Annotated in this window: 38 protein-coding genes (1 of these 38 only partly in view); 20 read left to right on the top strand and 18 right to left on the bottom strand. The window is 72.5% G+C overall.

The annotated features are described in order from the left end of the window. Window positions 1–123 precede the first annotated feature (123 nt). Entirely contained in the window at window positions 124–1,485 is a 1,362-nt protein-coding gene (locus QIS96_RS19485; protein ID WP_282543921.1) for a glutamine synthetase family protein, read from the bottom strand. 216 nt (window positions 1,486–1,701) lie between these two features. On the opposite strand from QIS96_RS19485, the gene QIS96_RS19480 reads away from it, so the two are divergent. From QIS96_RS19480 to QIS96_RS19470, 3 genes are all read left to right on the top strand, one after another. Further along, entirely contained in the window at window positions 1,702–2,406 is a 705-nt protein-coding gene (locus QIS96_RS19480; RefSeq protein WP_282543920.1) for a DUF3105 domain-containing protein, read from the top strand. Next, window positions 2,403–3,104: a DUF305 domain-containing protein gene (locus tag QIS96_RS19475; protein ID WP_282543919.1), complete on the top strand. Its 702-nt coding sequence runs from the start codon at window positions 2,403–2,405 to the stop codon at window positions 3,102–3,104. Before QIS96_RS19480 ends, QIS96_RS19475 begins: the two co-directional genes overlap by 4 nt. Before the next feature lie 1,184 nt (window positions 3,105–4,288). Next, a complete protein-coding gene (locus QIS96_RS19470) occupies window positions 4,289–7,678 on the top strand; it encodes a BTAD domain-containing putative transcriptional regulator (protein ID WP_282543918.1) in 3,390 nt (1,129 codons plus the stop codon). A 49-nt stretch (window positions 7,679–7,727) separates the two neighbouring features. Here the strand turns inward: QIS96_RS19470 and QIS96_RS19465 are convergent, their stop codons facing one another. The 3 genes from QIS96_RS19465 to panB form a co-directional block, all read right to left on the bottom strand. Then, a complete protein-coding gene (locus tag QIS96_RS19465; RefSeq protein WP_282543934.1) occupies window positions 7,728–8,528 on the bottom strand; it encodes an ABC transporter permease in 801 nt (266 codons plus the stop codon). A 47-nt stretch (window positions 8,529–8,575) separates the two neighbouring features. After that, the gene (locus QIS96_RS19460; RefSeq protein WP_282543917.1) at window positions 8,576–9,601 is read right to left on the bottom strand and encodes an ATP-binding cassette domain-containing protein; all 1,026 of its coding nucleotides are present in this window, start codon (window positions 9,599–9,601) and stop codon (window positions 8,576–8,578) included. Between the two features lie 395 nt (window positions 9,602–9,996). Beyond that, the gene (gene panB, locus QIS96_RS19455) at window positions 9,997–10,890 is read right to left on the bottom strand and encodes a 3-methyl-2-oxobutanoate hydroxymethyltransferase (RefSeq protein ID WP_282543916.1); all 894 of its coding nucleotides are present in this window, start codon (window positions 10,888–10,890) and stop codon (window positions 9,997–9,999) included. Between the two features lie 295 nt (window positions 10,891–11,185). Here panB and QIS96_RS19450 point away from each other — a divergent pair, with 295 nt between their 5' ends. Both QIS96_RS19450 and QIS96_RS19445 read left to right on the top strand, forming a co-directional pair. Continuing rightward, window positions 11,186–12,208 (top strand): endonuclease/exonuclease/phosphatase family protein, encoded by a 1,023-nt coding sequence (locus tag QIS96_RS19450; RefSeq protein ID WP_282543915.1) that lies wholly within the window; start codon window positions 11,186–11,188, stop codon window positions 12,206–12,208. A 171-nt stretch (window positions 12,209–12,379) separates the two neighbouring features. Then, window positions 12,380–13,588: an MFS transporter gene (locus tag QIS96_RS19445; RefSeq protein WP_282543914.1), complete on the top strand. Its 1,209-nt coding sequence runs from the start codon at window positions 12,380–12,382 to the stop codon at window positions 13,586–13,588. A gap of 333 nt (window positions 13,589–13,921) precedes the next feature. Here QIS96_RS19445 and QIS96_RS19440 read toward each other — a convergent pair whose 3' ends face one another. Continuing rightward, window positions 13,922–15,673, bottom strand: a complete 1,752-nt coding sequence (locus QIS96_RS19440; RefSeq protein ID WP_282543913.1) for an NAD+ synthase — start codon at window positions 15,671–15,673, stop codon at window positions 13,922–13,924. A 91-nt stretch (window positions 15,674–15,764) separates the two neighbouring features. Next, entirely contained in the window at window positions 15,765–16,652 is an 888-nt protein-coding gene (locus QIS96_RS19435; RefSeq protein WP_282543912.1) for a DUF4190 domain-containing protein, read from the bottom strand. Window positions 16,653–16,827: 175 nt separating this feature from the next. Between QIS96_RS19435 and QIS96_RS19430 the strand changes: the two genes are divergently transcribed. The 4 genes from QIS96_RS19430 (at window position 16,828) to QIS96_RS19415 (ending at window position 21,070) form a co-directional block, all read left to right on the top strand. After that, a complete protein-coding gene (locus tag QIS96_RS19430) occupies window positions 16,828–18,285 on the top strand; it encodes an APC family permease (protein WP_282543911.1) in 1,458 nt (485 codons plus the stop codon). 60 nt (window positions 18,286–18,345) lie between these two features. Then, window positions 18,346–19,053, top strand: a complete 708-nt coding sequence (locus tag QIS96_RS19425) for a DUF998 domain-containing protein (protein ID WP_282543910.1) — start codon at window positions 18,346–18,348, stop codon at window positions 19,051–19,053. Then, on the top strand, window positions 19,050–19,910 hold the full coding sequence (locus QIS96_RS19420; RefSeq protein WP_282543909.1) for an alpha/beta fold hydrolase: 861 nt from the start codon (window positions 19,050–19,052) through the stop codon (window positions 19,908–19,910). Before QIS96_RS19425 ends, QIS96_RS19420 begins: the two co-directional genes overlap by 4 nt. 365 nt (window positions 19,911–20,275) lie before the next feature. Beyond that, window positions 20,276–21,070: a site-2 protease family protein gene (locus QIS96_RS19415; RefSeq protein WP_282543908.1), complete on the top strand. Its 795-nt coding sequence runs from the start codon at window positions 20,276–20,278 to the stop codon at window positions 21,068–21,070. Here the strand turns inward: QIS96_RS19415 and QIS96_RS19410 are convergent. Both QIS96_RS19410 and npdG read right to left on the bottom strand, forming a co-directional pair. Next, complete coding sequence (locus QIS96_RS19410; RefSeq protein ID WP_282543907.1) at window positions 21,060–21,329, bottom strand: hypothetical protein; 270 nt, start codon at window positions 21,327–21,329, stop codon at window positions 21,060–21,062. The genes QIS96_RS19415 and QIS96_RS19410 overlap by 11 nt on opposite strands. A gap of 36 nt (window positions 21,330–21,365) precedes the next feature. Beyond that, a complete protein-coding gene (gene npdG, locus QIS96_RS19405) occupies window positions 21,366–22,115 on the bottom strand; it encodes an NADPH-dependent F420 reductase (RefSeq protein ID WP_282543906.1) in 750 nt (249 codons plus the stop codon). 146 nt (window positions 22,116–22,261) lie between these two features. Here npdG and QIS96_RS19400 point away from each other — a divergent pair, with 146 nt between their 5' ends. After that, the gene (locus QIS96_RS19400) at window positions 22,262–22,870 is read left to right on the top strand and encodes a hypothetical protein (RefSeq protein ID WP_282543905.1); all 609 of its coding nucleotides are present in this window, start codon (window positions 22,262–22,264) and stop codon (window positions 22,868–22,870) included. A gap of 51 nt (window positions 22,871–22,921) precedes the next feature. Here the strand turns inward: QIS96_RS19400 and QIS96_RS19395 are convergent, their stop codons facing one another. Beyond that, window positions 22,922–23,152: a hypothetical protein gene (locus QIS96_RS19395; protein WP_282543904.1), complete on the bottom strand. Its 231-nt coding sequence runs from the start codon at window positions 23,150–23,152 to the stop codon at window positions 22,922–22,924. A gap of 82 nt (window positions 23,153–23,234) precedes the next feature. On the opposite strand from QIS96_RS19395, the gene map reads away from it, so the two are divergent. Together map and QIS96_RS19385 are read left to right on the top strand one after the other, a co-directional pair. Continuing rightward, window positions 23,235–24,092, top strand: a complete 858-nt coding sequence (gene map, locus QIS96_RS19390; protein ID WP_282543903.1) for a type I methionyl aminopeptidase — start codon at window positions 23,235–23,237, stop codon at window positions 24,090–24,092. A 94-nt stretch (window positions 24,093–24,186) separates the two neighbouring features. Beyond that, complete coding sequence (locus QIS96_RS19385) at window positions 24,187–24,870, top strand: biliverdin-producing heme oxygenase (protein ID WP_282543902.1); 684 nt, start codon at window positions 24,187–24,189, stop codon at window positions 24,868–24,870. 156 nt (window positions 24,871–25,026) lie between these two features. Here the strand turns inward: QIS96_RS19385 and QIS96_RS19380 are convergent, their stop codons facing one another. Next, window positions 25,027–25,746, bottom strand: a complete 720-nt coding sequence (locus QIS96_RS19380) for a PhzF family phenazine biosynthesis protein (RefSeq protein WP_282543901.1) — start codon at window positions 25,744–25,746, stop codon at window positions 25,027–25,029. Between the two features lie 227 nt (window positions 25,747–25,973). On the opposite strand from QIS96_RS19380, the gene efeO reads away from it, so the two are divergent. From efeO to QIS96_RS19360, 4 genes are read left to right on the top strand one after another with little or no spacing between them, the layout of a single operon-like run. Continuing rightward, window positions 25,974–27,131, top strand: coding sequence for an iron uptake system protein EfeO (gene efeO / locus QIS96_RS19375; RefSeq protein ID WP_282543900.1), 1,158 nt, complete (start codon window positions 25,974–25,976; stop codon window positions 27,129–27,131). Between the two features lie 31 nt (window positions 27,132–27,162). Beyond that, window positions 27,163–28,416 (top strand): iron uptake transporter deferrochelatase/peroxidase subunit, encoded by a 1,254-nt coding sequence (gene efeB / locus QIS96_RS19370; protein WP_282543899.1) that lies wholly within the window; start codon window positions 27,163–27,165, stop codon window positions 28,414–28,416. A gap of 3 nt (window positions 28,417–28,419) precedes the next feature. Further along, window positions 28,420–29,391, top strand: coding sequence for an iron uptake transporter permease EfeU (gene efeU, locus QIS96_RS19365; RefSeq protein WP_282543898.1), 972 nt, complete (start codon window positions 28,420–28,422; stop codon window positions 29,389–29,391). Further along, window positions 29,318–30,253, top strand: a complete 936-nt coding sequence (locus tag QIS96_RS19360) for a hypothetical protein (protein WP_282543933.1) — start codon at window positions 29,318–29,320, stop codon at window positions 30,251–30,253. Before efeU ends, QIS96_RS19360 begins: the two co-directional genes overlap by 74 nt. Before the next feature lie 104 nt (window positions 30,254–30,357). Here the strand turns inward: QIS96_RS19360 and QIS96_RS19355 are convergent, their stop codons facing one another. Next, entirely contained in the window at window positions 30,358–31,086 is a 729-nt protein-coding gene (locus QIS96_RS19355; RefSeq protein ID WP_282543897.1) for a bifunctional DNA primase/polymerase, read from the bottom strand. A gap of 152 nt (window positions 31,087–31,238) precedes the next feature. Here QIS96_RS19355 and QIS96_RS19350 point away from each other — a divergent pair, with 152 nt between their 5' ends. Beyond that, window positions 31,239–32,117 carry a glycerophosphodiester phosphodiesterase gene (locus tag QIS96_RS19350; protein WP_282543896.1) on the top strand — a complete coding sequence of 293 codons (879 nt, stop codon included), beginning with the start codon at window positions 31,239–31,241 and terminating at the stop codon, window positions 32,115–32,117. Window positions 32,118–32,280: 163 nt separating this feature from the next. Here QIS96_RS19350 and QIS96_RS19345 read toward each other — a convergent pair whose 3' ends face one another. Next, a complete protein-coding gene (locus QIS96_RS19345; RefSeq protein WP_282543895.1) occupies window positions 32,281–32,916 on the bottom strand; it encodes a TetR/AcrR family transcriptional regulator in 636 nt (211 codons plus the stop codon). 178 nt (window positions 32,917–33,094) lie between these two features. Between QIS96_RS19345 and ddaH the strand changes: the two genes are divergently transcribed. Continuing rightward, a complete protein-coding gene (ddaH, locus tag QIS96_RS19340) occupies window positions 33,095–33,916 on the top strand; it encodes a dimethylargininase (RefSeq protein WP_282543894.1) in 822 nt (273 codons plus the stop codon). Here ddaH and QIS96_RS19335 read toward each other — a convergent pair. From QIS96_RS19335 to QIS96_RS19325, 3 genes are all read right to left on the bottom strand, one after another. Next, window positions 33,913–34,926 (bottom strand): small ribosomal subunit Rsm22 family protein, encoded by a 1,014-nt coding sequence (locus QIS96_RS19335; protein WP_282543893.1) that lies wholly within the window; start codon window positions 34,924–34,926, stop codon window positions 33,913–33,915. The two genes, ddaH and QIS96_RS19335, sit on opposite strands and share 4 nt — an antisense overlap. A gap of 303 nt (window positions 34,927–35,229) precedes the next feature. Further along, on the bottom strand, window positions 35,230–36,345 hold the full coding sequence (locus tag QIS96_RS19330; protein WP_282543932.1) for a serine hydrolase domain-containing protein: 1,116 nt from the start codon (window positions 36,343–36,345) through the stop codon (window positions 35,230–35,232). Further along, on the bottom strand, window positions 36,342–37,721 hold the full coding sequence (locus QIS96_RS19325) for a multidrug effflux MFS transporter (RefSeq protein WP_408907214.1): 1,380 nt from the start codon (window positions 37,719–37,721) through the stop codon (window positions 36,342–36,344). Before QIS96_RS19325 ends, QIS96_RS19330 begins: the two co-directional genes overlap by 4 nt. A gap of 118 nt (window positions 37,722–37,839) precedes the next feature. Here QIS96_RS19325 and QIS96_RS19320 point away from each other — a divergent pair, with 118 nt between their 5' ends. After that, window positions 37,840–38,823 carry a Gfo/Idh/MocA family protein gene (locus QIS96_RS19320; RefSeq protein WP_282543892.1) on the top strand — a complete coding sequence of 328 codons (984 nt, stop codon included), beginning with the start codon at window positions 37,840–37,842 and terminating at the stop codon, window positions 38,821–38,823. A gap of 22 nt (window positions 38,824–38,845) precedes the next feature. Here QIS96_RS19320 and QIS96_RS19315 read toward each other — a convergent pair whose 3' ends face one another. Continuing rightward, window positions 38,846–40,549 (bottom strand): alkaline phosphatase D family protein, encoded by a 1,704-nt coding sequence (locus QIS96_RS19315; RefSeq protein ID WP_282543891.1) that lies wholly within the window; start codon window positions 40,547–40,549, stop codon window positions 38,846–38,848. 133 nt (window positions 40,550–40,682) lie between these two features. Here QIS96_RS19315 and QIS96_RS19310 point away from each other — a divergent pair, with 133 nt between their 5' ends. Beyond that, complete coding sequence (locus QIS96_RS19310) at window positions 40,683–41,444, top strand: SDR family oxidoreductase (RefSeq protein ID WP_282543890.1); 762 nt, start codon at window positions 40,683–40,685, stop codon at window positions 41,442–41,444. 116 nt (window positions 41,445–41,560) lie between these two features. Here QIS96_RS19310 and QIS96_RS19305 read toward each other — a convergent pair whose 3' ends face one another. Together QIS96_RS19305 and QIS96_RS19300 are read right to left on the bottom strand one after the other, a co-directional pair. Next, window positions 41,561–42,820, bottom strand: coding sequence for a cytochrome P450 (locus QIS96_RS19305; protein ID WP_282543889.1), 1,260 nt, complete (start codon window positions 42,818–42,820; stop codon window positions 41,561–41,563). A 40-nt stretch (window positions 42,821–42,860) separates the two neighbouring features. Beyond that, a protein-coding gene (locus tag QIS96_RS19300; RefSeq protein ID WP_282543888.1) for a TetR/AcrR family transcriptional regulator crosses the window boundary here: on the bottom strand, window positions 42,861–43,215 show its 3' portion. Its footprint extends 305 nt past the window's final position; the window shows 355 of its 660 coding nt (coding positions 306–660); the start codon falls outside the window, past its right edge — the gene reads right to left on this strand; it ends in the stop codon at window positions 42,861–42,863.

The following is a 43,215-nucleotide window of genomic DNA, read 5'->3' as shown; positions in this document are numbered from 1 at the left end:
CCCCCCCCCCCCCCCGCCCCGCGGGGAGCCCCCCCCCCCCCCCCCCGCGGGCCGGGGGGGGGGGGGGGGGGGGGGGCGCGGGCCCCCCCCCCCCCCCCCCCCCCCCCCCCCGCCTCAACTCCCTTACAGAACCGGCAGGTTCTTCCGCAGCTCGAAGGCCGTGACCTCGCTGCGGTACTCCTCCCACTCCTGCTTCTTGTTGCGCAGGAAGAAGTCGTAGACGTGCTCGCCGAGGGTCTCGGCGACCAGTTCGCTGCGCTCCATCAGGGCGATGGCCTCGCCGAGGTTCTGCGGCAGGGGTTCGATGCCGAGGGCGCGGCGTTCGGCGTCGCGGAGGGCCCAGACGTCGTCGTCGGCGCCGGGCGGGAGCTCGTACCCCTCCTCGATGCCCTTGAGGCCGGCGGCGAGCAGGACCGCGTACGCGAGGTAGGGGTTGGCGCCGGAGTCGAGGGAGCGGACCTCGACGCGGGCCGAGCCGGTCTTGCCCGGCTTGTACATCGGCACGCGGATCAGGGCCGAGCGGTTGTTGTGGCCCCAGCAGATGTACGAGGGGGCCTCGCCGCCCGCGCCCGCGGTGCGCTCGGAGCCGCCCCAGATGCGCTTGTACGAGTTGACCCACTGGTTGGTGACCGCGGAGATCTCGGCGGCGTGGCGCAGAAGGCCCGCGATGAAGGAGCGGCCGACCTTGGAGAGCTGATACTCGGCGCCGGACTCGTAGAAGGCGTTCCTGTCGCCCTCGAACAGCGACAGGTGCGTGTGCATGCCGCTGCCGGGGTGCTCGGAGAACGGTTTTGGCATGAACGTGGCCTGCACGCCCTGCTCCAGGGCGACCTGCTTCATGACCAGGCGGAACGTCATGATGTTGTCGGCCGTGGACAGCGCGTCCGCGTACCGCAGGTCGATCTCCTGCTGGCCCGGCGCACCCTCGTGGTGGCTGAACTCGACCGAGATGCCCATGGATTCGAGCATCGTGATGGCCTGGCGGCGGAAGTCCATGCCCACGTTCTGCGGGGTGTGGTCGAAGTAGCCGGAGTTGTCGGCGGGCGTGGGGCGGGTGCCGTCGAGCGGCTTGTCCTTGAGCAGGAAGAACTCGATCTCGGGGTGGGTGTAGAAGGTGAAGCCCAGGTCCGAGGTCTTGGCGAGGATGCGCTTGAGGACGAAGCGCGGGTCCGCGTAGGACGGGGAGCCGTCCGGCATGAGGATGTCGCAGAACATCCGGGCGGTGCCGGGGGCCTCGGCGCGCCACGGGAGGATCTGGAACGTCGACGGATCGGGCTTGGCGATCATGTCCGACTCGTAGACCCGGGCGAAGCCCTCGATCGCCGAGCCGTCGAACCCGATGCCCTCGTCGAAGGCCTGCTCCAGCTCGGCCGGGGCCACCGCGACGGACTTGAGGAAGCCCAGGACGTCCGTGAACCACAGGCGTACGAAGCGGATGTCGCGCTCCTCAAGGGTGCGGAGCACGAATTCCTGCTGCTTGTCCATAGCTACATCCTTGCAGTTCAGACGGTCTGTGCACCACCGCCCCGGCACGGTTGGGGCTTCAGTATCGAGGCCAGGGGTTTCCGCCAGATTACGGGCCCTGTGTGGCCTGCGACATCCCGGTGGCCACTACGATCGGCGGGCCGCCGTACGCCGTCTTCCGCACGTTTCCCGATCCCCCCATCCTGTTTCCCCGAGCGAACACCGAAGGACATCGTCATGGGTTCCAGCACGACATCCGGGCAGGGCAGTTCGAACGACCGCAAGGCCCGGATAGCGGCGATGCGCCGCGCCGAGCAGGCGCGGGAGCGCCGCAACCGGACCGTCGCGATCGTGGCGGCCACGGCCGTCGTCGCGGGCCTGGTGGGCGTCGGCTCGTATCTGTTCATCCGGGAGCAGAACGAGAAGGAGCGGGAAGAGGCCAGGGTCACGGCCGAGCAGAAGGCGCAGGCGAAGGCCCGCGAGGAGGCCGCGAACGCCACGATCGAGGGCGAACGGTCCTGGGACGCGAAGGAGCTGGGCCGCAAGCACGTCGCGAAGCCCGTGAGCTATCCGATGACGCCGCCGGTCGGCGGTGACCACGACCAGGTCTGGATGAACTGCAACGGCGACGTCTACGCGAAGCCGATCCCGGACCGGCACGCCGTGCACTCCCTCGAACACGGCGCCGTGTGGGTGACGTACAACGCGAAGGCGAAGCCCGCCGACCTGAAGGCGCTGGAGGCGAAGGTCAGCGCGACGCCGTACTCGCTGATGAGTCCGGTGAACGGGCAGAAGGGCGCGCTGATGCTGAGCGCCTGGGGCAAGCAGCTCACCGTGGACAGCGCGAAGGACCCGCGCGTGGCGACGTTCTTCGCCAAGTACGTGCAGGGCAAGCAGACTCCGGAGCCGGGCGCGGCCTGCCAGGGCGGGATGGCGCAGTGAGGCGTGCGGGGTGGGCGGGGGTGTGCGCGGCCGTGGTGGTGGCCGCCGCGGCGGGCGGCGGGGCTGCGGCGCTCGCGGGCGGCGGCACGTCCCACGAGCCTGCGCCTCGGCCGCGTGCGTCCTCTCCCGCCCTCGACCGTCCGGCCGCGGACTCGGCGGACGCGGGCTTCGCCCGGGACATGGCGGTGCACCACCAGCAGGCGGTGGAGATGTCCTTCGTCGTACGGGACCGCACGGACGACGAGGAGATCCGCAGGCTCGCGTACGACATCGCCAACACGCAGGCCAACCAGCGGGGCATGATGCTGGGTTGGCTGGACCTGTGGGGGTTGCCGAAGGTGTCCTCTCAGCCGCCGATGGGGTGGATGGGGATGAGCGAGCACGGCTCCGGGCACGGTTCGGGGGGCGGTTCGGGGGGCGGTTCGGGGGGTTCCGGGGGTGCGCCGTTGATGCCCGGCATGGCTTCCAAGGCGGACCTCGCGCGCCTGGGGAAGGCCGAGGGCGAGCGGGCCGAGGTGCTGTTCCTTCGGCTGATGACCGCGCACCACAAGGGTGGGGTGCATATGGCTCAGGGGTGTGTGGAGCGGTGCCGGGTGGGGGTTGAGCGGGATCTGGCGGAGGGGATGGTTGCGGCTCAGGAGTCCGAGTTGGAGCTGATGGGGGATCTGCTCAAGGCGCGGGGGGCGGAGGGTAGTTGAGGTTGCGGGGGTTTTTTCTTCCCCTCCCCGCCCCTTCCCGAAAGTCCTCGCCGGACGGCTCCGGGGGCTGCGCCCCCAAGGCCCACTTCGGAGGCGGCCACCCTCCAGGCTCCCCTGCCCGGGGCTCCGCCGCCCCCCACCTTCCCCTGCGCGGGCTCCGCCGCCCGTTTCCCCGCCCGGGGCTGCCGCCCCAGGACCCCGCTCTCGGGGCTGCGCCCCGGGCCCCGGCTGTTCTTCGGCTGCTGCGCCGCCGTGGCTGGTCGCGCAGTTCCCCGCGCCCCCCCTGATCGGGGCTCCGCCCCAGGCCCCGGCCGTTCTTCGGCTGTCGCACCGTCGTGGCTGGTCGCGCAGTTCCCCGCGCCCCCGATCAGGGCACCGCCCCAGGCCCCGGCCGTTCTTCGGCTGCCGCACCGCCGTGGCTGGTCGCGCAGTTCCCCGCGCCCCCGATCAGGGCACCGCCCCAGGCCCCGGCTGTTCTTCGGCTGCCGCACCACCGTGGCCGATCGCGCAGTTCCCCGCGCCCCCGATCAAGGCACCACCCCGGATCCCGGCCGTTCTTCGGCTGCCGCACCACCGTGGCCGATCGCGCAGTTCCCCGCGCCCCCGATCAAGGCACCACCCCGCGCCCCGGCCGTTCATCGACTGCCACACCACCGTGGCCGATCGCGCAGTTCCCCGCGCCCCTTTCGGGGCACCCGTCGCAGCCACAGGTCGCACAGTCCAGCCCCCGCCCTGCAGGTCTCCCGCCGCTCCGGTATCTGGGGGCAAATTCAGCCCCTCCGGCGTTTGAGGAGCGGGGGTCCGGGGGCTGGCCCCCGGGATGGGGTCCGGGGCAGAGCCCCGTGGTGGGGTCCAGGGGCGGCAGTCCCGGGCAAGGGGCCGGGGGCGGCAGTCCCGGGCAGAGGGCCGGGGGCGGTAGCCCCGGGCAAGGGGCCGGGGGCGGCAGTCCCGGGCAGAGGGCCGGGGGCGGTAGCCCCGGGCAAGGGGCCGGGGGCGGCAGTCCCGGGCAGAGGGCCGGGGGCGGCAGTCCCGGGCAAGGGGCCGGGGGCGGTAGCCCCGGGCAAGGGGCCGGGGGCGGTAGCCCCGGGCAGGGGGCCGGGGACGGCAGCCCTCGGAGCTGGCCGCTGAGGACTTTCGGGAAGGGGCGGGGTGGGGAGAAGTCGGCAGGACGGGAGAATGGGCAGGTGCGCTATTCCATCCTCGGCACCACCCAGGCAGTCCGGGCCGACGGCGTCCCCGTCGGGGTCGGCGGGGCGCGGCTTCGTGCGTTGCTCGCCGCGCTCGCGTTGCGCGCCGGGCGGAGCGTGTCCGTCGGTCAGCTCGTCGCCGCCGTGTGGGACGGGGATGAGCCCGCCGATGCGAACGCCGCGCTGCAGGCGCTCGTCGGACGGCTGCGCCGGTCGCTCGGGCACGCGGCCGTCGAGTCCGTCGACGGTGGTGGTTACCGGCTCGCTGCCGCCCGGGACGACGTGGACGCGCATCGTTTCGAGCGGCTCGCGGGGGAGGGTGCCCGCGCCCTGGCCGACGGCGAACCCGCCAAGGCGGCCGCCCTGCTCGACGAGGCCCTCGGCCTGTGGCGCGGGCCTGCCCTCGCCGACCTGCCCGACCGCACCGCCGAGGCGGCCCGGCTCGACGCCCGGCACCTGGACGCCCGCCGGGCCCGCCTCGCCGCCGCGCTCGAACTCGGCCGCGCCGAGCAGTCGTTGCCCGAGCTGACCGCCCTGTGCGCGGAGCACCCCCTGGACGAGCCGCTGCAGGCGCTGCGGCTGCGTGCCTTGCGGGACGCCGGCCGGTCGGCGGAGGCCCTTGAGGCGTACGAGCAGGTGCGCGGCGAGCTGGCCGAGCGGCTCGGGACCGACCCGGGCCCCGAACTCCGTTCCCTGCACGGGGAGTTGTTGGAGGCGCCGCAACCCCCGCAACCCCGGCGACCGCAGCGCCCGGCCGCGCCCGGCAACCTCCGTACCCGCCTCACCAGCTTCGTCGGGCGTGAGGTGGACATCGCGGCGCTGCGGGACGACCTCGGGCGGGCCCGGCTCGTGACGCTGCTGGGGCCCGGCGGCGCGGGCAAGACGCGGCTCTCGCAGGAGGCGGCCGAGGCGCTGCCGATGCCGGACGGGGTGTGGCTGGCCGAGCTCGCCCCGGTCGCAGCGGCAGCCGCCGCCAGCGACGCCGCTGCCGTGCCGGAGGCCGTGCTCACCGCGCTCGGCGGCCGCCGCACCGTCCTGTACGGCGTGGGCGCGGAGGAGTTGCGGGCCGCCGCCGACCAGCGCGGCGGCGACCCGCTCGTCCGGCTCGCCGAGCACTGCGCGCCGCGCCGGATGCTGCTCCTGCTGGACAACTGCGAGCACGTCGTGGAGTCGGCGGCGCGCACCGTCGAGTATCTGCTCGCGCACTGCCCGGGGCTCACCGTCCTCGCCACCAGTCGCGAACCCCTCGGCGTACCAGGGGAGTTGGTGCGCCCCCTCGAGCCGCTGCCCGAGCCGGTCGCGCTGCGGCTGCTCGCCGACCGGGGCGCCGCCGCCCGGCCCGGCTTCCGCACCGAGGACGACCCGGAGGCCTGCGCGGAGATCTGCCGGCGCCTCGACGGACTGCCGCTCGCCGTCGAGCTCGCCGCCGCCCGGCTGCGCTCGCTCACCCCGCGCCAGATCGCCGACCGCCTCGACGACCGCTTCCGCCTCCTCACCTCCGGCAGCCGTACGGTGCTACCCCGGCAGCAGACCCTGCGGGCCGTCGTCGACTGGTCCTGGGAGCTGCTCGACGAGCGCGAGCGGGCCGTGCTGCAACGGCTCTCGGTGTTCGCGGGCGGCTGCGAACTCGACGCGGCCGAGGCGGTGTGCGGCGGCGCGCCCACCGCTCCCGAGCAGCCGGGCGGTGAGCAGGCCTGCACGCTCGACCTGCACGTGGACCGCCGGGACGTGGCCGACCTGACCGGCTCCCTCGTCGACAAGTCCCTTGTGGTGGCGGCCCCTTCGGACGCGGGCACGATGCGCTACCGGCTCCTGGAGACCGTCGCCGAGTACGCGGGCGCCCGCCTCGACGAGGCCCGCGACCGCCCCGCCGCCGAGCACGCCCACCTCGTCCACTACCGCGAACTCGCCCGCAGAGCCGACCCCGAGCTGCGCACCGCCCAGCAGAAGCAGGCCATCGCCCGCATCGAGCGCGAGTACGAGAACCTGCGCACCGCGCTGCGCCGGGCGACGGACGCGGGCGACGAGCAGGAGGCGCTCTGCCTCGTACTCTCGCTGTGCTGGTACTGGCAGATGCGCGATCTGCGCAGCGAGTCCCGGCACTGGTCGACGGCGGTGTCCGCGCTCGGGCCCGACCCGTTCGCCGAGCCGGTCGAGCCGGCGCCGCCGCTCACCGAGCGGTGTACGGCGAAGCCGCCGCCGATGGAGCCCGAGCAGCTGACGGAGGCGCGGCGCGGGGCGCGACTCATGCAGATCGCCGCGATGGACCAGCGCTCCGACGGCTGGAACCGGCCGGAGAACGAACAGCGCCTGCAGGGCATCGTCGCCGCCTACCGGCCCGGCCTGCCGCAGACCTGCTGGAGCCCCGGTGCGTTCTGGGTGTTCGCGGTGCTCCTCACCGGCCGCCCCGACGACCTGCGGGAACTCCTCGACCGGAACGTCGAGACCTGCAGGCGGCACGGCTTCCGCTGGGAGCTCGCCGCCACCCTCCAGCTGCGCGCCAACGTCCTCGCCAACCGCAGCGCCTGGGGCGGCGACGCGGAGCGCGACGCGACCGAGGCGCTCACCCTGTTCACCGAGCTCGGCGACTCCTGGGGCGCCGCCGAGGCGCTCTCCGCGCGCGGCGAGGCCTGGGAGCGGAGCGGCGAACTCGCCCGCGCGGAACGGGACTTCGCGGCCGCCGTCGAGCACGCGGAGGCGATCGGGGCGGCCGCTCAGGTGGCGGTCCTGCGGGTGCGGCTCGCCGGGATCATGCTGGAGAACGGGCTGTCGGAGCAGGCCGGGCAAGGCGAGGAGACGGGGCGGGCCGGGCAGGCGGAGCAGGGGGAGGCGATCCTGTGGGAGATCCTGCGCGAGGCCGGCGACACCTTCTCGGAGGCGGTGCCCGCCGCCCGTATCCATCTGGCCGGCCGGCTCGGCGCCAGCGGCCGCAGGGACGCCGCCCGCGAACAGCTCGACCTGCTGTGGGAGCAGTACTTCGCCGGCCCCGCCGTGATGTTCAGGGGCGTCCTGCACGGCATCTACGGCTGGCTCGACGTCCTCGACGGCCGCCACGAGGAGGCGTACGAGCACGGCACGGCCGCCTTCCGCTGGTCCCAGGACCCGGTCGCCGCGATGATCGCCCCGCACATGTCCTCGGTCCAACTCGCCCTGTGCGCCTGGGCGTTGGCGGGAAGCGGGGAGCGGGAACCGGCCCACCGCGCAGCCCGGCTGCTCGGCGCCGCCGACGCCCTGCTCCCGGCCGGCCACCGCCCCGCCTCACAGGAGCGCATCCAACGGGCCTCCGCCGAGCAGGCCGTACGGGACGTCCTCGGCGACGCGGCGTACGAGCGCGGACATGCGGCGGGCGGCGACCTCTCTCTGGAGGAGGCCGCCGCCCTGCTCTGATCCGGATGTCAGCGGAGGGGGCGGCGTGCAGCGCCCAACGGGCCTCGGATCAGGACTTGTTGGTGAACTTGCGGATGGCGATCGGCGCCATCACGACCGTGAGGCCGATGGACCAGGCGAGCGTCACCCACAGGCCGTGCGCGATCGGGCCGCCCACCATCAGGCCGCGGGCCGCGTCCGCGAGGCCCGACATCGGGTTGTACTTCGTGAAGGCCTCCAGCCAGCCCGGCATCGACGCGGTGGGCGCGAAGATCGACGAGCCGAACTGCAGCGGCATCATCACCAGGAAGCCCATGGCCTGCACCGCCTGGGCGCTCTTCATGGTCACGCCGAGGGTCAGGAAGATCCACATCACGCCGAAGCCGAAGAGCGCGGACAGGCCGACGGCGGCGAGGAGACCCGTCCAGCTCTCGATGTCGAAGCCGACGAGCACGGCCACGATCATCAGCACCGTGGTGGCGATCAGCATCCGCAGGAGCTCCACGGAGATCTTCGCGATCAGCACCGAGGCACGCCCGATGGGCAGGGACCGGAAGCGGTCCATGATGCCCTTCTGGAAGTCCTCGTTGAAGCCGGTGCCGACGGCCTGCGCGATGGTCATGCTCATCATCGCGAGCATGCCGGGGATCACGTACTGCACGTACGCGTCCTGGCCGCCGCCGAGGGACTGGCCGATGGATCCGCCGAAGACGTAGACGAAGAGGAGCGTGAAGACGACCGGCATCAGCAAGGCGTCGAACATCGACTCCGGGTTGTTCCTGATCCACAGCAGGTTGCGGCGGATCAGCGCACCGGTGTGCCGGACGTGGGAGCGCAGCCCGATGCGGTCGTCGGCCTCGCCGTGCTTCAGGGCGGGCGGGGCGTCGAGGGGCGCGGTGGTCGTGTTCGTCGCGGTCGTCACGCGGCGACCTCCTCTCGGGTCGGGTCGGTGTCGGCGTCCTGCGGGGCACTGGCCTTCTGGCCTGTGATGGACAGGAACACCTCGTCCAGGCTGGGCAGTTCGGTGGCGATGTCGGCGAGGCCGTAGCCCCGCTCCGCGAGTGCGCCGACGATCGCGGTGAGCTGCTCGTCGCTCTGCACGGGCACGAGGACGGTGCCGTTCTCCGCGTCCACGGTGGCCGTGGCGAGCCCGGTCAGGCCCGAGGCGTCGAGGTCGGCGGCCATCGTGCGCAGCTCGGCCGGGTCGGCGGGCCGGACGCGCAGGGTGCGGCCGCCGATCTTCGCCTTGAGCTCGGCGATCCTGCCGCCGGCGATGATCCGGCCGCGGTCGATCACGGTCAGCTCGGAGGCCAGCTGCTCGGCCTCCTCCATGTACTGGGTGGTGAGCAGCACGGTGACGCCCTCGCCGACCATGCGCTTCACCTCGTCCCAGACCTCGTTCCGGGTACGCGGGTCGAGGCCGGTGGTCGGCTCGTCCAGGTACAGGACCGCGGGCTGGCCGATCATCGAGGCCGCGAGGTCGAGTCGGCGCCGCATGCCGCCGGAGTACGTGAAGGCCGTCCGCTTGCCCGCCTCCGTCAGCGAGAACCGCTCCAGGAGTTCGGCGGCGCGGCGCTTGGCCTCCGGCCTGGAGAGGTCGAGGAGGCGGCCGATCATGTACAGGTTCTCGAAGCCGGACAGCTTCTCGTCGACCGAGGCGTACTGGCCGGTGAGGCCGATCTTGCGGCGCAGCTGGCGGGGCTGCCGCAGGACGTCGTAGCCGGCGACGTAGGCCGTGCCGGAGTCCGGGGTGATCAGGGTGGAGAGGCAGCGGACGAGGGTGGTCTTGCCCGCGCCGTTCGGGCCGAGGACGCCGAGGACGGTGCCTTCGCGGACGTCCAGGTCCACGCCGTCCAGGGCCTTGGTCGTGCCGTAGTGCTTGACCAGTCCCCTTACCTCTACGGCGTTGCGGCCGTTGCTGGGGTTCTTGTCGGATCGCGTCATGCGAACACCTTGCAAGGGGCTGCCGACAGATCGCCTACAGCCCGCCTACATACGCCTACAGCCGCCTACAGCCGGGGCGGGGGCCTTGTTCTTCCCCTCCCCGCCCCTTCCCGAAAGCCTGCGGCGCTGTGTTCTTCGGCTGCCCCGCCGTCGTGGCTGATCGCGCAGTTCCCCGCGCCCCTGTCGGGGCCCGTGAAGTCCAGCCCTAGCCCGCAAAATGCAGCCCACCCTGCCCAATCCAGCCCCTCCGGCGTTTGAGGAGCGGGGGTCCGGGGGCTGGCCCCCGAGCGGGGTCCGGGGCGGCAGCCCCGGGGTGCGGGGGTCTGGGGGTGCAGCCCCCGGAGCTGTCCGCTGAGGACTTTCGGGAAGGGGCGGGGAGGGGATGAGCAAAGGGGCTAGTGGAACGCGTGTTCCGGGGCCGGGAACGTTGCGCCGCGTACGTCCGAGGCGAACTCCCGCGCCGCATCGCCCATGACCGACCGCAGCTCCGCGTACTGCTTCACGAAGCGCGGGACCTTGCCCGAGGTGAGGCCCATCATGTCCGTCCACACGAGGACCTGCGCGTCGCAGCCCGCGCCCGCGCCGATGCCGATCGTCGGGATGTGCAGCGAGCGGCTCACCTCCACCGCCAGCTCCTCCGGCACCAGCTCCAGGACGACGCCGAACGCCCCCGCGTCCTGCGCGGCCTTCGCGTCGCGGAGCAGCCGGTGGGCGTCCTCGTCGCCGCGGCCCTGGACCCGGTAGCCCATGGTGTTCACGGACTGCGGGGTCAGGCCCAGATGCGACATGACCGGGATGCCGGCCGAGACGAGCAACTCGGTCTGCGGGAGGGAGCGTTCACCGCCCTCCAGCTTCACCGCGCCCACCCCGGCCTCCTTCACCAGGCGGGTCGCCGAGCGCAGCGCCTGCACCGGGCCCTCCTGGTACGAGCCGAACGGCAGGTCGCCGATGACCAGGGCGCGCTTGGTGCCGCGTACGACGGCGGCGCTGAGGACGGCGATCTCGTCGAGCGTGACGGGCACGGTGGTCTCGTACCCCAGGTGGCAGTTGCCCGCCGAGTCGCCGACGAGCAGGACGGGGATGCCCGCCTCGTCGAAGACGGACGCGGTCATCGCGTCGTACGCCGTGAGCATCGGCCACTTCTCGCCGCGCTCCTTGGCGGCGGCGAGGTCGCGGACGGTGACGCGGCGCGTGGTCACGCCGCCGTAGAGCGAAGCACCGGAAGTCTTGCTGCTGCTCTGGGCCGCCTGCTCCTGGGCAGGCGTGTGGGCAGCCGAAATCTGCGTCATGACGACGGCTCCTTCAAAGTCATCTCGTGGCGCCCTGACGGCGTCCCCGGATCACCGCCATGGTGGCACCAACCGCCCCGACCGCGCCAGAGCAGGGCCGCGCACAGCCGCCCCGCGCAGGTCAGAAACGTGCGCGTTTCGTCACAGGCACGGCTGGGCCCCGTCCGGGCGGAACTCCGCGCAGCGTACGGTCGTCCTCGACGACGTACGGCCGTTCTACGGCGGCGGAGCGAGGGCACCGAAATCCCCTAGGGTCTGGGGCGGACGTGTGCACGGCAGGTAGTGAGGCGACGGTATGGCGCAGGCGTACAGGGCGGAGACGGCGAACCGAGGCGCGCGGAGCGAGCGTTCCGGATCCCGGCTTCAGCGGCTGCGCCGCAGCTGGCGCGGGGACCGTGGGATCTGGCGCAGGGGCCTCTTCCTGAGCTTGCTCGCGATCGTCCTCGCCCTGGTCATGCTGTTGCACGCGCACATCCCCAACGCCGTCGGCAACCTCGGCAGCCTGCTCGAGACGTTCCTGCCGTGGCTCGGCCTCGGCATTCCGCTTCTGCTGCTGCTCGGGCTCGCCCGGAAGTCGGCCAGCGCACTGGTCGCCGTCCTGCTGCCCGCCGCGGTGTGGGTGAACCTCTTCGGCGGCCTGGTCTTCGACAAGTCCGGCTCGGGCGGCGAGCTCACCGTCGTCACGCACAACGTCAACGCCGAGAACGCCGACCCCGAGGGCACCGCCCGCCAGGTCGCCGAGTCGGGCGCGGACGTGGTGGCCCTGGAGGAGCTGACCCAGCAGGCGCTGCCCACGTACGAGCGCGCGCTCGCGGAGACGTACCGCTACCACTCCGTCGAGGGCACCGTCGGCCTGTGGAGCAAGCACCCGATGACCGACACCCGGCCCGTCGACATCAAGATGGGCTGGACCCGCGCGCTCCGCGCCACCGTGACCACCCCGAAGGGCGACGTCGCGGTGTACGTCGCGCATCTGCCCTCGGTGCGGGTCAAGGCGGACGCGGGCTTCACCGCGGGGCAGCGGGACAACAGCGCGGAAGCCCTTGGCATCGCCATCCGCGAGGAGCCGGTCGAGAAGGTCGTGCTGCTCGGCGACCTCAACGGCACCATGAACGACCGCGCGCTCTCCCCGGTCACCTCGCAGCTGCGCTCCACGCAGGGCGCGGCGGGCGACGGCTTCGGCTTCAGCTGGCCGGCCGGCTTCCCGATGGCGCGGATCGACCAGATCATGGTGCGCGACGTGGAGCCCGAGGCCTCCTGGACCCTGCCGAGCACGGGCAGCGACCACCTCCCGCTGGCGGCCCGCGTCGCCCTCTGAGGACTGTCATCCGGCGTTAACGGGGCCCTCATCCCGCGGAATACAACGGCTGAGAGACTTTGTTCCGTACGAGAACTTAGTACGCGAACTCCGTACGGGAACCCCGTACGAGAACGCCGTACGAGAACTCCGTACGCGAACCTGTCTCTCGCCCGTTGTGAAGGGTCTCTCATGCCTGTGGCGCTGCTCGCGCTCGCCGTCTCCGCCTTCGGCATCGGCACCACCGAGTTCGTGATGATGGGCCTGCTGCCCAACGTCGCGGACGACCTGGGCACGTCCGTACCCACCGCCGGGTACCTCGTCTCCGCCTACGCGATCGGCGTCGTCGTCGGTGCCCCGCTGCTCACCGCCTTCGGCTCCCGCGTCCCGCGCAAGAAGATGCTGGTGCTCCTCATGGCCGTCTTCACGGTCGGCAACCTGGCCTCCGCGCTGGCCCCCACCTTCGGGCTGCTCGCCGCGGGCCGGGTCCTCGCCGGGCTGCCGCACGGCGCGTTCTTCGGCGTCGGAGCGGTGGTCGCCGCGCGGCTCGTACGGGACGGGCGTGAGGCCCGCGCGGTGGCGACGATGTTCCTCGGCCTGACGGTCGCCAACATCGTCGGCGTCCCCGCCGCCACCCTGCTCGGCCAGCATCTCGGCTGGCGCGCGACCTTCCTCGTCGTCGCCGCGATCGGCCTGCTCGCCATGGCGGCCCTGGCCCGGCTCGTCCCGTACGTCCCTATGGACGCCGGGCAGAACCTGCGCCAGGAGCTGCGCGCGCTCGGCGACCGGCAGGTACTGCTCGGGCTGCTCACCGCGGTGTTCGGCTTCGCGGGCGTGTTCGCCGTCTACTCGTACCTGGCCTCGATGACCACCGAGGTCATGCGGCTCTCGGAGTCCTCGGTGACGCTCGTCCTCGCGCTCTTCGGTATCGGTATGACCCTCGGTGCGCTCGTCGCAGGGCCGCTCACCGACCGGGCCCTGCGGCCCACGCTGTACGGCTCGCTCGGCGCGCTCGCCGTGGTGCTGCTCGCCTTCGACTTCACGGTGCATGTGCGGTGGGCGGCGCTCGTGACCGTCGTCGTGCTCGGCGCGGTCGGGTTCATGACCACCACACCGCTGCAGATGCTGGTCATGCGGAAGGCCGCACACGCCCCGACGCTCGCCTCGGCCTCCAACCACTCGGCGTTCAACCTCGCGAATGCGGGCGGGGCTTGGGCGGGCGGGGCGGCGATCGCTGCGGGGTGGGGGTGGATGTCGCCGACGCTGGTGGGGGCTGGGCTGGCGGTGGTCGGTCTGCTGATCGCCGTGCTGGCGGGGGTGCTCGACCGGGGGCGGGACGCGGGGCCCTCGCGCGTCGTCGCGGGCAGCGGGGCGGGGCAGGTGCAGGAGCCCGTGGGCTGAGCCCTGCTCTTCCCCTCCCCGCCCCTTCCCGAAAGTCCTCAGCGGACAGCTCCTGGGGCTGCCGCCCCCGGTCCCCTGCCCGGGGCTGCCGCCCCTGGACCCCGCTTCGGGGCTCCGCCCCGGACCCCGACCTCGGGGGCCAGCCCCCGGGCCCCCGCTCCTCAAACGCCGGAGGGGCTGAATTCTGCGGCTGCGGCGGGATTCACATGCCCCGATAGGGGCGCGGGGAACTGCGCGATCAGCCACGACGGTGCCGCAGACGAACGACGGCGGCACAAGGGAGCCCCTCCGGCGTTTGAGGAGCCGGGGGGCCGGGGGCGGAGCCCCCTGGGGTCAGCGGAGTTCGCGCCAGCGATTGGTGATCGGAAGACGACGGTCCTTGCCGAACCCCTTCGCCGAGATCTTCGTACCCGGCGGGTACTGCCGCCGCTTGTACTCCGCCCCGTCGACAAGCCGCAGCACCTTCGCCACGACCTCCTCCTCGTACCCGGCGGAGACGATCTCCTGCGCCCCCTTGTCCCGGTCCACGTACAGCGCCAGGATCCCGTCGAGCACCGGGTAGTCCGGCAGCGAGTCCGTGTCGACCTGGTCCGGGCGGAGCTCCGCGCTCGGCGGCTTGGTGATGGAGTTCTCCGGGATCGGCGGGGTCTGCCCGCGCTCGACCGCGGCCCGGTTGCGCCACTCGGCGAGGCGGAAGATCGCCGTCTTGTAGACGTCCTTGATCGGCCCGTACGCGCCCACCGAGTCGCCGTACAGCGTCGAATACCCCACCGCCAGCTCGGACTTGTTGCCCGGCGCGAGCACGATGTGGCCCTCCTGGTTGGAGACCGCCATCAGCATCGTGCCGCGCAGCCGCGACTGCAGGTTCTCCTCGGCGAGCCCGGTCAGGCCGAGCGAGCCCATGTACGCGTCGAACATCGGCTCGATCGGCACCGTGCGGAAGTTGAGGCCGGTGCGCTCGGCCAGCTCGGCCGCGTCGCCCTTGGAGTGGTCCGAGGAGTACTTCGAGGGCATCGAGATGCCGTACACGTTCTGCGCGCCGAGCGCGTCGCAGGCGATGGCCGCGACGAGCGCCGAGTCGATGCCGCCGGAGAGGCCGATCAGGACCGAGCGGAAGCCGTTCTTCGCGGCGTACGCGCGCAGGCCCACCACGAGCGCCGAGTAGACCTCCTCGTCGTCGTCGAGCCGCTCCGCGTACCCGCCCGCGAGCTCCGCCTCGTACGCCGGGACGGGCTCCTCGGAGAGGATCACGTGGTCGATGCGCAGACCGTCGTCCACCACACCGGAGGGCGCGGCGCCCGCGGCCGGCAGGTCCAGGTCGAGGATCACGCTGCCCTCGGCGAACTGCGGGGCGCGCGCGACGACTTCGCCGCTCGCGTCGACCACGATCGAGTCGCCGTCGAAGACCAGCTCGTCCTGCCCGCCGATCATCGCCAGGTACGCCGTGGTGCACCCGGCCTCCTGGGCGCGCTTGCGCACCAGCTCCAGGCGGGTGTCGTCCTTGTTCTGCTCGTACGGCGAGGCGTTGATGGAGACCAGGAGGCCCGCGCCCGCCGAGCGGGTGGCCGGGACACGGCCGCCGTCCTGCCAGAGGTCCTCGCAGATCGCGAGCGCCACGTCGACGCCGTGGACGCGGACGACGGGCATCGTGTCGCCGGGCACGAAGTAGCGGAACTCGTCGAAGACGCCGTAGTTCGGCAGGTGGTGCTTGGCGAAGGTGAGGACCACCTCGCCGCGGTGCAGCACGGCCGCGGCGTTCTGCGGGGCGCCCGCGGGCTGGCCGTACTTCGGCTGCGCGGTCTCGGAGCGGTCCAGATAGCCGACGATCACCGGGAGTTCGCCGTACCCCTCGTCGGCCAGGCGCGCGGCGAGGGCGCGCAGCGCCTGCCGGGACGCCTCGACGAAGGACGGGCGCAGGGCCAGGTCCTCGACGGGGTAGCCGGTGAGGGCCATCTCCGGGAACGCCACCAGGTGGGCGCCCTGTTCGGCGGAGTGCCGGGTCCAGTGCACGATCGAGTCGGCGTTCTGGGCGAGGTCGCCGACGGTCGAGTCGATCTGATTCAAGGCGAGGCGTAGTTGAGGCACGCGGCCCAGTGTAATCGTCAGAGCGACGCGATGTCTTGGCGGGAGGGTGTGGGGAGCCCCACGCCCGGTCGGCGCGGGGCTCCCCGGCGTGCTACTTCGCGGCGCCGGTCCAGATGGCGTCGTCGTACTTGAGGACCTCGGGGCCGAGCTCCAGCCGGACCTCCTTCGCGGCGTCCGCGGGCACGGAGAACGCGAAGTTCCCGTGCGCCTGCTTGCCCGCGAGGAGCTTGCCGGTGAACGGCTTGGTGGCGTTGCTGCCGTCGAAGATCATCTCGACGTCGGCGCCCTTCGCGTCCCGCAGCGTCGGCAGGGCGGTGGTGACGTCGATCGTCTTCTTGCCGCCGTTGACGATGGTGACGTCGAACCGCACCGCCACGTTGCCGTCCTCGTGCCCGGCCGCGAACTCGTCGGGGCTGTACGGCTTCGGCTTGCCGACCGTGACCTTCACGCCGTCGTCGTACGTGTGGGTCGCACCGAACTTCAGGGGTTCGTCCGCATCGGCGGCCCCCGGCTCGTCGGCGTCCCCGCCCGCCGAGTCCTCGTCGGAACCGGAATCGGAACCGGAACCGGAACCGGGCTCGCGGTCGGCCGAGGCGATCTTGTCGGCCTCCTTCTCCAGCTCGTCGGACACGCTCTTCACGGCCATCACGACGACCACGAGCCACACGATCGACAGAACGATCGCGACGCCGCCGAGGATCGTGCCGGTCAGCGCCACGCCCTTGTTGGTGGCCATGCCCTTGCGCGCCTTGGAGAGGCCGATCAGGCCGAATATCAGGGCCAGGACGCCGAGGATGACACCGCCCCAGACGGTGAAGAACAGCACCGCGCCGATGATGCCGAGCACGAGGGCCGTGACGCCGAGGCCGTTCTGCGGCTGCTGGTGCGGGATGGGGAACGGCGGCGGCGCCATCGGCTGCCCGCCGGGCGGCGGACCGAAGGGCGAGGGCGGGCCGGGGTTGTTGTTGGGCGCGGTCATGTGGAGTCCTCGTGAGCGAGCGGTGAAGCGGGGTCCACGACCGGACCCCGCGCAGGAAGGACTCCCGGCCCGCACCCAAGGTTGTACGACCGCCCCGCCGTCTTGCGGATCTGACGGAGCTCCACGCGAGGTGGCCGACATGCGCCTTCCCCCGCCCCCGCTGATCATGGAGCGCATGACGACCACCGAAAAGGTGCGTGAAGAAGCCGGCGACGACGGCACGAAGCGGCAGTTCATCTCCTGGGTCACCCTCGCCCTGATGACCACGGCGTCCGTGGCGAGCCTGCGCCCCTCGCCGGCCATGGCGATCTACGGCCTCGCGGCGGTCTTCCTCTACCTGCTGCCGGCCGTCGTGTTCCTGCTCCCCACCGCCCTCGTGGGCGCGGAGCTCGCCTCCGGCTGGACCGGCGGCATCTACCGCTGGGTCAGCGAGGCCCTCGGCAAGCCGCTCGGATTCCTCGCCGTCTGGTGCCAGTTCGCCATGACCATCGCGTACTACCCGAGCCTCCTCGCGTACGTGGCCTCGACCTTCGCGTACGTCATCCACCCGAGCCTCGCCGAGAACGGCCTGTACGTCGCGATCGTCATCGTCACCATCTACTGGACCGGCGTCTGGGTCTCCTCGCGCGGCACGAAGACCGTCGCAGGCCTGTCCAGCTTCGGCCTGGTCGTCGGCACGCTCGTCCCCGGCGTCGTGCTCGTCGGCCTCGGCGTGGTCTTCCTCGCGCAGGGCAACCCGTCGGCCGCGCCGATGACCCCCGACCACTGGCTGCCGCCCTGGACGGGCCTGGCCAGCCTGGTCCTGATCGTCAACAACTTCCTGTCGTACGCCGGGATGGAGATGAACGGTGTGCACGTCTCCTCGCTGCGCGAGCCGCGCTCCGAGTACCCGCGCTCGATCTTCCTCGCCACCGGCCTCGTCCTGCTGATCTTCATCCTGCCCGCGCTCGCCATCAGCTGGGTCATGCCGGCCCACCAACTCAGCCTCACCGCCGGGCTGATGCAGGCCTTCCAGGCGTTCTTCGACCACTTCGGGGTCGGCTGGCTCACCAAGGTCGTCGGCATCATGCTGGTGCTCGCCGCGCTCGGCGGCATGCTCACCTGGCTCGCCGGACCGGCCAAGGGACTCGTCCAACTCTCCCGCCAGGAGGGCTACTTGCCGCCGGTCCTGCAGCGCCTCAACAAGTACGGGGCGCCCCGCAACATCATGGTCGCGCAGGGCGTGATCACCACCCTGATCGGCGTCCTGTACGCGTTCAGCGACGACGTGTCGTCCGCGTACTGGATGTTCTCCGTGATCACCGTGCAGATCTACCTCATCGCCTACCTGCTGATGTTCCTCGCCGTCGTCCGGCTCCGGAAGTCCCAGCCGGACCGGGAGCGCGGCTTCCGCGTGCCGGCGGTGCGCCTCGTCGCGGGCGTCGGCTTCGTGGCCTCGCTGACCGCTATGGTCATCGGCTTCGTGCCGCCCGAGCAGTTCGGCGACGCCCCGCTCTGGCGCTACCTGATCGTCGTCGGCGGCGGCCTCGCCCTCATCGGCGTCGTCGCCCCGCTCGCCTTCCTCGCCTTCCGCAAGCCGAGTTGGGTGCACCCCGAGTACGCGACGCAGCCGAGCCCGCCGCGCGAGGGGTGAGCGACCCGGCCCCGGGGGCGGCGAGCGGTGCACGGCCGGGCCCATAAGGTTCATCCCACCATGTCCAGCCATGAACGGATTCGCACCCTGAGGGCTGCCCGGGTGGTCGCCGCCGCTCTGCTCGGCCTCGGGGCCCTCGCGTACACCGCCTGGGCCCTCGAAGCCGTCCTCGCCACCGGACTCGATCCGATACGGACATACGTCAGCGAACTCGCCGCCGAGAGCGAACCCCTCGGCGGCCTCTTCCGCGCCACCGACCTCGTCGCCGGACTCCTCGTCTGTGCGGGCGCGGCCTGGTCCCTGGCCCGACTGGCTCCGCACACGCCGTGGTTCCGGGTGGGGTGGGCCGGGCTGCTGCTCTTCGGCGCGGCCACGGCGGTCGACTCGCGGCTCCCGCTGAGCTGCACCCCCACCGCCGACCCGGAGTGCGCGGCGCGCGAGACGGCGGGCCTGGTGCCCGCGACCCACACCGCGCACGCCATCAGCAGCTCCCTCGCCGTGACGGGTGCGCTGATCGGCATGGTCGTCCTCACCGCCGCCGCCCGCCGGCACCGCACCCTGCCGGCGCTCGCCCGCCTCGGCCCGTGGCTCGTCGGGCTCGAACTGGCCGTCACGCTCTGGACGTTGAGCTCGGTCGCGGCGTTCCAGGCGGGCCACGGCACCTGGCTCCTCGGGCTCGGACAGCGCGCCCAGGTCGCGCTCATCGCCGGCTGGCTGGCCCTGCTCGCGTACGCGCTCGCCCGGCGTGCCGAGGGGTGGGTGCGGTGAGCCCCGGCCGCCCCTGCCGTCCCTGCCGCGCCCCCCTCGACACCTTCGTCCGTATCGACGGCGTGCCGCACCACGTGGTCGTCGAGGGCGCGGGCCCCGTCTGCGTGCTCTCGGCCGGGCTCGGCATGGCCTGGTACGACTGGGACGCCGTGACCGCGCTGCTCGCCCCGTACCGCACCGTCGTCCGCTTCGACCGGCCGGGGCTCGGGCTCAGCGGGCCGGCCCGCGCCGCGCCCACGCTCGCCGCCGAGGCCGACCGCATCCTGCACGTCCTCGACGCCTGCGGGCTGCCCGGCCCCGCCACCCTCGTCGGCCACTCCCTCGCCGGATTGCACTGCGAGGCCGCCGCGCGCCGCCACCCGGATCGCGTCGCGCGCCTCGTGCTCGTCGACTCCAGCGTGGAGGAGCGGGCCAGGCCCCGCCCCTCGCCCGGCCTGCGCGTCGGCGCCGCGCGCCTGTGCGGGGCGCTGCTCGGTGCCGCCGGCCTGCCGTACGTCCTCGGGCCCGCGCTGCGCCGCGCCTCGGTGTTCCTGGCCCGCACGGGCGGCGGCGACCCCGCCCCGTACGAGCTGGTGCGGCGCACTTACGGTACGAGTCGCTCGCTGCGGGCGATGGTCGCCGAGCACGCCACCTACCTCGACGTCGCGGCTCAACTCGCCGTGCTGCGGCGGCAGTCGGGGCTGTCCGCGGGGTTGCCGGTCACGGTCCTCACCGCGGGCGCCGACCGCCGCTGGCTCCGCCGCCAGCGCCGCCTCGCCGCACTCCTCGCCGCCGACCACCGCATCTCCCCGGAGTCCGGCCACCTCCTGATGCTGGACCACCCACACGACGTCGCCGCAGCGGTACGCGGTGCCTGACCCCCTCCTTTCTCCCCACCCCGCCCCTTCCCGAAAGACCTGCGGTCAGCCCCGGGGGCCAGCCCCCGGAACCCCCGCTCTCAAACGTCGGAGAGGCTGAATCAGGCAAGCTGGGCCCCCGAAAGGGGCGCGGGGAACTGCGCGAGCGGCCACGACGGCGCAGCAGCCGAACGACAGCCGGGGCCCGGGGCGAAGCCCCCGGAACAGGGGCGCGGGGAACTGCGCGGGCGGCCACGGCGGCGCGGCAGGCGAAAGGCGGGCGTCGCAAGAATGAGCCTGTCCGGCGTTTGAGGACGAGCCCGGAGGGCGATCTCACCGTGACCGAGCCGACCTCGCCCAGAAGCCAGCCCCCGCAGGGAGCCCGTATGACGACCGCCATCAAACGCAGCGACCGCCGCATCAGCCCGGTGTTCCTCGCCATCGCCGCGGCGACGACCGCCGCAGGCTGGGCCACCTGGACCGGCTTCGCCGAGAACACGGGCCTCGCGGTGTTCCTGTTCGTCACCGGCGCCTGGGTCGTCTCCCTCTGCCTGCACGAGTACGCCCACGCCCGCACCGCCCTGCACAGCGGGGACATCTCGGTCGGCGCGAAGGGCTATCTGACGCTGAACCCGCTGAAGTACACGCACGCCCTGCTGAGCATCGTGCTGCCCGTGGTGTTCGTGATCATGGGCGGGATCGGGCTGCCCGGCGGCGCCGTGTTCATCGAGCGGGCCCGCATCCGGGGCCGCTGGCGGCACAGCCTGATCTCGGCGGTGGGTCCGCTGACCAACGTCGCGTTCGCGATCGTCTGCACGGCGCCGTTCTGGCTGGACGCGCTGTCCGGCGTACCCCTGTCGTTCCGGTACGCGCTCGCGTTCCTGGCGCTGCTGCAGGTCACGGCGGCGCTGCTGAACTTCCTGCCGGTGCCGGGTCTCGACGGGTACGGGGTGATCGAGCCGTGGCTGTCGCGGAAGATCCGCCGCCAGGTGGAGCCGTTCGCGCCGTTCGGGCTGCTCGCGATCTTCGCGGTGCTGTGGATCCCGGCGGTGAACATCGCGTTCTTCGACGCGATCCACGCCCTGCTGCGCGGCCTCGGCATCGGGGAGCCGGCGTCGTTCTGCGGGCAGAGCCTGTACCGCTTCTGGCAGGCGGACAGCCCGGTCTGCGTCAGCCGTTGACGGCGGCGGCCTCGGCCGCGGCGGCCTTCTCGGCCTTGCCCTTGCGCAGGTAGTACCAGGTCATGTTGGACGAGAGCCCGGCGATCAGCACCCAGACGATGCCGAGCAGGCTGCCCTGGACGAAGGCGACCACGGCCGCGACGACGGCGAGGACGCAGACGACGAGGGCGTACAGAGCGAGGCGGGGCATGGGGTTCGGCTCCTGTCCGGATACGTGCGGTTCGTACGCGCGATGCGTACGCCGTCCAGTGTCCCCCATGGGCGATGCCATGCCCCGCCAGGCCCCGTACCGCGGCTACACGTCGGTGACGCGCAGGCCCGCGTGCGCCTTGTACCGCCGGTTCACGGAGATCAGGTTGGCGACGAGGGACTCCACCTGGTGGGCGTTGCGGAGCCGCCCGGCGAAGACGCCGCGCATGCCGGGGATGCGGGCGGCGAGGGCCTGGACGAGGTCGGTGTCGGCGCGGGCCTCGCCGAGGACCATCACGTCGGTGTCGATCTCCTCGATGGACGCGTCCTGGAGCAGCACGGCCGACAGGTGGTGGAAGGCGGCGGTGACGCGGGAGTCCGGAAGCAGCGCGGCGGCCTGCTCGGCGGCGCTGCCCTCCTCGGGCTTGAGGGCGTACGCGCCCTTCTTGTCGAAGCCCAGCGGGTTCACACAGTCCACGACGAGCTTGCCGGCGAGCTCCTCGCGCAGCGATTCCAGGGTCTTGGCGTGCCCGTCCCACGGCACGGCGACGATCACGATGTCGGAGCGGCGGGCGCACTCGGCGTTGTCGGCGCCCTCGACGCCGAGGCCGAGCTCGTCGGCTGCGGTCTTGGCGCGCTCGGCGGCGCGGGAGCCGATGACGACCTTCTGGCCGGCGCGGGCCAGGCGGTAGGCGAGGCCCCGGCCCTGGTCGCCGGTGCCGCCGAGCACGCCGACGACGAGCCCTGACACGTCGGGAAGGTCCCAGGGATCCTTGGCGGGAGCCTTGCCCTGCGCCTTCTCCGGAGCCGGGGGCGCACCGTCCTGAGCAGCAACTGCAGCATCGTGGGAAGTCATACGCCGACGATACTTGCCGGTAGTGGACGCTGTCCGTACGAAGTTCACACCCGTGTGCGAAGCTCCGGCCCCAACCACGCAGCCGCGCCGCCGAGTTGGGGAAAGCGCCGGACGGCCGGGCGGTGCGGGCGGCAGGATGCGGGGCTATGGACGCCGTACGGGTCGCGCTGCTGCGCGAAGTGCTGGCCGGGACGGAGTGGCCGGGCGCCACCCGCCGCTTCGCGGGGGCGCTGCGCGGTTCGGTGGTGCCGCACGGCGGCGGCCTGCTGCTCGTGGGCACCGCCGGGTACGAGCCGTGGCACCTGGCCGCGCACCTCGTCGACGAGGCCGCCTGGTCGGGGACGCCGGAGCTGCGGCCGACGCTCGTACGGCACAAGGTGCGCCCCGACGACCCGGCGCATCTGTCGGTGGGGCTCGGCCGGATCGAGGCGGCGCGGCGGGGCGAGACGCTGCTCGTGGTCGCACCCGACGACCCCGGCGGGGGCCTCCTGGAGCGGGTGCACGACGCCCGCAGGGCGGGGGCGACGGTGCTCGCCCTGGAGTCCGGCGACCGCGAGCTGAACCGGCTTGCGCACGAGGCGCTGACCGTGCCCGAGGAGCCGGAGCTCGACCTGGACACGGTGCAGCACCTGGTGAGCGCGGCGGCCGGCGAGAACTCCCTGCCCGCGCCGGCGCCGCGCGGACGCCGCACCTTCCGGGACCGCCTCTCCCGGCTCGCGGATCAGCTGACGGAGCCGCCGCCGGCCCGCTGGTGAGGCTCCGGTGGGATCACTCGGGGTCGGCGGGATCACTCAGGGTTGTCGGGATCACTCGGGGTTGTCGGGCTCGCCCTTGCCGTCGTGCCAGCGGGGGTCGGTCTCCCACTCCAGGTTCCGCTCCTGGGCGGTCTGCATCGCGTGCGCCGCCTCTTCGGGAGAGGCGTACGGGCCGAAGCGGTCCTTGCCCGGACAGTCGGGCCCCTCCTCGACCTTCTTGTGTTCGAGGCAGTAGTACCACTCCCCCGGCTTGCCGACCGTGCGCTTCTTGAACAGGGCCATCACGGACCCCTCTCTTCTTGGGTCTGCCCGAGGTTCGTTCCGCCGCCATCGTGCCCCAATCGCGCTGGATACACTCACTGGCATGTCTGGCCAGTCGCTGCTCGTACCAGGGGAGCTCTCTCCCACCCGTTCCGTCCCCGGCAACATCCGCCGTCCCGAGTACGTGGGCAAGCCCGCCCCGACCCCGTACTCCGGCCCGGAGGTGCAGACCCCGGAGACCGTCGAGCTGATGCGGATCGCGGGCCGTATCGCCGCGCAGGCCATGGCCGAGGCGGCCAAGCACATCGAGCCGGGCGTCACCACGGACAAGCTGGACGCGGTGGCCCACGAGTTCATGTGCGACCACGGCGCGTACCCGTCCACGCTCGGCTACCGCGGCTTCCCGAAGTCGCTGTGCGCCTCGGTCAACGAGGTCATCTGCCACGGCATCCCGGACTCCACGGTGCTGCAGGACGGCGACATCGTGAACCTGGACGTCACGGCGTACATCGGCGGCGTGCACGGCGACAACAACGCCACGTACCTCTGCGGTGACGTGGACGAGGAGTCGAAGCTCCTGGTGGAGCGGACGCGCGAGGCGACCGCCCGAGCCATCAAGGCGGTCAGGCCGGGCCGCCAGATCAACATCATCGGCCGCGTCATCGAGTCGTACGCCAAGCGCTTCGGGTACGGGGTCGTGCGGGACTTCACGGGGCACGGCATCAACTCGTCGTTCCACTCCGGCCTGATCGTCCCGCACTACGACAGCCCGCACGCCACGACCGTGATCCAGCCCGGCATGACGTTCACGATCGAGCCGATGCTCACGCTCGGCACGCACGAGTACGACATGTGGGAGGACGGCTGGACCGTCGTCACCAAGGACCGCAAGCGGACCGCGCAGTTCGAGCACACGCTCGTGGTGACGGACACCGGGGCGGACATCCTCACGCTGCCTTAGTGGTTCCGGGAACCTCTTTCTTCGCACGCACGTTTTACCGACAGCTCGTCGGGAACTCCTTCACCGACAGCCCGTCGGCATCGGAGGTTCCCCCGTGTCCAGCCCGTCCACGTCGTCCACGCCGGTCACGCCGTTCTCGACGGTCATCCGCACTGCGTCCCACGAGGCGCACACGGAGGCCGAGACCTCGACGTTCATGAGCGACCTGCTCGGCGGCAAGCTCGGCGTGGAGGCGTACACGCGCTACACGGAGCAGCTGTGGTTCGTGTACCGCGCGCTTGAGGACGGCGCCGAGGCCCTGCGGGACGACCCGGTGGCGGGCCCGTTCATACAGCCCGAGCTGATGCGCACGGCCGAGCTGGAGCGGGACCTCGCACATCTGCACGGCGGGGCGGAGGACTGGCGCGCGGACCTGCAGCCGCTGCCCGCGACGCGGGCGTACGCGGGCCGGGTCGCCGAGTGCGCCCGCAGCTGGCCCGGCGGCTTCGTCGCGCATCACTACACGCGCTACCTCGGCGACCTCTCCGGCGGCCAGATCATCCGCGACAAGGCGGAGCGGACGTGGGGCTTCGCGCGCAAGGGCGACGGTGTGCGGTTCTACGTCTTCGAGGGGATCGGCAATCCGGCGGCGTTCAAGCGGGGGTATCGCGAGCTGTTGGACGGGGTGCCGGTGGACGAGCTGGAGAAGATGCGGATCGTGGACGAGTGCAAGCGGGCGTTCGCGTTGAACACTGCCGTGTTCCGGGCCCTTGGGGACGAGTTCCCGCTCAGCGCGTGAGCCCGTGTTTCGACTGCTGCGCCGTCGTGGCTGATCGCGCAGTTCCCCGCGCCCCTAAAAACCAGCCCCTCCGGCGTTTGAGGAGGCCCGTCCGGCAGGCCACGCGGCGCCAGCCGCACATCGGACACTGCCGGGAAGGGGCGGGTAGGGGAAAAATCAGGGCCCGACCAGCTGCACGCGGCCGCCCACCTCCACCGTCCCGTCCGGGTTGGGCGCCGTGAGGATCTGACTGCCCGCGCCCTGGCGAATGTTGAGCGCGCGGCCGAGCGCGGCCGTGAGGAGCAGCGCGGCCGCCCCCGTCGCCTCGTCCTCGTCGATGCCCCCGGTGCAAGCCCCGGCTCCACCGGAGCGGCTGACGCCGCGCTCATCGATACGCCCGGGAAACGCCCGCGCACGTACGCGACCGGCCGCCTCGTCCTCCCACGCCCAGGCGTACACCCACTCGCCGGGCGGCGGTACGTCGAGGGCGTCCACTTCCGAGGCCGAGCCGTACTGCCGGAGCACCCGCGCCGGGGCCCACTCCGGGCGGGCCGTGATCCAGCTGAACTCGCCGTCCTGACGTGCCGTCACCACCCCGGCGGGCGTGTGGAGTTCGGGCAGGTCGAGGAGCCAGGCCGTGCCGACGCAGGGGTGCCCGGCGAAGGGCAGGCGGAGGGTGGGGGTGTAGATGTCGACCACGCCGCGCTCGTCATCGTCGACGAACACGGTCTCGCTGTGGCCGAGGCGGCGCGCGAGGTCCTGCCGCGCCGCCTCGCCGGGCACGGCGGCGCCGTCGCGGACGACCCCGAGGGCGTTGCCGCAGAGCCCGTCGGGGCCACAGAAGACGCGGAGCACATCGAGGTCGAGGGGGCCGGGCCGGCCGGTCGCCGAAGTCATCCGGGCATTGAAGCATCAGCGGGCGGGCGCCCCGCATTCGGTGGTCCGACGGCCCCTTTGACCCGCCCTTGACCGCCCTCTGAACCCCTCATGACCAGGTCGTTATCGGGTCGCGCTCATCCAGCGCGGATGAGAGTCGAATCACTGGACGGGCAACTTGAAGTGAGGTAAGCCTCAGATAAGTTAGGTCCGCCTCACCTGGCCCTCGTCCCTCTCTGGAGTCCCGTATGCGCGCCGTTCGCGTCACCCTCGCCTCCGTCACGGCAGTGGCACTCGCCGCCGTGGCCACGGGCTGCACCGAGAAGAGCAAGGCCGGTGCCGGCGGCGACCACGTCGTGAAGGTCACCGCGGGCGACGACTCCTGCAAGGTGTCGAAGAAGGAGTTCCCGGCGGGGCACGTGGTGCTCGACGTGGAGAACACCGGCTCCAAGGTCACCGAGGTGTACGTGCTCTACCCGGACGACCGGATCGTCACCGAGCGCGAGAACATCGGCCCCGGCACAAGCCAGAAGGTCAACGCCGAGGTCAAGGCGGGCTCGTACCAGATCGCCTGCAAGCCCGGCATGGTCGGCGAGGGCATCCGGCAGAAGGTGAAGGCGACCGGCGGCGGCAAGGAGGTCGCGCGCGACCCGAAGCTGGACGCCGCCGTGGCCGCGTACCGCACGTACGCGCAGGAGCAGGCCGACGAGACGCTGCCGCTGGCGAAGAAGTTCGCCGACGCCGTGAAGGCCGGCGACCTGGAGGCGGCGAAGAAGGCGTACGCGCCGTCCCGGATCGGCTGGGAGCGCACCGAGCCGGTGGCCGAGTCCTTCGGCGACATCGACCCCAAGGTCGACCTGCGCGAGGACGGCCTGACGGGCGGTCAGGATCCGGAGAAGGACTGGACGGGCTGGCACCGTCTGGAGCGCTCGCTGTGGAAGGACGAGAAGATCACCGGCCGCGACAAGGAGCTCGCGGACCTGCTGGTCAAGGACCTGGAGAAGTGGCAGGACAAGGTCAACGAGGCCGAGATCACGCCCACTTCGATGGCCAACGGCGCCAAGGAGCTCCTCGACGAGGTCGCCACCGGCAAGGTCACCGGCGAGGAGGAGCGCTACTCGCACACCGACCTGGTCGACTTCAAGGCCAACGTCGAGGGCGCGGAGAAGTCGTACGCGCTGCTCAAGCAGGTCGCCGCGAAGAACGACCCGCAGCTGACCGCCCAGCTCGACCGGCGGTTCACGGCTCTGAACGAACTGCTCGACGAGTACCGCGAGGACGAGAAGTCCTACGACTTCGAGTCCTACGACAAGGTCGGCAAGGACGAGCGCAAGGAACTGTCGGACGCGGTGAACGCGCTGGCCGAGCCGCTGTCGCAGCTCGCGGCCGCGGTGGTCGCCAAGTAGGCCCGGGAACAGGCGAGTCGGGAGTCCGGTCATGACGGAGCGTACGAACACCTCCGCGCCCTCGCGGCGTTCGCTGCTCGCCCTCGGCGGCGCGGGCCTCGCCGTCGGCGCCGCCGCGGGCGCGGGCGCGATGGCCGTGGCGCAGGGCGGTCCGGGCGGCGAGCCGGCGGCGCAGGCGGGGGCCGCGGTGCCTTTCCGCGGGCGGCACCAGGCGGGCATCGCCACCGCGGTGCAGGACCGGCTGCACTTCGCCGCGTTCGACGTGAAGACCGACGACCGGGCCGAACTCGCCGCGCTCCTGGAGGAGTGGAGTGCGGCGGCGGCGCTGCTCACCGCGGGCCGCCCCGTCGGCGAGGGCGCGTACGGCGGTATCCCGGAGGCCCCGCCGGACGACACCGGCGAGGCGCTCGGCCTCAAGCCGTCCCGTCTGACCCTGACCTTCGGCGTCGGGCCCTCGCTCTTCGACGAGCGGTTCGGGCTGCGCGAGCGGCGGCCCGAGGCCCTGGTCGACCTGCCGAAGTTCCGCGGCGACAACCTGGACAAGGCGCGCAGCGGCGGCGACCTGTGCGTACAGGCCTGCGCGGACGACCCGCAGGTCGCGGTGCACGCGATCCGCAACCTGGCGCGGATCGGCATGGGCACGGTCGCGGTGCGCTGGTCGCAGCTCGGCTTCGGCAAGACCTCCTCGACGACGCCGGACGCGCAGACCCCGCGCAACATGATGGGCTTCAAGGACGGCACCCGGAACATCGCCGGCACCGACACCGCCGCCCTGGACGAGCACGTGTGGGTGAGCGAGGCGGACGGGCCGGACTGGATGGCGGGCGGCACCTATCTGGTGGCCCGCCGCATCCGCATGAACATCGAGACCTGGGACCGGACCTCGCTCAAGGAGCAGGAGGACATCTTCGGTCGCACCAAGGGCGAGGGCGCCCCGTACGGCAAGAAGCGCGAGCGGGACGAGCCGGATCTGCGGGCCATGCCGGAGGTGGCGCACGTCCGCCTCGCGCACCCGGACAGCAACGGCGGGGCGCGGATGCTGCGCCGCGGCTACTCGTTCACCGACGGCACCGACGGCCTCGGACGCCTTGACGCGGGCCTGTTCTTCCTGGCGTACCAGCGTGACGTGCGCGACGCGTTCGTGCCCGTGCAGCGGCGGCTCGCGGAGTCCGACGTGCTCAACGAGTACATCCAGCACGTCGGTTCGGCCGTCTTCGCGATCCCGCCCGGGGTGGCGGACCAGGGCTCCTGGTGGGGCCGCGACCTGTTCACCGGAAAGGTTTGAGGCGTGTTCGCCAACTTCTTGATCGGACTGCGGGAGGGCCTGGAGGCCTCACTCGTGGTCTGCATCCTCGTCGCGTACCTGGTGAAGACCGGCAACCGCGCCGCGCTCCGGCCGATCTGGCTGGGCGTGGGCGTCGCGGTCGGCGTCAGCCTGGCCTTCGGCGCGGCCCTGCAGTTCGGTACGCAGCAACTCACCTTCGGGGCACAGGAGTTGATCGGCGGCAGCCTGTCCCTCGTCGCGGTGGGCCTGGTGACCTGGATGGTGTTCTGGATGCGGCGCACCGCCCGGCACCTCAAGGCCGAGCTGCACGGCAAGCTGGACGCCGCCCTGACGATGGGCACGGGCGCCCTGGTCGCCACGGCGTTCCTCGCGGTGGGCCGGGAGGGCATCGAGACCTCGCTGTTCGTGTGGCGCTCCGTGGACGCGGCCGACGACGGCTGGCGGCCGCTCGCGGGCGCGCTGCTCGGGCTGCTCACGGCGGTCGCGATGGGCTGGCTGTTCTACCGGGGTGCCCTGCGCATCAACCTGGCGAAGTTCTTCACGTGGACCGGCGGCATGCTGATCGTGGTCGCCGCGGGCGTCCTCGCGTACGGCTTCCACGATCTGCAGGAGGCGCGCTTCCTGCCGGGCCTGGCGAGCAAGGCCTTCGACGTCAGCGCGGCGATCCCGCCGGACAGTTGGTACGGGACGCTCCTCAAGGGCGTCTTCAACTTCCAGCCGGACCCGACGGTCGTCCAGGTCACGGTGTGGGCTCTGTATCTGATCCCGACGCTCGTGGTGTTCCTGGCCCCGGTAGGGTTCCGACCGTCAGTGGCGGCAGTTGGAGCGGAGCGAAAAGCAAGCGATGAGCAGGCTGCGCAAGGTGGGTCGGCCGGCCGCGGCGGCAGCGGCGGTGACGGTGCTGGCCGTGACGGCGAGCGGGTGCGTGACGGTGCACGGGGAGCGGGAGATCGTCCCGGCGGCCACGAAGGCTGAGGCCGCCCGTGCCCTGAAGGACTTCACGAAGGCGTACAACGCGGCGGAGGCCGAGGCCGACCCGGCGAAGGACGCGAAATACCTCACCGGGCCGTTCGGCGCGATCAACCAGGCGGACCTCAAGGTGCGCGCGGAGCGCAAGAAGAACGGCTCCGAGGGGCCGGCGCCGACGCCGCTGAAGTTCGACGACACGAAGTTCACCATCCCGAAGCAGGCCGGCTGGCCGCGCTGGTTCGTCGCGGACTCCGGCAGCAACAAGGACAACAACGACCAGTTCCGCTGGGTCCTCGTCTTCACCCGCGGCGGCATGGACCTGCCGTGGGAGGCGTCGTACGTGGCGTTCCTGAAGCCCGGCCAGGTCCCGAAGTTCAAGAAGGACGCGGACGGGCTCGCCGAGCCGGTCGCCCTGAACGACTCGAAGCTCACCGTCCCGCCGAAGAACCTGAGCAAGGAGTACGCCTCCTATCTGAAGGACGGCGGCGAGACCTTCGAGGAGGGCACGCACACCTCGGGCTGGCGGGAGAAGCGCGAGCGGGAAGCCGAGCGCCTCGGCCTGGTCACGCAGTACATCGACGAGCCGCAGAACTCCGGCGACTTCGCCCCGGTCGGGCTGCGCACCGAGAACGGCGGGGCCCTTGTGTTCTTCTCCACCCGGCACTTCGAGAAGCGCACCGCGGCCGAGGGCCTGAACCTGCGCATCCCCGCGGACGTGCGCGCCCTGATGAGGGGCGACGCGAAGGGTGCGGTGACGCTGGAGTCCGTGGCCGGCCAGGCCGCCCTCGTACCGCCGAAGGGCGGCACCAACTCGCTGGTCCAGGTACTGAACCGAGTGCAGGGGCTCACGGGCGCCAAGGGCGAGTGACCCGGACTTCACCGGACTTCAAACGACGCGAAGGCGCCCGGAGGCCGAGCCTCCGGGCGCCTTCGTGTGCGGTCTCGCGGTCCTGGCGGTCGGGCCGGGTGTGCTCAGCCGCGCAGCGGCCAGGCCGCGCTCTCCGGTTCCGATCCCGCGTGCTGCGCGATGGCGTCGGTGAGGGCTTCGAGCAGAGTCAGCGGCTCGGGCAGCGGATGCTCGGGGCCGCGCACCCAGTGGACGTCGAGCTCCCCCGGCAGGCGCGCGGGCGGCACCAGAACGTACGAACCCCGGCAGTGCCAACGCAGGCCGGGGTGCTCGTCCATCGTCTCGGGGTGGCAGTCCAGCTCACACGGCCACCACTCGTCCTCGTCCTCGGGGGTGCCCCGGGTCGCGGTGAAGAACATCATCCGGTCCCCGCCGGACTCCGCGACGGGGCCGACCTCGACGCCTTCGGCGAGCAGCCGCTCCAGAGCGCTGCGGCCGGCTTCCACCGGTACGTCCAGGACGTCGTGGACCATGCCGGTGGCCGTGATGAAGTTGGCCTCCGGCTGGTGCGTGGCCCAGCGCTCGATCTGGGCGCGGTCGGTGGTCGACTGGGTCTGCCAGGCGAAGGAGATCGGGTGCCGGGCGGGGGTGGGGCAGCCGATGCGGTCGCAGGAGCAGCGGTACCCGGCCGGGTGTGCGGCCGGGGCGAGCGGCAGGCCCGCCGCGGCGGCGGCGAGGAGCAGCGCCTGGCGGTCGGCGCTCTCGTCCTCGCCCGCGTCCTTGGGGCGGCGGGAGCGCAACCACTGGGAAAACCTGCTCTGTCCGCCGGTGCGACGGCCGAACTCCGCGCCCATCTATCCCCTCACCTTGCTTCGTCCCGTCCGTCCATGGTGCCACCATCCTGCGCCCCGGGTGGCCGCACTCCTCATCCGGGGTACCGGGGGCGATGCGAGGCCTTGGGTGTCGATGACGGGCGAGTCCGGACATATCTGCCTACCTTGGCGACATGGTCACCATGGCTGCACCCGCTGTCATCACCGCCCTTGCCCTGGCAGGAAACCTGACCGGCGTGACGTCGACCGGCCCGGCCGCTCCCCTGGAGTGGAGCGGCGGCGGTCCGCTCACCGTCGACGCGCTCCCCCGCATCACGTACACCGCGCATCGCGGCGGCGCCCTCGAAGTCCCCGAGAACAGCATGTCCGGGCTTATGGCGGCGTTCGAGCGGGGCACGGCCCAGGTGCTCGACGTGGACACCAGGGTGCTGCGCGACGGCACGCTCGTCGCCATGCACGACGCGACCCTGGACCGTACGACCGACCGGAAGGGCCCGGTCCGCGCGCTCACGGCCAAGCAGTGGCGCGACGTACGCCTGGTGCCGCGGCCCTCGCTGGGGAAGGCCTGGCGGCCCGAGCGCCCGCCGACGGTGGCCGAGGTGCTTGACCGGTTCGGCGGGCGGACGGTGCTGCTCCTGGAGGTCAAGGACAAGGACGGCCTGGTCCCGCTCTCCCGGATGCTGCACAAGCGCGGCCTGACCCGCTCCGTCCTGGTCAACTCGAACTGGCCGGCGGTCGCCGAGCGCGCCCACGAGCTCGGCCTGCGCGCCCAACTCTGGCGCAGCGCCGAGCAGATGAGGCACGACAAGCCGCACGAGTGGCGTGCGTTCGTCGACGTCCTGGACGTGGACTACAAGGCCCGCGACCAGGACCTGGTACGGGCGGTCGACTCGGGCATCCCGCACGTGTGGGCGCACACCGTGAACTCGACGCGGCAGCGGGACCGGGTGCTGCGCCTCGGCTGCGACGGGGTGATCACCAACGCGCCGGGGCTCCTCACCCGCACGCCGATGAAGGGGCCCGCCCGCGCGCGCCCGCTCAGCGAGGAGTGAGCTCGGGCGTCGCACGGCCCAGGTCGGCTCAGCGCAGATCGACTCAGACCGGGTCGGCTCAGACCGGGTCGGCTCAGACCGGGTCGGCTCAGACCGGGTCGGCTCAGACCGGGTCGGCTCAGACCGGGTCGGCTCAGACCGGGTCGGCTCAGCGCGGGTCGGCTCAGCGCGGGGCGAGGCCGCCGAGCGCGTACTCGACGAGGGTGTCCGCGTACGCGTGCGAGAGCTCGCCGGTGCCCTGCAGCCAGCGTTGCGCGATCGGCGAGAGGAAGAGTTCGAGGGCGATCCGCGGGTCGAGGTCGGCGCGCAGCTCGCCGGTCTCCTGGGCGGCGCGCAGCCGGGCCACGTACAGCTGCAGTCCGGGTTCGAGGAGCTGCTCGACGACACGGGCGCTGAGGTCGCGGTCGATGATCCCCTCGGCGGCGAGCGCGCGGTACGGGATCTCGAAGCCGGGGTCGTTGAGCTCGTCGACGGTGGCGCGCAGCACGTTCTTCAGGTCGGCCGCGAGGTCCCCGGTGTCGGGCAGGGCGCGGGCCTCGGCCGGGTCGACGCCGGAGGCCTCCGCGGCGGCGGCCATGTTGCGCTCGCCGAGGTCGACGAAGGCTTCGAGCAGCACTTCCGCCTTCGACGACCACCAGCGGTAGATCGTCTGCTTGCCGACTCCGGCGCGGGCGGCGATGCCCTCGATGGTGGTCCTGGCGTATCCGACCTCGCCGATGAGGGCGAGGGCGGCGTCGTAGATGGCGCGGCGGGAGCGCTCGCTGCGCCGCGATGCGTCGGGTGCTGTCTTGGTCGCCATGGGGCGAATGTAGCAGCGGGATGAGTCGATACGTATCGTCTCGATTCGGTGTGAACGCGTGCGGCACAGCCGGAGAACAACCCGTTCGCCACCGCGCGGGAGGGCTGTCCGCAGCGGACCATGGGCAGCATCCGAGCGGCCGAACCCCGGCCGCAACGACCACCGTGAGGAGCCCTCATTGCCTCGTCACGCCACACCCCGGCGCTACCTGATGTGCTCACCCGCGCACTTCGAGGTCTCGTACTCCATCAATCCGTGGATGGACCCCCGCAAGCCCGTCGACGTGTCCCTGGCCGTCGCGCAGTGGGAGGACCTGAGGGAGCGCTACCGCTCGCTCGGCCACACCGTCGAGGAGCTCACCCCCCGCCCCGACCTGCCCGACATGGTCTTCGCCGCGAACGGCGCGACGGTGATCGACGGCCGGGTGCTCGGTGCGCGCTTCGCCCATGCCGAGCGCGCTCCCGAGGCCGCCGCGCACCTCGACTGGTTCCGTGAACACGGCTTCCCCGAGGGCGAGTTGTGCGAGCCGGTGCACATCAACGAGGGCGAGGGCGACTTCGCCGTCACCGCCTCGTACGTGCTCGCCGGGCGCGGCTTCCGGGCCAGCCCGCTGTCGCACGGCGAGGCCCAGGAGTTCTTCGGGCGGCCGGTGATCGGGCTCGACCTGGTCGACCCGCGCTACTACCACCTCGACACCGCGCTCGCGGTCCTCGACGACGCGGCGGACGAGGTGGCGTACTACCCCGGCGCGTTCTCGCCCGGCAGCCGGGCCGTGCTGCGCCGGCTCTTCCCCGACGCGCTGATCGCCGAGCGGCCGGACGCCGCGGCGTTCGGCCTGAACGCGGTCTCGGACGGCCTGCACGTGCTGCTGCCGCAGGCCGCGGTGGGCCTCTTCGAACCGCTCAGGCAGCGCGGCTTCGAGCCGATCGGGATGGACCTGGGCGAGCTGCTCAAGGGCGGCGGCAGCGTCAAGTGCTGTACGCAGGAGCTGCGTTGCTAGTCGGTTGAGCCTGCGCTCTGCTCCGCGGGCGGCCAGGCGTCGCCCCACTCCGCGTCCCGGGCCGCCTTGTAGCGGACGCCTTGGCGCTTGGTCACCGTGGAGCGGGCCAGCGCGCCCTCCGGCTCGCAGAGGTCGAGCAGCACCTGGCCCTTGCGGATCTGGGGCTTGCGGACGATCCGGCCCTGCGCGGGGACGGCCGGCAGGCGGGTGGCGGCGACATAGCTGAACTTCTCGTCCTCGTACGCGAGCGAGCCGCCCTTGACCTTGCGGTGCAGGGAGGAGCGGCTGACGCGGGACGAGAAGTGGCACCAGTCCTTGCCGGGCTCGATGGGGCAGGCCGCGCTGTGCGGGCAGGGGGCGGCGATGCGCATCCCCGCGGCGATCAGGCGGTCCCTGGCCTCGATGACGCGGGCGTAGCCGTCGGGGGTGCCGGGCTCGATGATCACGACGGTCTCGCCGGCGTCGGCGGCGGCCTCGACGACCGAGCCGCGGTCGGCCTCGGTCAGCTCGCCGAGCACGTACGAGATCGTGACGAGAGCGGTGCTCTCGACGGTGAGCGCTGCTCCGATACGAGAGCGCTGCCAGCGCGCGGCGCTCAACAGGGGGTTGGACTCGGCCAGTTCACGCCCCAGGGCGAGGGCGGGCTCGGCCCAGTCGAGGACGGTGACGGGCCGCTCCGTCGGCCAGGTCGCGCTGACCGCCCAGGTGGCCGCTCCCGTACCGCCGCCGATGTCGACATGGCTGCCCGGGGCCCAGCCCTCGGGGGCCGCGGCCGCGAAGGCGTCGAGGGCGGACCGCACGGCCTCGAACGTGGCGGGCATCCGGTACGCCGCGTAGGCCGCGACGTCCGAGCGGTCCCGCAGCACGGGGGCGTCGGTCGGGGTGCGGCCCCGGTAGTTGGCGATCAGGCGGTCCACGGCCTGCGTGGCCTGCTTGGGCGGCAGCCCGTCGAGCAGGCCCGCGAGTGCGGTGCGCAGTGCTTCGGCGGGGGTGGGGGTGGGGGCGTTCACCTGGGGAATCGTACCTGCGGCGCGCCCCTCGCCCTCCGGGCGGATTTTCTCCCCACCCCGCCCCTTCCCGAAAGCCTGCGGCGCTTCGGGGGCCAGCCCCCGGACCCCCGCTCCTCAAACGCCGGAGGGGCTGAATTGGGTCGGTGATACGGGCCCCGACAGGGGCGCGGGGCTGTGACACTTGCGGCTCCGCCGCGTGGGCGCGACCAGCCACGACGGCGCAGCAGACGAACGAGCAGCGGGGTCCGGGGCGCAGCCCCGAAGCTGCTGCAAGCTTTCGGGAAGGGGCGGGGTGGGGAGAGGTCAGCGTGGGGGCGGGCCCGTGACCGCTCTTGCCAGGCGGGTCGCCGCGGCCGACCGCGGGCCGTTGGCCGGCGCCCGCCGGACCGGATGAACCGTGTTCGCGAGCAGCACCAGGAACGTGTCCGTGGCCCGGTCGAGGACCAGGGACGTCCCCGTGAACCCCGTGTGCCCCGCAGCCCCGCGCCCCGCCAACTCCCCCATGAACCACGCCTGGTCGACCAGAAACCCCAGCCCCGGCGGGCGGAGCAGCAGCTCCACGAAGTCGGGCCCGAGGATGCGCGCCGTCCCGTACGCACCGCCCCCGAGCAGCGTGCGGCAGAACACCGCCAGGTCGCGCGCGGCGGAGAAGAGCCCCGCGTGCCCGGCGACACCCCCGAGCGCGTACGCGTTCTCGTCGTGCACCACCCCCCGCACCATCCCCCGGTCCAGCTTCGCGCGAGGCCGGCGCTGGTCCTCGGTGGCGGCGGCGGACGGGCAGGGCCCGAAGCCGGTGGCGCGCATGCCGAGGGGCCGGGTGACGCCCTCGCGGATCAGCCGGTCGAGGCGGCGCCGGGTGAGGCGCTCCAGGACCTGCTGGAGCAGCAGCATGTTCAGGTCGGAGTAGAGGTACGCCCCGCCGGGCTCGGCGATCGGTTCCTCGGCGCGCAGCGCGGCGAGCATCGCGGGCCCGTCCGGGCAGTCGTACAGCGGGAGTTCGGGGCGCAGGCCCGAGGTGTGGGTGAGCAGGTGGCGCACGGTGATGCCGTGGTCGGCGGCCGCGGTGAGCTCGGGGGCGTACGCCGCGATCCTGGCGTCGATGCCGAGGGTGCCGCGCTCGATCTGCTGGACGGCGGCGACGGCGGTGAAGAGCTTGGTGAGCGAGGCCAGGTCGAAGGGCGTGCCGAGGGTCATGGGGACGCGCCGGTGCTCGGGCAGTTCCGCGCCCTCGGCGGCGTACCGGACCGCCCAGCCGGCCGCCTCCTCGACGGCGACGACGGGTCCGCGTCCGGCGACCGCGACCGCGCCCGCGCACCACGTGCCGGGCAGCGCGCGCACGCCGTCGACGAGCAGCCGCAGCTGCCCGGGGTCGAGTCCGGCCCGCTCGGGCGGGCCGCTGCGCAGCCGTGGCGAGGTCAGTGTCCCGCCCCCTCCGTGCGGCCCGTGTCCTCCGTGCGGCCCGTGTCCTCCATACGGCCAGTCTCCTCCGTACGTGCGGCCCCCTCCGTACCACCAGGCTCGTTGCGGGTCGTCCACGGCCGGCACAGGGCGAGGAAGCAGGCGACGGCGAGCAGCGCGCAGGACAGCTGGACCACGGCCATCGGTACGGCGGTGTGCTCGCCCGCGATGCCGACGAGCGGCGAGGCGACCGCGCCGACGAGGAACGAGGAGGTGCCGAGCAGCGCGGAGGCGGAGCCCGCGGCGTGCGGGGTGCGCAGCAGGGCGAGGGCGTTGGTGTTGGGCAGGGTGATGCCCATCGCGGACATCAGCACGAAGAGGCCCGCGGCGACCGGGACCAGGCCGACCTCCCGGGCGTCGCCGAACACCCCGGTCGTGAGGAGGAGCAGCGCACCCGCCGCGAGAGTGATCACGGCGAGGCCGACGCCGAGGACCCGGTCGAGCCGGACCCGGCCGACGAGGATCTTGCCGTTGATCTGGCCGACGAGGATCAGGCCGACCGAGTTGACCCCGAAGAGCAGCGAGAAGGTCTGCGGGGATGCCCCGTAGATCTCCTGGACCACGAACGGGGAGGCCGAGATGTACGCGAAGAGGGCGGCGAAGGCGAAGCCGCCGGCGAACGTGTACCCGGCGAAGATCCGGTCGCCGAGCAGCCCCCGCATGGTCCGCAGCGCCTCGCCGCCCCCGCCGGACTGGCGGCGTTCCGGGGTGAGGGTCTCGGGCAGGCGGCGCCAGACGAGGGCGGTGAGCGCGATGCCGATGGCGGTGAGGACGACGAAGATGCCGCGCCAGTCGGTGAAGCGCAGCACCTGGCCGCCGACGAGCGGCGCGACGATCGGGGCGACCCCGGAGATCAGCATCAGGGTGGAGAAGAACCGGGCCATGTCCACGCCGTCGTACAGGTCGCGCACGACGGCGCGGGCTATGACGATGCCCGCGGCCCCGGCGAGGCCCTGCAACAGGCGGAAGGCGACGAGGAGTTCGACGCCGGGCGCGACGGCGCAGATGGCCGTGGCCACTATGTAGACGAGCATGCCGCCGAGGAGCGGGCGGCGCCGCCCCCAGCGGTCGCTCATCGGCCCGACCACGAGCTGCCCGAGCGCCATCCCGGCGAGGCAGGCGGTGAGCGTCAGCTGCACGGTGGCGGCCGGCGCGGACAGCGCGTCGGTGACCTCGGGGAGCGCCGGCAGGTACATGTCCATGGACAGCGGCGGCACCGCGGTGAGGCCGCCGAGCAGGAACGTGGTGAGGAGTCCGGTGCGCCGCGCCGCGGCCTTGCCGGGGTCGGGCGCGCCCTCCGCCGTCGGCTCCCTGCGCCCTGCCGAACGTCGGTCCACAGCCGTCACGTACCTCAACCCCTCCCCATAGTTGCCTCGGCTGCCTATGCTCTCAGCTCGGCCGACCGGTCTCGGCCGGTCCGGCCGGGACCGGACGCTCGGCCAGGGGAGGCACCGGATGGGGCGTGTGCGGTGGGGAGTGCTCGCGACCGGCTGGATCGCCGAGCGATTCACTGCGGAACTGGTCGGCATGGAGTCGGACGCGGAGGTGGTGGCGGTCGCCTCGCGTACGCGGGCGGGCGCGCAGGCGTTCGCGGACCGCTTCGGGATCGAGCGGGCGTACGGGGACTGGGCCTCGCTCGCGGCGGACGAGGACGTCGACGTGGTGTACGTGGCGACGCCGCACTCCGCGCACCGCGAGGCCGCCGGGCTCTGCCTGGAGGCGGGGCGCGCGGTGCTGTGCGAGAAGGCGTTCACGCTGAACGCGCGGGAGGCCGAGGAGCTGGTGTGCCTGGCGCGGGCGCGCGGGAGCTTCCTGATGGAGGCCATGTGGATGTACTGCCATCCGCTGATCCGGCGCCTGCGGGAGCTGGTCGCGGACGGGGCGATCGGCGAAGTCCGCACGATCCAGGCCGACTTCGGGCTCGCGGGCCCTTTCGAACCGTCCCACCGGCTGCGCGATCCGAAGCAGGGCGGGGGCGCGCTGCTCGACCTCGGGGTGTACCCGGTGTCGTTCGCGCAGCTGCTGCTCGGGGAGCCCTCGGCCATCACGGCGAGAGCAGTGCTCTCGGAGGAGAGCGTCGATCTCCGTACGGGAGCACTGCTCTCCTGGGAGAGCGGTGCTCACGCTCTGGTGCACTGCTCCATCGACGCGGCGACCCCGGTCACCGCGTCCGTGACGGGCTCCCGGGGCCGTATCGACATCCCCGACGGGTTCTTCCATCCGGACCGCTTCGTGCTGCACCGGCCGGGCCGCGAGCCCGAGGAGTTCACCGGCGAGGGCCCGCGGGACTCCCTCCGGCACGAGGCGGCCGAGGTGATCCGCTGCCTGCGCGCGGGCGAGCAGGAGTCCCCGCTGGTCCCCCTCGACGGCACCCTCGCCGTGATGCGGACGCTCGACGCCGTACGGGAGCAGGTCGGCGTCCGCTATCCCGGGGAGTGAACTCACCTTTCCCGTACGGGAGTCACGCCGGCTTCAGCCCCGGGTTCCCCGCCTCCGTCACGAACGACGCCGCCGTGGAGATCGGGGCGCCCGGCGTCGTCACCGCGGAGACCGTCTTGAAGTCGGCCCGCGCCGAGTCCGTGCCGAGGGCGACCGTCACATACCCGCGCCGCCCGTTGAAGAACTTCAGGTGCGGGTTGGCCTGCATGTACGTGTCCCAGGTGGCGGGCTTCTCCTCGCCGTCCTTGCCGCTGGCGATGGAGGTCGCGACGATCTCCGCGCCGAGCGTCTTGGAGTCCGGGTCGTCGAAGTCCTGCTTGATGTCGAAGGCGTAGCCGCGGTGCACGTCGCCGGTGAGCACCATCAGGTTGTCGATCCCGGCCGCGCGCGCCCCGTCGAGCACCCGGGCGCGGGATGCGCGGTAGCCGTCCCAGGCGTCCATGGACAGCTTGGGCGTGTCCGTGAGGTCGAACGCCCGCTGGGACACGACGACTTGCTGCGGCACCAGGTTCCAGAGCGCCTGCGACTGCCGCCACCCGTCGAGCAGCCAGCGCTCCTGCGTGGCCCCGGTGATGCTGCGCTTCGGGTCGTCCGTCTCGGGCCCCGCGGGGTGCGCCTTGTCGCCGTACGCCTGGTCGGAGCGGTACTGGCGGGTGTCGAGGATGTCGAACTGGGCAAGGCGGCCCCAGTGCAGCCGCCGGTAGAGCTGCATGTCGGGCCCGTCCGGCTGCTGCGGGCTGCGCAGCGGCTGGTTCTCCCAGTACGCGCGGTACGAGGCGGCCCGGCGGATCAGGAACTCCTCGGGCGGTACGGAGTTCTCCGGGATGTCGTCCGCGTAGTTGTTCTCGGTCTCGTGGTCGTCCCAGGTGACGAGGAAGGGGTGCGCGGCGTGCGCGGCCCTCAGGTCGGGGTCGGACTTGTAGAGGCCGTAGCGCATCCGGTAGTCGTCGAGCGTGACCGTCTCCCGGTTGAAGTGCGCGGGCAGCACGCGGTCGGTGTAGTTGCGGGCGCCGCCGACGGAGTTCACGGCGTACTCGTACAGGTAGTCCCCGAGGTGCAGGACCAGGTCGACGTCGTCCTGGGCGAGGTGCCCGTACGCCGTGAACCAGCCGTCGTGGTACGCCTGGCAGGAGACCGCGGCGAGCTTCAGGGCGGAGAGCTCGGCGGCGCGGGCCGGGGCGGTGCGGGTGCGGCCGACCGGGCTGACCCAACTGCCGGTGCGGAAGCGGTAGTAGTAGACGCGGCCGGCGTCCAGGCCGTCGATCTCGACGTGCACGGAGTGGCCGAACTCGGGGTGCGCGGTGACGGAGCCGCGTCTGGCGATGCGGGCGAAGCGGTCGTCGTGGGCGAGCTCCCACTCCACGGTGACGCGCTGCGCGGGCAGGCCGCCGTCCGCCTCGTACGGCTCGGGGGCGAGGCGGGTCCAGAGCACGACGTTGCCGGGCTGCGGGTCGCCGGAGGCCACGCCCATGGCGAACGGGTCGTCGGATATGCGGCGTGCGTCCAGTTCTGCGGCGTGCGCGGCGCCGGTGCCGGGCAGGTGGGTGGCGAAGGCGAGGGCGGCGGCCGCGCCGGTCACGGTGAGGAATCGGCGGCGGCCCAAGTGCCGTGCCGCCGCGCGGAGTTCCTCGGTGCGGCGGGCCGCGTTCCGGGCGGTGTTCCGGGCTGCGTGCTGAGCTGCGTTCCGGGCCGCGTGCTGGGCTGCTTCGTGCGCTGCGAGCGTCATCTGCCCCTCCCCTGACGGTTGTTGTCAGAGGCATTCGACGGGGGCGCGACGACTTGGGCCTGTCGCGTACACAACAGTCGTATGGCGGACGGATGAGTACCGCATGGCCATGCGTCCCGTACGCTGCGGGGCCATGAACGAGGCGCAAACGAAGATCGCGATCGTGACGGGCGCGGGCTCCGGCATCGGCCGGGCCGTCGCCCTGGAACTGGCGGCCGGCGGCTGGTCCCTGGCGCTGGCCGGGCGACGCCCGGCGGCCCTGCAGGAGACGGCGGCCATGACGGAGCGCGGCGACGCCATGTTGTGCGTACGGACCGACGTCGCCGTCGAGGACGACGTGGCGGCGCTGTTCGCGGCCACGGTGGAGCGGTTCGGCCGGCTCGACCTGCTCTTCAACAACGCGGGCACGTTCGGCCCCGGCGGCGTCCCCCTCGACGAGCTGTCCTACGAGGCGTGGCGGCACGTCGTCGACACCAACCTGAACGGCGCGTTCCTGTGCGCCCAGGCCGCGTTCCGGCAGCTGAAGGGCCAGTCGCCGCAGGGCGGGCGGATCATCAACAACGGGTCGATCTCCGCGCAGGTGCCGCGCCCGCACTCGATCGCGTACACCACCACCAAGCACGCCATGACGGGCCTGACGAAGTCCCTCTCCCTGGACGGCCGCCCGTACCGGATCGCCACCAGCCAGATCGACATCGGCAACGCCGCGACCGACATGACCGAGCAGATGCAGCGCGGCATCCTGCAGGCCAACGGGGAGCTGGCCGCCGAGCCGGTGATGGACGTCGCCGACGTGGCCCGCACGGTGCGGCACATGGCGGAGCTGCCCCTTGAGGCGAACGTCCAGTTCGCGACTGTGATGGCCACGAACATGCCGTTCATCGGGCGGGGTTGAGGGGAAGGCCGCGCGCAGCGCATGCCTTCAGGGGCGCGGGGAACTGCGCGACCAGCCCCCACCGGGCCGCAGCCGCCGACGAACCGAATCAGGCAGACGCGGCCGCGGCCCGAGCCTCAACTGAAGCGAACCGGGAGGTACTTGATCCCGTTGATGAAATCCGACCGCATCCGCCGCGGCTCGCCCGTCAGCTCGACCTGCGGAAAGCGGCGCAGCAACGCCCGTACGAGGGACTTGATCTCGGTGCGGGCGAGGCCCGAGCCCAGGCAGTAGTGCGGACCGCCGCCGCCGAACGCCAGGTGGTCGTTGGGGGTGCGGCGCAGGTCGAGCACGTCCGGGTCGGCGAAGACGGCCTCGTCGCGGTTGGCCGAGGTGTAGTAGAGGACCGCCTTCTGGCCCTCCCGGACCGGCACGCCGCGGATCTCCGTGTCACGGGTCGCGGTGCGCCGGAAGTTGTGGATCGAGCCGTTCCAGCGCAGGAACTCCTCGGTGGCGGTGGCCCACAGCGCGTCGTCGTCGATGCCCGCGACCAGCTCGGCCCGCGCCTCGGGATGCTCGGCGAGGGTGAGGAGCGTGCCGGCGAGGAGGTTGCGGGTGGTCTCGTTGCCGGCCACGCAGAGCGTCACGAAGAACATGTCGATCTCGTGCGCCGAGAGCCGCTCCCCGTCGACCTCGCCGTGCACGAGAGCACTGATCACATCATCCCGCGGCTCCTTCAGACGGGCGGCGGCGAGCTCGTCGCAGTACCCGTAGATCTCGGCGGCGGCGATCTGCCCGTCCTCCTCGCTGGTGGAGAAGTCCGGGTCCTGGAAGCCGACCATGCGGTTGGACCAGTCGAAGATCTTGTCCTCGTCGGCGGCCGGGATGCCGACCATCTCGCAGATCACCTGCAGCGGAAGCCGCGCGGCCAGCTCCTCCACGAACTCGACCCCGCCGCCGCCCTGTTCGCTCAGTTCGGTGACCCGGTCGGCGAGGACTCCGGCCCGCCGCTCGATGTCCTCGGTCAGCTTGCGGATCATCCGCGGCGCGAACGCGGCGTTGACGAGCCGCCGGTAGCGGCTGTGCTTCGGCGGATCCATCCCGACGAGGGTGAGCGCGAGGCTCTCAAGCGCCTCGGGCGGCTGGTCCCGTACGAAGAACGAGCCGCGCTCGACGGACCACAGCTCCGGGTCCCGGCTGAGCGCGACGACGTCCTCGTGCCGGGTGACGGCGAAGAATCCGGCGTCACGGCCGCCCGGTATCTCGTGCCAGTGCACCGGATCCTCGCGCCGCAGCCACGCGAACTGCTCGTGCGGCACGCCCCGGGCCCAGGTGTCTTCGAGGAGGTCGATGGGGGTGGCGGGGGTCGTCGGGGTGCTGGGGGTGGCGGGGGTCATATCGAGGATCCCTTCGGAGTCGACTGTCCGGTCGAGGGGTCTACGGTCCCGGGGTGTACGGATCGGATCGGGCTCCGAGCACACCCGAAACGGCCTCCACGACAAGCCGTTCGGGCACGGCCGCCGGGTCGAGCCGGTGCTGCAGGGCACAGCCGAGGAGCACGCCGAGCACGAGGGCGCCGGTCTCGTCCGGCGAGCGGGACAGGGTCCGGCCGGTGGCCGCGGCCCAGTCGGCGAGGCCCTCCCCCAGCTCGCGGCGGATCTCCGCGTACCGGCGGGCGAGCGGGGAGCCGACCTGGGCGTCGCGCGCGCCGTGCAGCCACAGCTCCAGTTCGAGCAGCAGCCAGGAGTCGCCGCGGTCGGCGTCGGGGCGGGTGACGCTGCGCCACATCGCG

It is taken from the genome of Streptomyces cavernicola (assembly GCF_029968035.1).
Classification (GTDB): domain Bacteria; phylum Actinomycetota; class Actinomycetes; order Streptomycetales; family Streptomycetaceae; genus Streptomyces; species Streptomyces cavernicola.
The sequence above is the reverse complement of the archived record's forward strand: the minus strand, read 5'-3'. Positions and strand labels throughout refer to the sequence as shown.

Coding starts and splice junctions, on each gene's coding strand:
- QIS96_RS19485 (WP_282543921.1), bottom strand. CDS start 1,485: ATGGACAAGCAGCAGGAATTCGTGCTCCGCACCCTTGAGGAGCGCGAC.
- QIS96_RS19305 (WP_282543889.1), bottom strand. CDS start 42,820: ATGACCCCCGCCACCCCCAGCACCCCGACGACCCCCGCCACCCCCATC.
- QIS96_RS19355 (WP_282543897.1), bottom strand. CDS start 31,086: ATGGGCGCGGAGTTCGGCCGTCGCACCGGCGGACAGAGCAGGTTTTCC.
- QIS96_RS19345 (WP_282543895.1), bottom strand. CDS start 32,916: ATGGCGACCAAGACAGCACCCGACGCATCGCGGCGCAGCGAGCGCTCC.
- QIS96_RS19395 (WP_282543904.1), bottom strand. CDS start 23,152: ATGGCCCTGTTCAAGAAGCGCACGGTCGGCAAGCCGGGGGAGTGGTAC.
- QIS96_RS19480 (WP_282543920.1), top strand. CDS start 1,702: ATGGGTTCCAGCACGACATCCGGGCAGGGCAGTTCGAACGACCGCAAG.
- QIS96_RS19320 (WP_282543892.1), top strand. CDS start 37,840: ATGGGGCGTGTGCGGTGGGGAGTGCTCGCGACCGGCTGGATCGCCGAG.
- QIS96_RS19400 (WP_282543905.1), top strand. CDS start 22,262: ATGGACGCCGTACGGGTCGCGCTGCTGCGCGAAGTGCTGGCCGGGACG.
- QIS96_RS19445 (WP_282543914.1), top strand. CDS start 12,380: ATGCCTGTGGCGCTGCTCGCGCTCGCCGTCTCCGCCTTCGGCATCGGC.
- QIS96_RS19460 (WP_282543917.1), bottom strand. CDS start 9,601: ATGACGCGATCCGACAAGAACCCCAGCAACGGCCGCAACGCCGTAGAG.
- npdG (WP_282543906.1), bottom strand. CDS start 22,115: ATGACTTCCCACGATGCTGCAGTTGCTGCTCAGGACGGTGCGCCCCCG.
- efeB (WP_282543899.1), top strand. CDS start 27,163: ATGACGGAGCGTACGAACACCTCCGCGCCCTCGCGGCGTTCGCTGCTC.
- efeO (WP_282543900.1), top strand. CDS start 25,974: ATGCGCGCCGTTCGCGTCACCCTCGCCTCCGTCACGGCAGTGGCACTC.
- QIS96_RS19450 (WP_282543915.1), top strand. CDS start 11,186: ATGGCGCAGGCGTACAGGGCGGAGACGGCGAACCGAGGCGCGCGGAGC.
- QIS96_RS19410 (WP_282543907.1), bottom strand. CDS start 21,329: ATGGGGGACACTGGACGGCGTACGCATCGCGCGTACGAACCGCACGTA.
- QIS96_RS19430 (WP_282543911.1), top strand. CDS start 16,828: ATGACGACCACCGAAAAGGTGCGTGAAGAAGCCGGCGACGACGGCACG.
- map (WP_282543903.1), top strand. CDS start 23,235: ATGTCTGGCCAGTCGCTGCTCGTACCAGGGGAGCTCTCTCCCACCCGT.
- QIS96_RS19425 (WP_282543910.1), top strand. CDS start 18,346: ATGTCCAGCCATGAACGGATTCGCACCCTGAGGGCTGCCCGGGTGGTC.
- QIS96_RS19380 (WP_282543901.1), bottom strand. CDS start 25,746: ATGACTTCGGCGACCGGCCGGCCCGGCCCCCTCGACCTCGATGTGCTC.
- QIS96_RS19315 (WP_282543891.1), bottom strand. CDS start 40,549: ATGACGCTCGCAGCGCACGAAGCAGCCCAGCACGCGGCCCGGAACGCA.
- panB (WP_282543916.1), bottom strand. CDS start 10,890: ATGACGCAGATTTCGGCTGCCCACACGCCTGCCCAGGAGCAGGCGGCC.
- QIS96_RS19350 (WP_282543896.1), top strand. CDS start 31,239: ATGGTCACCATGGCTGCACCCGCTGTCATCACCGCCCTTGCCCTGGCA.
- QIS96_RS19415 (WP_282543908.1), top strand. CDS start 20,276: ATGACGACCGCCATCAAACGCAGCGACCGCCGCATCAGCCCGGTGTTC.
- QIS96_RS19310 (WP_282543890.1), top strand. CDS start 40,683: ATGAACGAGGCGCAAACGAAGATCGCGATCGTGACGGGCGCGGGCTCC.
- QIS96_RS19435 (WP_282543912.1), bottom strand. CDS start 16,652: ATGACCGCGCCCAACAACAACCCCGGCCCGCCCTCGCCCTTCGGTCCG.